The sequence below is a fragment of the Rufibacter sp. DG15C genome (genome assembly GCF_001577755.1).
In the GTDB taxonomy this organism is placed as follows: domain Bacteria; phylum Bacteroidota; class Bacteroidia; order Cytophagales; family Hymenobacteraceae; genus Nibribacter.
This window is the reverse complement of sequence record NZ_CP010776.1, coordinates 2014357-2072027: the sequence shown is the minus strand read 5'-3', so window position 1 is coordinate 2072027 and position 57671 is coordinate 2014357. Positions and strand designations below refer to the sequence as shown.

Here is a 57671-nt window from a genome sequence, read left to right as displayed (position 1 = left end):
TGCCCGCGTACAGATCAGCAGAGGCCGCAGCAACGTTGCTTCCTAAATGCAAGGGGTTGCCGGCTTGGCCTTCGCGCGCCAACAAGTTCTCCTCCACTGGAAATGTGCCCTCTAAATACGATTGAAAAGACGGGTACAATCTAACCAACCCACTGTCATCTGTTGTCAACAAATCTGGCTGCCGGTCATGGTTTAAATCTGCCACCAGTACTTGCAAGCGTTTGCGTTCTACGTTGGCTCCAATTCCCCCCAGGCTTTCAGAAACCAGGCTCCAAACCGGTATAGTATTAGTGCCAGTGTTTTTGTAATAATGCAGGGCTCCAGAAGCGCGACCGACAAGCAAATCAAACACCTCGTCCTGGTTAATGTCTGCGTAATAAGGGGCATCTCCTTTAAAGAACAAGACGCCCGTCACGGGTACGGCTGTGCTTACATCAAACTGGGCGTCTTGCTCATAAGGAGCTTCGTTCAAGACGTATTTGAACTCCACCACAGACTTCTCAGGATGGAAGGCGCTGTATACCAAGTCTAACTTGCCGTCTTGGTTGAGGCCTAGTAGTTGGGCTTTCAGGCTTTGTAGTCCTTGCAACGCCAACCCCAGGTAATCTTCTTCTTGCAGTTCAAAGATGGCTTCTGAGGTAGAGCCAGTGTTTCTGTAAAAGGTGAAAGACGCGGCGTATTTTCCATCTTTTAACAGAGCAGTGTTACCAATGAGCAGGTCGGCGTCTCCGTCTCCGTCCAAATCCCCTAACACCGGCGAGGCGCCTTCGCCTACGTCCAGCATCTGGTCTTGCAAAAAGGGCTGCTTAGCGCTCTGGAACCTTGGATGCTGGGCCGTGCCGGTGTTGGCGTACACCCACACAGAGTTTTTCAAGTCTACGTTTCGGTGCGAGTTGCTGGTCATGTTGGGCGCCACCACCAAGTCTGGCAGACCGTCAAAGGTGACATCCAGGTAATACGCCGCCGGAAAAACACTAAACTGGTTGCCGGTAATGTCTGGCGGAAGGTTGCGTTCTGCGCTGGTGATTTTAGGGTTTTGCACCGTCCCTGTGTTCATCAAGCTCACCAAGTCTGGGCAGTCGTCATGACCGGCCAACAAATCAGGAACATCATCTGCATTTAGGTCTAAGGCCAGCACACTGGAGCCACCCACGTGGTGAATAGAAGGACACGTCTCAGCGTTGAATCTATAATTGTTGCAGGCACCGCCCACGCAGCGCGTTACCCGTCCCCAGTGCGAGTCGGCTTTCGTGAATTTCAATTGCGCGCATGGCAAACTTTGCTCTACCTGCATGTTCTTAAAATACTCTAGTTTGGTGCCGCCAGACCATTCCCACATCAAAATATCCAGGTCGCCGTCATCGTCCATGTCCTGGATGGCCGGCAGATCTTCTGAGTCCACGGTCAGGTTCACGGTGCCGTCATAGGTCAGCAAGGGATGGGTGAGGTTGAAGCTGGGTGCGCTGGCCGAAGGTGCCGTTGTATTGGTATATACTTTTATGCCTTGGTTAGAAGCCGTGAACAAATCTGGGGCTCCGTCACAATTGAAATCTTTGAGCAAGGCAAAGAACTTCAAATCACTGGGAAACGCTGAGTGGTACTGGGGCGCGAACTGGAATTGCCACTGACCATTGGCCTGCACCGCCAGAAACGTGGAGACTTTCTGAGAGCTTCGGTCATAGACAAACAAATCCTGCTGTCCGTCCTGGTTTAGGTCAATGCTGGAGAACTGTGGGCTGTTGAATCCTCCGGCCCAGGCCAGACGAAGCGTTTGACTATTTGCGGTTACCGCTGGGCCAGCCGTTTCTTGAAAGCGCGCGCTGGTTTGCGCCCGACTGCTTTGCGTGGCCAGAGACAAACAAATTACCAAAAAGCCTAGTACCTTTAACCCTAGATTCATTGTGATTCACCCTGATTTGAATAAAGCTACAGAAAATATGGCGGAGCTAGTAGAAACCCTTTACCAAAAATACCTGGAGTGCCGGAAAGTAAGCACAGATTCGCGCGCCGAGCAAGACAACACGCTCTTCTTTGCTCTGGACGGACCCAACTTTAAAGGCAGCGTCTTCGCCGAGCCCGCCTTGGCCAAAGGCGCCCGCTACGCCGTGGTACAAGACCCAACTGTGACCGGTCCCAACATCATCCAAGTCCCCGACACCTTGAAGGCATTGCAGGCCTTGGCTTTGCACCATAGACAGCAGCTCTCCATTCCATTCATAGGTATTACGGGTTCTAACGGAAAAACCACCACCAAGGAGCTCATCAATGCGGTGCTCAGCCAGAAATACAACGTACTCTGCACCAAGGGAAACCTCAACAACCACATAGGCGTGCCCTTGACCGTATTGAGCATACAGCCCGAGCATGAGTTGGCCATCATAGAGATGGGCGCCAACCACCCTGGTGACATCGCCGAACTCTGCTCCTACGCCCTGCCCACGCACGGCATCATCACCAACATTGGCAAGGCGCATTTAGAGGGTTTTGGCAGTCTGGAGGGCGTGGCCCGTACCAAGAGCGAACTGTACCTGCATCTGGCCAACGTGGACGGCACCGTGTTTGTGAACACCGCCAATGAGCACCTGATGCGCATGAGCCGCCGCATAGAAAAGAAAGTAACCTATTACGGCCCGCAGGATGACTATTCTGCGGAATTACTGCAAGCCGCCCCACAAGTAATTTACCGCGCCGCCAACGGAGAGTCGGTCCATACACACTTGATGGGATCGTATAACTTTGAAAACATGGCCGCCGCCGCCTGCATTGGCCAATACTTTGGCGTGCCCCATGAGCAAATCAATGCCGCCATTGCGGGCTATGTGCCTACTAACAACCGCTCGCAGATTGTGCGCAAAGACACCAACACTATTCTATTGGACGCCTACAACGCCAACCCCAGTTCCATGGCCTTGTCGGTCTCCAACTTCGCGCAGATGGAAGGCGACCAGAAAGTAGTCATCCTAGGGGACATGCGCGAACTGGGTCAGGAAAGTGAAGCCGAGCATAGATTACTAGGCGAGCAACTAGCTCAACAAAACTTCAGCCAAGTTTTCCTTTGCGGGCATGAGATGCGCTACGCCGCCGAGGTGAACCCAGACTTTAGGTACTTCGCTGAGAAAAGCGCGCTGGAGATATGGCTCAAAGACCATCCCATCCGCAACAGCCACGTCTTGGTGAAAGGCTCCCGCGGCATTGGGCTAGAGACGGTGGTTGATTTGCTATAGAATCGTTTTAGGGCTGTTTTGCAAGAATTAGGCTAAAAACGGTTTAAAAAGAGAGAGGCCTTTGCTACGGTAGCAAAGGCCTCTCTCTTTTTTGTTGCGTGTATTCTTAGAATGGAGATTCTATCTGGGCTAATGTTGGCAGGATTTCGTCCTTCTCAGACACTAACGGGTTCTCAATGTCCCACTCTATGCCTAGAGCAGGATCATTCCAAAGCAGTCCGCCTTCTGATTCTTTGTTGTAGTAATTGCTACACTTGTATTGGAAAACCGTTCCTTCCTCCAACGCTACAAAGCCGTGTGCAAACCCTTCTGGTATATATAGAATATTATGTTTTTCAGAAGTAAGCTCACATGTAAGATGTTGGCCATATGTGGGAGAGTCTTGCCGAATGTCTACAATAACATCTAACACCCTTCCATAGAAGACACTTACCAGCTTTGCTTGTGCATAAGGAGGCTTTTGAAAATGAAGTCCCCGCAAGACTCCTATCTTAGAAATAGACTGGTTATCCTGTACAAAATTGTCAGTGATTCCTACTTCATTAAACATGCGAGCAGTATATGTCTCTAAGAAAACACCACGGCTATCTTCAAAAACTTTGGGAAAAATTTCTACAACTCCTTCTAATTGGTGCCTCTTAAATTCCATTTCTAAATAGTAACTATCAATTTATTCTGCTCGTAGCGGCTTTTATAGCTGCAAAATAACGATCAATTACGTATTTCTCATCAAATTTCTCCAGAGCCAATTGACGGCTGTTCTGGCCCATGGTCTGTAGGGCAGTATCGGGGAGCGAAAATATTTGTTGCATTTTCTCCGCTAGGTCTGCCCCGTTGCGCACTTCACAGAGATAGCCGTTGTAGCCGTCTACCACCGTTTCCTTACAGCCGGGCACGTTGGTGGTGACAATGGGTTTGCCTAGGGCAGCCGCTTCCAAAAGGGTGCGAGGCGTGCCTTCACGGTATGACGGAAGCACTACGCAATCGGCGTTGCGCATGACCCCGGCTACGTCATCTGAGGTACCCAGATACTCCAGCCACCCTTCTTTTGCCCACTGCTCTACCAAGGTGCGCTTAATGCCAATGTTGCCTTCTTCGTCAATGCCACCCAGGAGTTGGATGCGCACATTAGGGAATTTGACTTTCAGAAGTTTGCTAGCTTCTACATATTCTACCAGACCTTTCTCATACAGCGCACGCGACACCATCAGGAAGGTGAACGGCTCCTGGCGCTGAAACGGGACCGGTTGGAAACGCTGGGTGTCAATGCCAGAACCGGGCAGGACTTCGGTGATGGATTCCCGCACCAGATTGCGTTCCAGAAAAAGAGCCTTGTCGTCATTGTTCTGAAAAAACACCTTCGCCGGGAACTGAAACGAGAACTTGTACAGCGCCATGGCTACTTTGGACACCAGGTTCTGCACAATAAACACCGTCCCTAAGCCCGACACATTGTTGATGGTGGGAATACCGGCCAGTTTGGCGGCGATGCTTCCGTAGATGTTGGGCTTGATGGTGTACTGCAGAATCACATCAGGCTTTACCTGTTTGTAGGCCTTCAGGAAGTTTTGAATGAGGAGCAGGTCTTTGAGCGGGTTGGTGCCTTTGCTTTCCATGGGTAGGTGCACAAATTCACATCCCTCGGCTACCAGTTTGGCTGAATATGCATCCTCAGGGGCGATGGCAATGACCTCATGGCCGGCGGCCAGCAAAGCCTTGACCAGGCTCAGCCTAAAGTTGTAGATGTTCCAGGATTTATTGATGACGATGGCAATGCGCATAGGCTAGAATAAAGGGCAAAGATACAAGGGTTTTGAGAGAACCTGTCCCTATACGTAATTCTGCGGCTGGGTATGGGTAGTTCACCGCTATTGTGTTTACTTTGTGCCCATCCTTTGCCTTCACGCCCAATTCTCACCCTATGCCCATCACCGCTGTCTTACACACGCACGTTTTAGTAGTCATCCTTTTTCTATTGTTGTTCCTGTCCAAAGTCGTCCTTTTGTTCTTAAACAAGCATGACACGCTCAACAAAGCAAGGTCCTCTACCAAAGTGTTAGACATGATCTTCGGGACCTTGGTTCTGGTAACGGGCGCTTACCTGACTTTTCACTTCAATGGTCCACTGCCCAGATGGCTACTAGTAAAAATTGTGCTGGTCTTAGTGGCCATTCCTATCTCCATTGTAGGTATTAAGCGGCATAACAAAGTACTGACGGCCGTGGGTGTTCTCATCTTCTTATATGTCTATGGCGTAGCCGAAACCAAGAGTATGAAGATGTCTCCAGAACAGACTGTGAAGGCAACCGTTCCAAATCAAGAACAAGAAGCGCAGCCCCAAAAACCTCAAACAGCCGCCAACCCCATCCTCTCGCAACTAGAGGGCACCCATTTGCAGAACACCAAGGCCATCTACACCCAACTGTGCGCCACGTGCCACGGCGAGGACGGACAGAAAGGCATGAGCGGGGCATCTAATTTACAGCAAAGTACGTTGAGCGTAGAAGACCGAAAGGCAGTCATTGCCAACGGCAGAGGCCTGATGCCCGGGTTCGGGTCGCAGTTGAGCGAACAGGAACAAGAGGCGCTGGCCCAATACACCACCATGCTGAAGAATGAATAATGACCAATGATTAATGAATAGTGACCAATGAATAATATGGAAGGCGTTTTTGGTCTGTTTTCTGGAAAATAGGCCAAAAACGAAGCGATGGCTCTCAGTAATGACAAGCAATCCTTTTACATTTTATCATTCATTTATCCCTATTCATTAATCATTATTCACTGGTCATTATTCACTGGTCATTATTCACTAATCATTGGTCATTACTACTATATGAAGAATACGAAACTCCACGTCACTGCCAAAGAACAAGAAACGGCAGTGTTGGTATCGGTGCCGGAATGGCGCCAGACAGATGAAAAAACGAAGGAGTACCTGGACGAGCTGGCCTTCTTGACGGAGACCGTGGGCGCTAAAACCCTCAAACGCTTCATCCAGAAACTAGACAAGCCCGATATGCGCACCTATGTGGGCAAAGGAAAGCTGGAAGAAATTGTGGCCTTTGTGAAAGAGCATAAAGTGGACATGGTCATCTTTGACGATGAGCTTTCCCCCTCTCAGGTGCGCAACCTGGAGCGTGAGCTGGAGGTGAAAATCATTGATAGAAGCCTACTCATTCTGGACATCTTTGCCTTGCGGGCCCAGACCGCCACGGCGCGCGCGCAGGTAGAACTGGCCCAGTACCGCTACATGCTCCCAAGACTGACCAACATGTGGACCCACTTAAGCCGTCAGAAAGGCGGGGGCGTGGCCATGCGCGGACCAGGTGAAACGGAGATTGAAACGGATAGACGAATTGTGCGCGAGAAGATAGCCTTGCTCAAAGAGAAGCTGGAGAAGTTTGACAAGCAGAACTATGAGCAGCGCAAGTCCCGCACGGGTGTGGTGCGCGTGTCTTTGGTAGGCTATACCAACGTGGGCAAGTCTACTATCATGAACCTGCTCTCCAAGTCAGATGTCTTTGCCGAGAACAAACTGTTTGCCACGGTAGATGCCACCGTGCGCAAGGTGGTGATAGACAACATTCCGTTTCTGCTCTCAGATACGGTGGGATTCATCCGGAAACTGCCTACCAAGCTCATTGAGAGTTTCAAGTCTACTTTGGACGAGATCAGGGAGGCAGATTTACTTTTGCACGTGGTAGACGTGTCTCACCCTTCGTTTGAAGAGCATATCAATGTGGTCAATGAGACACTCAAAGACATACAGTCTGCTGACAAATCGGTGATTCTGGTCTTCAACAAGACAGACTTGTACCTAGAGAAGCGTGAGCAGGAACTCAAAGAAGACAACCCAGAGGCTCTACCAGAAATCGCTGATCTTAAGTCTACTTATATGGCCAAGGAGCACGCACCGGCCATCTTCATCTCGGCTACCAACCGTTCCAACATTGATGAGCTGCGCGAGGTCTTGACCAGAGAAGTAGCCAAGCTCCATTTTGAGCGCTACCCCAACGCCGGTAAGCAGGCAGAGGAGTATTAATCCGTTTTAGGGCTATTTTCTGGAAAACAGGCCAAAAACGGTGAGCACCTCACCAACTATTACCATTCATTGCAGCGGGTTCTCTTAAAAAGGGAGCCCGCTGTTGATTTAAGGCGGTTCCTTAAAAGCTTGTACACAGAGGGGTAGAGACAACTATTTAGGGGCGCAATCAGTAAAGAGAGAAGCCACAGAGGCTCCGCCAGGTGGGTGGTACTTCTTGTGGCTTTTCTTTTAGTGAAACCCGCATGAAAACTCTATACCTCTTACGCCACGCCAAGTCCAGCTGGAAGTTTGAAGACCTCAGCGACCATGACCGGCCGTTGGCCAAACGCGGCCGTACAGATGCCCCCCTTATTGGACAAGAACTCTGTGAGCGCAAAGTAAAACTGGACTTGATGATCTCCAGTTCTGCGGTGCGCGCGCTTTCTACGGCTACCTTGGTGGCCAAAGAACTGGAATATGACCCAGAGAAGATTGGGGTGCAAGAAGAGTTATACCGCATAGACGCCAGTTCTCTGCTGCACTTCGCGCAGGCGTTCCCAGATGAATATGACCAAGTGATGCTGGTGGGGCATAACCCCACGCTCACAGAGCTGGCCAATATGCTGGTCCCAGAGAAAAGCATTGCCAACATACCTACCGCCGGGGTGGTGGGCATCAGTTTTGACTGTAGTTACTGGGGGCAGATCTCCTCAGAAAACGCCAAGCTGCTGTTCTTTGACTTCCCCAAAAACTATCGTTAATGCGGGCCAGCGGTGCCACGCGCAATTAAAACATGAATGGTTTCTAAGAAAAATACTGAATCACCTGTTCCCACCCCAGAAACTAGCCCAGAAGTACCCATGCTTAGCCGCGAGCTAAGCTGGCTGGCCTTTAACTACCGCGTATTGCAAGAAGCCAAAGACCCACGGGTGCCCGTTCTGGAGCGCCTCAAGTTTCTGGCCATCTTCTCCTCCAACCTGGATGAATATTTTAAGGTACGCGTGGCCACCATGCGCCGTCTGGTCAAACTCAAAAAGAAAACCCGCGAAAAACTGCAACAGGACCCCGCCGAGGAACTAGACCAGATCCTAGCCGAAGTCTCCAGACAGCAGAAGGAATTTGGCCTGGTGTACCGCAATGAGTTGCTGCCCGAGCTTAAGAACGAACACATCTGCCTCATCACGGAGCAGGAGGTCAATGAACAGCAGCGCGAGATTGCCCTGGATTACTTTAAAAAGAAGGTAAAGCCCTTGCTGGTACCCATCATCTTCAGTAGCAATCCCAGCCCACTGTTCTTGAAAGACCAGACCGTGTATTTGATGATCCGGTTGGTGCCCAAAGTAATAAATGAGGCGCACCCAGAGCAGTACGCGCTCATGGAGCTGCCCACGCACAAGCACGGCAGCCGCTTTGTAGAACTGCCTGATGAGAATGGCGATCATTATGTCATCATGCTAGATGACATCATCAGGATTGGTTTGGCGTCCATGTTCCCAGAGTTTGAGACCGTAGAAGCCTTCGCCTTAAAATTATCCAGAGACGCCGAGTTGGACCTAGAGGAAGAAATCTCAGGAAACCTGATGGCCAAGATCAAGAAAAGCCTGAAGAAGCGCGAGAAGGGCCACCCCAGCCGTCTGCTCTATGATCCCAAGACGCCAGAGCACATGCTGAGCGTGCTCTTAGAACATATTGGCCTGTCTACCGAGGAGCTGGTGGTGGGAAGCCGTTACCACAACTTCAGGGACTTCTTCGGGTTCCCTATGCTGGGACCGGCCCATCTGCAATATGAAGAACAGACACCCCTGCCCCATCCAGAACTGGAGAAGGCAGAGAGCATGCTGGAGGCCATCAAGCAAAAGGATTACCTGGTGCATTACCCGTACCAGAAGTTTGACTACGCCCTTCGGTTCTTTGAGGAAGCCGCTGTAGACCCCGCTGTCACTAGCATGGGCGCCACCATGTACCGCGTAGCCGACAAGTCCAAAGTAGCCAAGGCGCTTATCCTGGCTGCCGAGAACGGTAAGCTGGTGACGGTGGTGGTAGAATTAAAAGCCCGCTTTGACGAGGAGTCAAACATTTACTGGGCCCAAAAACTGGAGAAGGCCGGCGCCAACGTTATCTATGGCGTCCCAGACCTGAAAGTACACAGCAAGATTGGCTTGGTCACCCGTCAGGAAGAAGGCAGGGCCGTGCATTACGCGTATCTGAGCACCGGTAACTACAATGAGAAAACGGCCAAGTCTTATACAGACCACGCGCTGTTTACGGCAGATGAACGCCTTACGCTAGATTTGACCAAGGTCTTCAATTTCTTCGTGGACCGCCAGCCAGATAAGCAGTTTGACAACCTGCTGGTAGCGCCGTTTAACATGCGGGACAAATTCTATGAATTGATCCAGAACGAAATGCGTCTGGCCCAGGAAGGGAAAGATGCCTACATGATTGTCAAAATCAACGCCCTGCAGGACGAGGATATGATCAGGCAGCTGTATGAGGCCAGCCAGGCAGGCGTCAAGATTGAGCTGTTGATTCGTGGTATCTGCTGCTTGATTCCGGGCGTGCCTAACCTGAGCGAGAACATACAAGTGCGCAGCATTGTGGACCGCTACCTGGAACATGGCCGCATCTACGTGTTTGGCAACGGCGGCGAAGAAAAGATTTTCATTGCCTCTGCTGACTGGATGAACCGTAATCTAAGCCGCCGGATTGAGGTTGGGTTCCCAATTTACGCAGAAGAGCACCGCAAAGAACTTCGCCATATTCTGGAAATCTTAAGACAAGACAACCAGAAGGCCCGCACGTTCCAGAATGAGTACTACATCTCAGACACGCCCACTACCACCGTGCGCGCGCAGTATGCCATCTATGACTTCTTAAAGCAAAAAGCCCTGGCCGCAGGCTTTAAAGTCTAAGCATTCAGCCAATAGAGTTATCTAAAACAGGAATCGGCCCCTCTGCTTTTGCAAAGGGGCCGATTCCTGTTTTACGTGTAGTGTAAGTAGACTTTCGTTTTTGCCCTGTTTTCTGGAAACCAGGCCAAAAACGAAAGCCTTTATTGCTTCAAGAACCTTTTAGGAGGCACCAGGAACAAGTCAAACTGCAAGAAGGCCGCGTCTTTGATGTGGCTTTTAATCAAGGGGTCAGAGTTTACGTCTTCGCCGTCATACACGTCAAAGCGGTGGTTGTAGCGGTAGCCGCCTTCCATGCCAAACCAGATGAAGTCGTAGATTTCCCGTTCCCATCTCAGCCTGGCTCTAATCTCAGATTTACGTAGTTCCACGGTTTCATTGAGCATGAACGGCGGGCTCACGGTGATGTTATAGCTGGCCCCCTCCACTTTGTAGCCGGCAAATAGCAAGGACTTCTCTGATAGGTTGCGGCGCACCGTTAGGTTAGCCGGAAAGATGGACTCTATGCCCCAGCGATCATTGAAGGTGCGGTTATACAGGATGGCGGGGTAAATGGACTGTCGGCCGAAGGTATAGCCTAGTTGCACCCCAAATCCATACGCAAAGAAAGGACTTTTCTTCCAGCCGTAGATGGCTTCTACGCTGGTCTTTAAATACTTATCAAAAGAGAGGTTGCTGTACTTGCCGTAGTCCCCGTTCAGTTCACCTTTTAACCGCACCAACAAGAAGTTCTTTTCATTGAACGGCTTGAGTGTGATGAGCTGGGCATCCAGTGACCGTAAATCCTTGTCTTGCAGCTGCTTGTACAACGGATACTCCAGGCCTTCTGGCTGTTTAAAATTGAACTCCTCCAGAAAATACCCCACCCCAAACACCATCTTTAAATGCGGTCTGTTGATGATCGGGGCATAGGCCTTTATTTCAAACTTGTTGTTGCGGCGCACGTCTGCCTCGGCGTTACCAATGTCTGACCGTTTGCCCTCTGAGCGCAGCCCAAAGCGGGGCAGCATCTCATAACGCACAACCACGCCTTTGCTTCGGCCCATCCCTACTACCGACGGGTTGGCCAGTTCCTTTGGGTCTGTTTGCGCTCTTACCGCTTGTGCAGAGTCTGTGAGTACCTCTTGCGCTGCTGCCTGTTCACTAAAGCCCAAAAGGGCCATACTCACCACCAAGGAATAAATGTTTTTCATAGTTAGAAACGGGTACCACAAAAAGAGCTTTCACCCTTTTTGTGAGGGGATTGGTTTTGCAATGGATGACTACTACATACAGACTTTCTCAAACGTGCAGTACCGTCAGAAAGATGCCGCGGCTAGTAGTACATTCATAAAATTCATCTTTGCAGGGTAGCATATGATTCAACTTAGGTTTTAAAACAGGAACCCGAAGTTGAGGTTGAAGAGCTTGTCCTCCTCACCCACTGAGTACGTAGCGTTGACCACCGCCTGCTTCAAGACGTCAATCCAGACACCGCCGCCAAAGCCCCGGTGTATCTTGTTAGAGTCTTCATTGTCTACCCACACGCGGCCATGGTCTACCAAGCCCATCAAGCCAAACTTACCCGGGAACAAATACACGTTGAACTTGAAGAGCTCTACCCGCAACTCAGTGTTTTGGTACAGGCTGCTTCTGCCGGCAAAGCGCGTTCTTCTGTAGCCTCGTAAATTGGAAAGACCGCCCAAGGTATTGGCTTGGTAGAAAGGGAAATCCCCGAAGTTATGGGCCCCGCCCAGCCTGGCCGCCAAGGTCAATTGGAATGGTAACCTTGGTCCAATGTAGAAGATGAACTCAGAGCTGTAGCGTCCAAAATTCACTTTCTCCTCATCTAGCTGGTGATTGTACGTGAACTCATGCAACCACTTAATGCCAATGCGCGGGTTATTGGGCGTACTAACGGCCTGCACATTCAAGAAGCCCCTCACGCCCGTGTACCGGTCCTTGTTAAAGACGTCTTCCCCGTATTCTTCATCTATAAACCGGCCCGGCGTAGACTGTACTTGGTACTGGTCATACATGGGCCCTATGCCCATATGGATGAAATGGAACAAGGAAGTGTTGATGGTAGGCGAGATCAGTAACCTGGACAGGCGTACGCGGTGGTACTCTACATCTCCCTGCTCTTGTGTCTCATTGCCCAGGCCATAGAAGTTGAACTGGTACTGCGGCCCGTACAAGGCAGCGGTGATGCCAAGGTCTAGGCCGTCATTTAACACTTGCTTGAACTCCCCATTGTAGCGCACATTGTAGGCACCGGTGGCAAAGGCATAGTTGGCGCGCAGGTAATGCTCAGAGGCATAGGGTTTCTTCCTGAACTTGTGGTTGCGGTACAGGAAGCCGCCACCCAGGAACAGACCGTCATCTACGTTGTATTCTATGGCCAGCCTAGGCCCGAAGTAGGCAATCTTGTAATTATCTCTATCATAGAGATTGACGTCTTCAAACTCTTCGGTTTTATCCTCGGTCTCTGAGCTGTAGTTGATGACGTTCTTTTCTTGGGTGTTGTCATAGACTTTGGTTTTGCGCACCATGCCTTTGACTGTGGACTTGTCAGTGATAGAGTCATTTCCTTCTCCTGCCAAGACCCGCACCATGATGCCCCGCTTGGTAGCACCGGTCAGTTCAAAGATATCATCACCGCCTAAGCCGTACAGGCGTACCTCTTCAGTTTCGCCGTGCAGGAAGGTGCGTTGGTACAGCACTTTGGCCACCTGCCCTTCTTTGTTGATTTTGCGCATGGTCACGCGCGTCTCATTTTCATTGAGGCGCTCTACCAAGAACATCTCGCGCTTGTCACTGCCAGAAATGTCTACTACCTCAGAGAGGTGTTTGTAGTATTTGGCGGCCACATCTGGCAGGAGGTCTCTTCTTGATTTTAACTTGGCAATGATCTCGGGTCCAGAAATAGGATAGACTTCTTTGGGCAATTGACGCACCGCCTCTTCAATGGCGGCGTCTGTCATGTCTGCCTTCATCTTGTTGGCCAGTTCCAGCCATTGCTCTTTGGTAACACTGGACAAGAAGGTACGATCACTGGTAAGGGCCGTCAAGTTGAGTCCTTTGTAATCACCATAGTCATATCCAAAATGCTGGAAATTCCGCACGCCCCAGCGGCGGCTTACTAACCACGGAATAAACCCATCTGCTTTAAAGAAAGCCACGTCCCGGTCTTCAGGCACAGGTCTAAAGAGACGGTTGTCTCCCTTCTCGGTTTCGGCCCAGCGCCATTGGCCTTCATGGCGGTCCCAGTCGCCAATGAGCATGTCCAGCAGGCGGGCTTTGGCAAACTCTACCTCGTCCACGCGGTTGTCATGGTCATTCTTCTTGCGCTCCAGCACTTTTTCTGTGCCTACCAAGTTGGTGGCATTGCCCAGGCTGGCTACGTCTGAGTGGTCTTCATCTGCATCTTCTTCTAAGAACGCAATGGTATTGCTGAACTCATCTAAATATTGACGCAAGCGGGGATCCTTGGGCACAAACACCAGTTTGGGATTAGTGTGGTACACGCCGGCCGCATCTGCTAGTTTAGGAGCAATCAAAGCGCCGTACGGGTGCTGCGCTGATATCTGATCCTGCAACAAGTCTCTGGCAAAGGTTTCCTGCAAGTCTACCGGCAATACGGCCGTAGGGTCCTTGTTCACAGAACGCAAGGTGTACTCACGGCCTTCCTCATTTCTTAACTTAAGCGAAGAGGTCTGCTTGCCGCCGCCTTTCTGGTAAGGTACCAAGCCGCCTTTCTCTGACTTTAAGTCCAGCAAAGGAATGGTAACCGGAGTCTGCCAGTCTGTGCGGTAGTGCTTGCCTAAAAACGTTTGCTTGAAATCACCAGCCTTATAAGCAGGGTTGGCGGGTAGCGTGATGGTGCTGTCTGAATAATCTTCTGTGGACAGGCTAATGCGTTCTTCTTCCTTAGAGGTTTTAGAATACATAGGCGACCTGAACGTCATCACCCCTGGGTCTCCTGCTTTCGTGCCCGGCGTCCAGAACTCTACCCATGCCTCGCCGTTTTTGTAATAGTTTATTTTGGCGAAGCCTTTCTCTTTGTGGGCGTAGTTAGCTGCCCCGCCGTCGCTCACGTGCTGGGTTTTACAGCCAGAACCACTAATGATGTGCGGCAGCTTGCCCAGTTTACCATACTGCAGGTTGTGCTCATGGCCGGCAGCGTACACTATGTTAGGGTACTTGTCAAAAATGGCGGTCAACCCTTTTATATAAGCTTGGTATGTTGGGTGCGGAATATCCTGGCTAATGCCACCATATTTACGCGCCAACGGATAGATTGAACCTATGATAGGAATAGGCAGTACCGCCCACTTGTAGACAATGGTTAGAGGAAACAAATGGTCTGTCAGGGTGAAGAAGCCCCCGTGAATACCATTGCTCATGAGAGGATGGTGCCCCACCACTAGAATGTCTTTGCCGTTGTGCTTGTTGATGATATCCTCTAGCTGCACCAGAAAGTCTACCTCATTTACCACGCCGCAGACGTTGTCATTGCCGTACGGGCGTTCATACGGGTGCAGCCACCACTGGGAGTTGATGGCAATCAGGACAATTTCATCCTGCACCAATACCTCAAACGGGCCGGGACAGCCTTCACCCGGCACAAAGAAGTCTGTGCCCACCACAATGTTGGTAGTAGTGTCTGTCAGGTATTCCTCTACAAAGCGCTCTTCCCTGATTACCGCCTCCAGGCCATCTGGAGAGCCGCTGCCGCCGCCCCAGTCATGGTTGCCGGGAATCATGTACTTTTCGCCTTTGTAGCCTTTCAAGATTTCCAGCTGGGCCTTCATGCGGGCCTCTGCGGTCTTACGGTCATAGGCCCCAGGCTCTGGCAGACCATTCTGGTAGATGTTGTCCCCCAGGTACACCACGGCACTGTTCTCATTGGCCACGTCTAACTGAGATTTGAGCAACACCAAGTTGGGGTCTGGCTCATCTGTAAGCGGAGCGCCGGCATCGCCAATAAGAAAGACGCTGTAGATGATCTCAGAAGAGTCTTTAGGGGTTCTGTCCTTCCAGTTGATGAGGTCTTTGGAATAGAATGCTTTATAAGTGGATTTACAGCCCCCCAACAGGCAGAGGGCCAGCAGAGGCAGAAGGTAGAGTACGTACTTGTTTTTCATGAATCAATTATTTCAAAAGCCACCCATACCCCGCCTCCGCTTTTACTATTGCCTTTGCAGTATAGAAAAAAGGCAAAGCGGTCTTTATTTTGAGATAGGCCGCTAGGCTGGGGCACAGAAATTCCCAGGGCAAGGTTGCTTCTCTTTTGCCTAAAGACGTAAGGACCGTGAGAAGGTTTACTTATAAAAAGGGTTCTGGCAAAAGAATAGAGAGTTAGGCGCCCTTAGCCCTCTCAATACAATTGTTTTTGGCCTGATTTTCAGAAAGTAAGCCAAAAACAGCGGATAGTTCCTTAACCTTACCTGGGTTTATCGCGTTTTACACTTTGGATTAAACTCAACGCTGGAGCCGTGCCCTCAGATGTGGCTCCCGTAGGCGACCTTACTGCCCCGCCACTCCAATTTATTTATGGAAAAAGAAGACCTCATCCGGAAAGCGAGCAATTTTGTTGCCGCCCTTTTTAAGGAGAAACTGTCAAAGAAACTGGTGTACCACAACTACAAACACACGTTTGAAGTGGTGAGAGAAGCCCGTCTGCTGGCAGAGGAACATAATTTACCGGAAGAAGAAAAAGAAATACTCTTATTGGCCGCCTGGTTTCATGACACTGGTTATACCACCACCTACAAGAACCATGAGGACGAGAGCGTGGAGTTTGCCACGGCCTTTCTCCGCGAGAACCAATACCCAGAGGAAAAGATAATAGAGGTGGCCCGCTGCATCATGGCCACCAAACACGGCCAACTCACCCACCAACTGCTAGAAGACATTCTGGTAGACGCAGATATTTCCAATATTGGCAAGCCTACCTTGTTTGCCCAGGCAGAATTGTTGCGCGTGGAGTGGGAAATCTACCTCAATGAGTCTTACACAGATTTGGAGTGGGCACAGTACCAGTTAGACTTTCTGCTGTCTGTCACGTTTAGGACGCAGGCGGCGCAGGCCCGTTTCTCTAAGCAACTCAACAAGAACATACAAGAACAGCGCGCCCGCCTGAAAGAGCTCACCAAAAAGACCAAGAAGAAGGAGAAGGAAGGCCGTGAGACCCTGGCGCAGCCCAAGCGCGGGATTGAGACCATGTTCAAAAGCACCTATGACAACCACATCAGTCTAAGTGCCATTGCAGACAACAAGGCCAACATGATGATCAGCTTGAATGCCATTATCATGTCCATCATCATTACCTACCTGGGTACAAAAAGCTCCATTATTGGCTCGCAGTTTACGCGTAACCCGGTATTGATGATTCCGGTGGGTATTTTGCTGGCCACGTCATTGGCCTCTGTGATCTCGGCCATTATTTCGGCGCAGCCAGAGGTAACCAGCTTTCGGTTAAAAGCCAACAAGTTGAAAAGCCGAAGAATCAACCTGTTGTTCTTTGGGAACTTCACCAAGATCCCCTTGGATGACTTCCAGAGCGGCATGCATGAGATCATGCGGGACAAGAACGCGCTCTACAACAACATGATTACAGATATTTACTACCTAGGCGATGTGCTGAGCAAGAAGTACCGCTTACTGCGGATCTCTTACACCATCTTCATGATTGGCATTATCTTGACGGTGCTTTCCTTTGTGATTGCCATCTCCAGGTAAACTCCTCTCATTATTATAAAACCAAAGCGGCGGTAAGAATTCTTACCGCCGCTTTGGTTTTTGGGCTATTTTCCAGGAATTAGGCCAAAAACGGCCTATTTTGTTTTCATGTTACTTCGCACCTGCTCACAGAGTTCTTTCAAGCGCTTTAAGGATTTACCCATCAAGTCCCGCATCTTCTTCCGACCAAAGGAGTCATAGAAATAATCCCCCACAGACACGCGGCTGTAATGAAACTCCAGGGTAAGCAACGTGGCATGCGGGCCGGCGGCTTGCGCGTTGAGGAACAGGAGCGCATTGGGGAACATCTTGAAGTTGGTGATTTTCTCAATGTACTCCACCTTGTCCGCAAAGGCCTTGAACTGTAAGGTCTGGATCTCAATGCAGCCGCCCTTCTCCATCTCGCATTTACAGTAGGTACCAGAACGGTCACTTTTAGAGATGTCATACTGGGCCGTCTTCATGCCCTGCATCCAGGCGGGTTTCAATCTGTAGTTTCTGATAATGCGGGCCACCAGGTCCAACGGGGCCTGCACTTTCACCTCTAAGGAAAAGGTGTTGGGGTAGTGGTTTCTGTTATGCTCCACCTCTGGGTCTGTGACCAAAAGCCGAAGCGGCGTTAAGAAGGCATACTTGTAGCGTACCCGGCCCATGTGCTCATATTCTGTAGAGCCTTCGCGCAACTGGGTCCATTCAAAGCATTTCTCTACGGCCTCAGGTTTTTGGGTTTTCAGGTAGCCCTCAGACAGCAAGACATACTCAGAGCCTTCAATGTTGTTTTTTAAGAGCCGGTGTGCCAAGATCACGTCCATGCCCATGAGCTTGGTATAGCTTCTAATCTGGGTCACACTAATGCGCCCGTAATGGGCCACAATCTTAAGGGTGAGTTTGTTCTCTGACAGGTGTGTGCCCAGCAGGGAACCGTCCCGCTCCATGATCTTGAGGTAGTTCTGAAAGTCAAGGAAAATCTGCTTGCATTGGTTGACCATCTCCTCAATGGTGGGTGGTGGTCCCATCTTGTAAAACAGGATGGCGTCCCCCTGAATCTCACAGACCTCCAGGTTGATGATGTTAGCCTCAATGATGGTTTCTAACAGATCTGCGATGAGGTTGCGGCTGTATTTGATTTTGTTCTCATGCATGAACCGCGTAAAGCCACTTATGTCTGGAATAAACAGCAAGGCAGGCTGCGTATCATCAGCCTCATCCGGTAAAAAAGTACTGTCCAGTTCAGAAAATTCCATCTAAGGGTCCTTGTCCTATTCTCAATTGAGCCTCTTAGCCATGCGCAATGGCAAATGGGCTAGGTAGCTTTGCGCTTATACGAAGATACTGCCCTTTCCTTTGCCTACTGGGGCGTCTGTTTTAAAGTTTTTTCAGGAATTGTGGGTTAATTTTTGCCGAGGTCTACCCTAGCCTCTTAGGCAGAGCAAGTTGGCTTAAAAAGTAATAGCATAAAAAAAGCCAAGACTTATCTTCTAGACAAATCCTGGCTTTCTTATGTAAAGAGAGAACTGCTTACGCGTTGTTTTCAGCGTTCTTTGGCTTACGACCTCTCTTAGCTCCTTTTGGCTTGTTCATAGTGTCAGGAATCTGATTCAAAGCCTCATTCATTTGGCTGAAAATACCTAACATTAATTGCACGTCTTCCACGTTCTGGCAATCGCGGATTACTTCCATCTGCATTTTGTCAAGCTTGCTTTTAAGTTGCTCTCTCATAGTGATGCTGTTTTTTTTTCTTGGGTAGAAATTAATAGGTGAGACAAATTTAGAAATTACTCTCATTAATCAAATAATTATCTATCAATAAATTAAAATTACCCGGCTAATTAAACGTAATTAATCTAAAATACACCTGCAATTACGCCATGCAAATAGCCAGTGTCTATACACACCAACTAGTAAGCAATTACAAATTGCTCTCCAATTCCTTAAACATTCTACTCAAAATAGAGGGTATTTGCATTTAGTAAGCGTGTTTAAATTCTTTTCTTCCTTAGAATGGGCCTTGTATGAGCGCAAGGTATTTTATAGTACATTTGTTTTGCGCTGAAGTCGCGCGGCTATGTAGTTCAACGGATAGAATAGACGTTTCCTAAACGTTTGATCTGGGTTCGATTCCCGGCGTGGCCACTACTTTACACTTATCTCTCCCGCATTCATACAGCTAGAACCATTCTATCTGGCAAGTGCGTCCCCAATTCTGTTAATTACTTGCTGCAGTACCGCTCTTGCCAGCTAAAGCCAAAACCCAATTTCCTTTCCTATCAAAAAAACAGCTCTTCTATTCATTACTCTGCATTCCCTTCAACCCTCATTTTATATGCATCACCAAACAAAAGCAAATCCTTACTGCGCTCTAATTCTGCTATTTACACAAGTATCTTTTTAATTTGATGCGCAAAGTAGACAAAGGTAAATAGGTATAAAAAAAGGCAAAGCTTGAAAAAGCTTTGCCTTTCACTAAGTGATTGCGTAGAATTATCTTAAAATAACCTTTCGCACCTCACTGTATTCTTCTGCGTCAAGTTTTACGTAATACAAGCCTTTGGCCAGCTTATTTAAATCAACTGATTTCACAAAATGATTGGAGGGATCATATACTACCTCGCGGTAAACTATATTGCCAATCACGTTCATGATGCGTAAGTCTGTTTTCTTACCTTCAAAACCTTCTAGTGAAATATTAATTACACCATTGGTGGGATTGGGGAATACAGAGACGGTCAGGGGCTCAGCCTCTGTTTTTGCGTCAGCTTTGAGATCAGTGGGGAGCGGGGCAGTTTTCCTGACTTGCGCTGGTAACTGGTAAAAGGAGAGGCAAACTACTACTAGAAGTATAAAGTGTTTCATGCGAAATATTTTGCGTTGAGGGTCCAAAAATAGTCGACCTATTTTACCTAGTTTTAACGGCAAAGCGCTAAAATTAGTTTTGGATTTTATATAATTTTCAGGCGGTGATAGCCTGTATACTGTATTTTTCATTGCATTTAATCAATACTTAGCGCCCATAGACATGCAAAACCCAGATGCGGTGATTATTGGAGGTGGTCTAGCCGGTCTCATTACGGCTTTGCAACTATCAGGCCAAGGTAAAAAAGTGCTATTGCTAGAGAAAAAACAGTTTCCGTTCCATAAGGTTTGCGGCGAGTATGTGTCTAATGAAGTACTGCCTTTCCTGCATCAATTGGGAATCTATCCTGGGCAGTTAGGCGCGGCCACCATCTCCCAATTTGTGCTCACCTCGCCTAAAGGCAACCGTTTAAGAACGCCTTTGGACTTAGGGGGCTTTGGTATTAGCCGTTACACACTGGATCACCATCTTTATCAGTTAGCCTTACAGCAAGGCGTGACAGTGGTTCAAACCACAGTGACAGATGTGCAGTTTATTGAAGACCAGTTTCTGGTGAGCATGACAGATGGGCTACAAGTACAGAGCCCTATAGTGGTGGGCGCCTATGGCAAACGCAGCACCTTGGACCGGCGGCTGGAAAGAAGCTTTTTCACGGAGCGGTCCCCGTATTTGGCCGTCAAATACCATGTGCGCACCCAACTGCCCAAGAATGAGATTACGCTGAACAACTTCAAGGATGGATATGCAGGCATTTCGGCGATTGAAGAGGATAAATTCTGCTTTTGCTACCTCACCACCCGCCAGAATTTAAAAGACCACGGCACCATTCCAGAAATGGAAAAACATGTGTTGCAACAGAATCCATTCCTAAAGGATATTTTTCAAAACAGTGAGTTCTTATATCCGCAGCCCGAGGTCATCAATGAAATTTCTTTTGCGGCTAAAAATTGTGTGGAGAATCATATCTTGATGGCCGGTGACACGGCAGGATTGATTACTCCACTGTGTGGCAACGGCATGGCCATGGCTATTCATTCGGCTAAGCTGGCCTCCGCGCAGGTGCTACGTTATTTAGATGGGCAGCAGACCAGGCAGCAGATGGAAGAAGCCTATGCGCAGCAATGGCAACAGCAGTTTGGCGCCAGGCTAAGAACCGGCCGATGGGTGCAGCGTTTGTTTGGGCAACCGGTCTTGTCTGAACTAGCCGTTGGCAGCTTAAAAGCCCTACCTGCCGCCGTGCAATTGATCATGCGCAAAACCCACGGGCAACCCTTTTAAAAAGGCAACCACGCCTGTGCCTTTGCAGTATGCCAAGCATAGGCATCTTTCTCTCCCTGCACAAAACAAATGCCCCTAATATTGCTTATACTTAAATTATGAAGAGCTACCTCTGCGCCATCGGCACAGCCAATCCGCCGCATGCCTTGCCTCAGCAAAAAATTGCTGACTTCATGGCCGATGCTCTTCAACTGGACGCGCAGGAAACCCGCAAGCTCAAAGCTCTTTACCGCTTGTCTGGCATCAACACCCGTCACACGGTCTTAGAGGATTACGGCCAGCAAAACGGAGACTTCAAATTTTACCCCAACAGCATAGGCTTGGAGCCCTTCCCTACGGTGGGGCAGCGCATGGGCCAGTTTCAGGAACATGCCGTTCCGCTTTCGGTGCAGGCCGCTCAGGATTGCTTAGACCAAATACCAAACTTTACGGCAGACCAAATCACGCACCTCATCACGGTAAGCTGCACGGGCATGTACGCGCCGGGGCTGGACATTGAGTTAGTGGAAGCGCTGGGCTTACCCCAAACCGTGCAGCGCACCTGCATCTACTTTATGGGCTGCTACGCGGCCTTCAACGCCATAAAAGCAGCCGATGCCTTTTGCAAGGCAGACCCCTCTGCCCGAGTATTAATTGTCTGCACTGAGCTGTGCACTCTGCATTTCCAGAAACACACCGAGACGGACCATCTGGTATCTAATGCCATCTTTGCAGATGGATCTGCGGCGGTGCTGGTCTCTGCCGAGCCCTTGACCAAAACCGCGTTAAAACTGGAGGCTTTCCATTGCGACTTGGCTCCCTCTGGGCAGAAAGAAATGGCGTGGCACATCCATGACTTCGGGTTTGAGATGACGCTTTCTTCTTATGTACCGGCTCTCATTAAAGAAGGCATTGGCCAATTGACACAATCCCTATTGCAGAAGCTCAACTTAAAACTGCAGGAGATCAAATTGTTTGCAGTACACCCGGGGGGGCGTAAAATTCTGGAGGTGATTGAACAAGCTTTGGGCCTCACGCAGGAAGACAACCGCTACGCCTACCAAGTGCTGCGCAACTACGGTAACATGTCCTCAGTGACGGTGCTGTTTGTATTGCAGACGCTTTTAAAAGACGTGCAACCCCACCAGCACCAGGAACCGGTGCTCAGCTTCGCATTTGGGCCGGGCCTTACCTTAGAATCCATGCTCCTGTCTGTGCACCATGTGGCGTGAGCGCAGCACCCAGCCAGAGCTGATGGATGACCTCACCCTGGCCACCGACGCGCTTCGGCAAAACCTCAAGGAACTGGAGATCATCAACCACTACCTGGGCGGGCATGACGTGGTTAGAAACGGACTGGATAGAATCCTGGCGCATCCGTTTTTGGCCTCTTTTCCCGGAAAGACCTTAAAAATAGCGGATCTGGGGAGCGGTGGCGGCGACACCCTGCGCATGGTAGCCCAGTGGGCCCGAAAGCGAAATCAGTCCGTAGAGTTGGTAGGCCTGGACGCTAACGCGTTCATGGTGGACTACGGCACCCGGCATAGCCAACATTACCCCGAAATCAGGTTTGAACAGGTAGACGTTTTCTCTGAGGACTTCGCGCAGCAGCAGTTTGACATTGTGATCTGCAGTTTGTTCCTGCACCATTTCCCAGACAAAGCTTTGGTTCGGCTTTTTTCTGGATTACAAAAGCAAGTTCATGTGGCAGTCCTGATCAATGATTTGCATAGGCACCCGCTGGCTTTTTACTCCATCAAGGCCCTCACCCAGGCGTTCTCCCAGTCACATTTAGTAAAGCATGACGCACCATTATCTGTGGAGCGTGCGTTTATAAAGGAAGATTGGCAAAGACTCTTGTCCCAGGCCGGGGTCCCGAAGTATGAGCTGCGGTGGCGCTGGGCCTTTAGGTGGCAAGTCGTTTTTGGCCCGTTTTTAGGAAAACAGCCTAAAAATGAATAACTTAGTTTATCACCAACCTTCTAACCCCATGGGCCGAAGTTCTTCGAGTAAATCATCTCTTCAATTCTGGCTTCTGATCATTGCGTCTGTTCTGTTGTCTGCCTTGGTCATTAGTCTCTTCCTGAAAGTTGTCAAAGTGATGTTGTATCTGCTGTTTGTGCTGCTGCTGGTGCCGTTTATCTACCTGCTGCTCAAACGTACCTTGGCGCAGGGCTTCGCCAAAGACCGCTTCACCAAACTCAAAACTAGAGATTAGACAAAAGACGCTAGATGTTAGACACTAGACGATTCAAAAAGTCTAGTATCTAACATCTAGCGTCTTAACATCTTAAAAGAAGATCTGCTGGGCTAGGCGGTAGGTATTGGCGTGGGCTTCTACTATGTCTGCAATGCGGGTAGAGTAGCCGCCGCCCATGCTGGCCACTACCGGTATACTGTTTTGATGGCACAGTTCCAGCACAATCCTGTCGCGCTCTTTGCAGCCGGCGGTAGTGAGCGCCAGCTTGCCTAGCTTGTCAGTGGCCAGCACGTCTACCCCGCTCAGGAAAAACACGAAGTCGGGTTCCACATGGTCCAGGAGCTGTGGCAGGTGTTGATTCAACAAGGCCAAATACGCTGCGTCCTCAATGCCGTCGGATAGCTCCACGTCCAGGTCAGATTTCTCTTTGTGGAACGGGTAGTTCTTACCCCCGTGCATGCTAAACGTGAACACCCGTGGCTCCTCTTTAAAGATCTGGGCGGTGCCGTTGCCTTGGTGCACGTCCAAATCCACCACCAACACCTTCTGCGCTTTCTGCTCGTCTAACAAATACTGGGCACCCAGGGCAATGTCGTTCAAGAGGCAGAATCCTTCTCCGCGGTCTGTGAAGGCGTGGTGCGTGCCGCCGGCAATGTTCATGGCCACGCCATACTCTAGGGCAAACTCAGAGGCTTCTACGGTCCCGCCCATGATGTGCACTTCGCGGTCTACCAGTTCCTGTGACAGCGGGAAGCCGGTCTTTCTTATCTCTGAGGGCGTGAGTTGCAGGTGCTTCAGCTTTTGCCAATACGCTTGGTCGTGCACGCGCAGGATTCGGTCTTCAGATAATGGGGTAGGCTGAAAGAAATTGGCGTCTGTCACAGTGCCTTCATACAGTAGTTGTTCTGGCAGAAGTTCATATTTGAGCATTGGGAACCGGTGGCCTTCTGGCAGGTGGTGGGCGTACTCTTTGGACCAGGCAATTTTAAGCATATACTCTAGTTGTTACGGTGGGTAAAGGTACAATCCTGTAGGCTAAACCGCTATGCGCCAGCAAAGCTTGCAACATTCTTAGGGCTTGGTAGTATACTCTACCGGATTGTGCCAATAGCCTTACAACAGCTAAACCGGCAAATCCTCTAAACCTAACCCACTATGAAAAAGACAATTCTACTTCTGATAGCTTCCTTGACGTTTGGCGTGGCCCAGGCGCAGGAACGCGTACTCAACCGAGGCATCATCAACCACCGCGACGGTGACGGCGAAACCGCCCCTACCTATGACAACTCTGGCTTCGGGGTGAAAGGCGGCCTGATGTACAACACCCTTAGAGGCGACGGAACGGACGGCATCCAAGGCCTGAAATCTGCGGCCAACTGGCATGCGGGTTTTTATTCTCAGTTTAGCTTGGGTAGAATCTTCTCTGTGCAGCCTGAGATCTTGTACTCGCGCAAAGAAAGCAAGATGGACAACGGCTCCATGCGCTTTGACTACATTGAAATACCCGTGATGGGCGTGTTCAATTTCACAGACAACGTGAGTTTACACGCGGGTCCGCAGGCCGGGGTGTTGATGGCGGTAGAAGAGAACGGCAAAGAGATTGACAAGTCCCAGTTCAACAGCTTTGACTTTGGTGGAGCCGCTGGTCTTGAGGCGCGCTTGAGCATTTTTAGACTGGGCGCGCGCTATTACCTAAGCCTTGCCAACCTAGCCGAAACTGAGGACGCCGCAGATGCCACCTATCGTGCGTTTGATAACATTAAAGCCGGTAATTTCCAGGTATATGTAGGCGTAGGCTTCTAGTCCACTGGTAACCTAAAATCAAAAGGGCATTTCTTCCAAGGGGTGCCCTTTTTCATTGGCCAAACTTTTAAGGCCCAAGTCGTTTTAGCCCTGATTCCTGGAAAACAGGCTAAAAACGAAAAGCCGAGGCAGTTTCTGCTGCCTCGGCTTTTACTATTGGTTTTATGGATTAGCGGTTGTGAATACCTTCGGCGAATTCTTCAATCATCTTTTTGTTGAAGGCGGGAATGTCCTCTGGCTTGCGGCTGGTCACTAGGCCTTTGTCGGTGACTACTTCCTCGTTCACCCAATTGGCTCCCGCGTTGGTAAGGTCTGTGCGCAGAGAGGGCCAGCTGGTCACTTGACGGCCTTTCACGGCCTGGGCTTCAATGAGCGTCCAGGGGCCGTGGCAGATGGCGGCAATGGGTTTGCCAGATTCATTGAAGGCCCGCACAAAGGCCACGGCCTGCTCATTGGCGCGCAGGTAATCTGGGTTCATGACGTCGCCGGGCAGTAACAGTGCATCATAGTCAGCGGCTACCACGTCCTCTAGTTTTTTATCAACGTCAAACTCCTTGCCCCAGTCCGTCATGTCCCAAGCCTTCACTTTTCCAGACTTGGGGGAGATGATGTGGGTTTCGGCGCCGGCTTCTTCTAATGCGGCTTTTGGTTTCTCCAGTTCTACTTGTTCAAATCCTTTCTCTACCAAAATGGCGATCTTCTTTCCGGTTAGTTTCCCTGACATAGTTTTATTGAGTTAAGTCTTTGTTAAAAATTGTATTTTATGTACTTTCATAACAAGGCAATCGTTACATGGTTATAAAAACTTATTGAAAAAGAAGGATGCGTAAAGGTCTGCTGCTTTGCTTGTTTCTGGTCATCGGGGTGACCGGCGGCACCACCGCGTTCGGGCAGAGCCCAAAAGTGCCGGTTATAAAATTGGCGCAGTTGCAGAAGTACCTGCAGTCCCCGGCAGACACTACCTACATCATCAACTTGTGGGCTACGTGGTGCAAGCCCTGCGTAGAGGAGATTCCGCATTTTGAGGCGCTGCAAAAGCAATACGCCGGCAAGCCTGTCAAGGTGTTGTTGGTGAGCCTAGACTTCGCCAAAGACCTGGATAAGAAAGTGATTCCATTTGTGCAGAAGCGACAGCTCCAGAGTACCGTGTTGCTGCTGGATGAGCCTGATTATAACTCCTGGATTGATGCCTTTGACCCCGCCTGGAGCGGCGCGCTGCCGGCCACGCTGTTTTTGAACAACGCCAAAAAGCAACGCTTCTTTGTAGAAAAGCCGCTCACGCCCGCCCTGCTGCAAGAATACCTGTCTACCAAATTCTCACTTACCCCATAATACTATGCGAAAATCACTTCCCCTCCTGTGCCTGCTAGGCTTATTCGCGCTGCTTACCTCTGCCATCATGGTGAGCAATGGTTACCAGATTGGCGACATTGCCGCTGACTTTAAACTGAAGAACGTGAACGGCCAGCTGATGAGCCTTAAAGACCAGAAGAACGCCAAAGGCTACGTGGTCACGTTCACCTGCAACACCTGCCCGTTTGCCAAACTGTATGAAGACCGCCTCATCCAGCTTCACCAGAAATATGCGCCGCTGGGCTACCCCGTGGTGGCCATTAACCCAAACGACGTGAAGGCCTCGCCGGGAGACTCTTTTGTGAAGATGCAGGAACGCGCCAAAGACAAGAAATTCCCGTTCGTGTACCTTTATGATGAGACCCAGGAAGTGGCCAAGCGTTTCGGGGCCACCAGAACGCCGCACCTGTACATCTTGCAGAAAACGGACCAAGGCCAGTTGAAGGTAGCCTACATTGGCGCCCTGGACAACAACTCCGGAGACCCTGGCAAAGTAACAGAACGCTACGCCGAGGCCGCGCTCAACAACTTGCTGGCCAACCAAGCCGTCGCGCAGACCTTTACCAAAGCCATTGGCTGCACCATTAAATGGCGCGCCGACGCTCAGTAAGGGAGGAATAAAGTAGCTAAAAGTTAAGAGGCCGTTTTTGGGCTGTTTTCTAGAAAACAGCCCAAAAACGGCCTCTTGGTTTATGCAAGTTGAATGGTGTAAGGTTATGCTAGCTTTGGTTCCTCATCGGCAGAATACCACTGCTTCTCCCCGGCCAATCTGGCCTCTGCTTCAAACCGATTGTTATAGTAGCCCACCTTCAGAGACTCTAAAAAATACAGCCACAGAAACCGGTAATAACCGTGCTCCTGAAACTGCTTGACGTGACACAGCTCATGCGCCACCCAGTGTTTGTTCTTCAGGAAGTTCTCTCTGGTCACCCCGCTTAAATGGATGGAATTTCCTAAGACCATGGCCACGTTGGGGCTCTTTAGTTTCCAGCGGGCAATGCGGGCAAACAGGGAGTTCTCAATTATTTTTATGTTTTTTAAGGCTGTTTCCATAGCTTTGTTTTGCCGTCTTTATACGGCTCTCCCGCCTTTTATGCTACTTTTTAGCACCTTTCCAGTCCTTTCTCCTTCTTTTATACAATAAAAGAATCCTTAAACGTACTTGTTTTTAAAAAGTTACAGGACTAACTTTGTTTTAGTAGGATATCTCATAAAAAAGATAAAACCACTGTAAAAGGCTTCTTCCTGTTTCGCATTTGCCGGAAGGCAATAAAGTTGGAAGAGCCGCAATTAGCCCATAGCAGAAGGCGCTAATTGATGTTTCACCATTAAAACAGATGATGAAAAATTACATCATTTCTGCCCTAGCAGTAACAGCATCTTTCTTATCATTCTTTTACGAGGCCCAGTCCTCAACTGCTAATACCTACAACCAGGCATCTGTCACTACCCAAGAGGAGATGATGACAGAATGGGTTCTAGAGAACAACAATCTAGCTTCTGAAGCTACTGTTGCAGCCGTTGGCACAGAAGTGAAGACCGGCAAAGTCCTTACTCTAAAAGACTCTCTTTTCTACAGCTACTACTCCCAGACCCTGGGCCTTAAACTGGATTACCAAGAAGACCAAGCGCTTCTGAAAACCGTCACCGACTGGATAGGCACCCCATACCGTTCAGGCGGAAGCACCAAAAAAGGCACTGACTGCTCTGGCTTTGTCTCTAACGTATTCAAGCAAGTGTACGGCATCACCCTCACCCACAGCTCGCGGTCTATGTTCACCCAGGTAAAGCGCGTGGCCAAGGCCACCATGAATACCGGTGACCTAGTATTCTTCCGCCGCGGACCGGGCCAACCCATCTACCACGTAGGCATTTACCTGAAAGACGGTAAGTTCATCCATTCTGCCTCGCGCGGCGGCGTGATGATCAACTCGTTGAACTCAGCCTATTACAAGAAATACTTTTACGCAGCCGGCAGAGCCATCTAAGCCAGCAGTCTAGCACATAACAGAAAGGCCAGCCTCTACAGGGTTGGCCTTTCTGTTTGGCAGCAAATCCGTTTTTGGCCCGTTTTCCAGAAATCAGGCCAAAAACCGAATAACTGTATATCTGGGCTTAACTATTTATGGGCAAAGCAGTATAGCCAAGTATTGCCGCGCCTCGGGCGTTTCACCAACTCTTTGTCATGCATTCCTGCACAGAGAAGCTGCCTGAATTTTCGTTATTTCGCGGCGGCAAGCCACAGCGGTTTTACCAGTACTAAAGAATAGATACCATCTAGCACTATGAATAACCAGAACCAAGACCACAAGAACGTTTCAGAGTCTCCCCTGTTCAAGCGCATTCTCACCAAAGCCGAAGAGTACCTCAAGCAGCCGTCCCGAGTGAAGGACCTATTGAACGATGCCTACCAGAAGGCCACAGAGAAAAAAGACGTAGGCACCATTGCCGGCGAAGCGTTTGAAAGCCTCATGACCCTAGGCCGCTTGATAAAAGCCGCCGTGGGCGGTGAATACCACGGCCTGCCCACCCGCACCATTGTAGGCGGCGTAGCGGTGATCATTTACTTCTTGATGCCCATTGACATTATTCCAGACTGGCTGCCGGTGGTGGGCTTCTTAGATGACATTAGCCTATTGGCCTGGTTCATGACCAGCATCAAAGGAGAGCTAGACAAGTTCCAAGCCTGGGAAGGCAGCAACCAATACAGAAACACAGACACGCACGGCAGCACAGCCCAGCATGAATTGACGGTAGACACATCGGCGCACACGGCTAAATACGAAGACGAGCCAGCCGGCCAGTACAGCGGAAGCCGTGAGACAAAACCCTCTAGCAGCGGATTGGGATCTTCGGGTCCGGGCAACAGCCCCTCACAAGGAGGCCATGGCCTTTCTACCGGCGGAGCCATCCCTCCGCAAAACGCTACGCCGGTAACAGAGCTACACGGCGTAGAAGGAACGCCTATTTCAGAGATTGACCCTACGGCCACGCATGACGCAGAGCCCACAGACCATGGCGTGCCTTCTGGCTACGGCGAAACCAACGTACGCGCCTCTACCACAGACAGCACCCGCGTCCCCAGCAGCAACCGTGATGACATGGACCACGGCGGTAACGTACGCTAAGAGCTAAATACTTTATCAGAAAAAGCGCCTCCCACCAGAGGCGCTTTTTTTATGGCTGTAAAGCAGTACCTCCTTTTGCTTTATCAAAGGAATTACCCCGCTAAGCGGTATCTTTGCAGACAAGATTTGTGTATGGAAAGGAAGAAGCGCCCCACTGCCGCCGCAGCAGAGATTCTGGAGAAAGAGATAGCCCCCATTGGCAAGGTGACCTTTGTGTCCAGCGCCACTGCTAGGTTTGTGCGCATTAGCATCAGGCCGGGACAGGGTGTGAAAGTGACCATGCCCAAGCGCGCCACCCTGGCGCAGGCAGAAGCTTTTGTACAAGAGAAAACCGCCTGGATTCAAAAGCATTTGACCAACCTGGAGAAGCACCAGCCCAAGCCCTTTCTGTTCACTCCCGAAGAGCCTTTCAAGACCCGTTACCACCAGTTGCACCTGCAACCGCACACCTTGTCGCAACTTAAAAGCAAACTGAAAGACGGTCAACTACAGGTACAGTACCCAGAGCATCTTTCTTGGGACCATCCAGAGGTGCAATCGTATATTAAGTCCGCCGTGGAGCAGACGCTCAGGCTGGAGGCCAAGCGCTACCTACCCGAGCGCGTGGCTTTCTGGGCCAGTCAGTTTAATTTCTCTTACCAAAAGGTGGTGATTAAAAGCGCCAAGACCCGCTGGGGAAGCTGCTCGTCTACTAATAACATTAATCTGAACCTGCACCTCATGCGCCTGCCGCAGCACCTCTGTGACTATGTAATCTTGCATGAGCTGGCGCACACCATTGAGAAAAACCACGGTCCGCGCTTCTGGGCTTTGCTGGACAAGATCAGCGGAGACGCTAAAGGCTTGGACAAGGAGTTGAAGAATTATAGGCTTCAGCAGTTTTAGGAATTCGTTTTTGGCTTGTTTTCAGGAAATGAGGCGAAAAACAGAGAATTAGTGAAAGGCCTGATTCTGTCTAGATAACTTCGCACAGTTGTCGGTGTTACCTTCAACAACTCTGTAGGCAGCCTGCCCATTCCCAGTCATCCTGAGCACCGCCTAATGATCTAACGAAGACTCTTTCAACTATCCTCTTTGTGCATTCCCGTTGGCTATTCCTAGAGAAGGCTCTTCCCTCCAGTGCCTTTATGCCGCCTCGTTTCATCTTGTCCGCCAAGCGCTCGCGGCCGCGGGGCCCCGTCTTCCCGCCTCGCGCTGTACCAGTTTGCCTCCTTTGCATAGGGGCCGCCGTTACCAGTTCAACTTCTCTTGCTGTGGCATGAACGCAGTCCTGCCAGAGGCGGCAACCTGCTTAGGCGACTCGTCGGAAAGACTGGATCAGGTGCCAGTAGCAGAGGCCTTTGCTATTTGGATTCCCCCATTGAGGGGGGCGAAGGGGGGTGTTTACACCAGCAGGTAAAACAATCAACAACCGGCAATTAACAATTATGTCGTTTTTGGCCTCGTTTCTAGAAAACGACCCAAGAACGAAAAAGAAAGGCCAGGGGAAAATCCCCTGGCCTTTCTGCGTTTTAAATGAGCAATTAAAATGTAAAATCTAGCTTGCCTGCCGGATGGTGTGCGTAGAGACAAATTCTACAAAATCACCTACCGTGTTCAAAGGCACCTCATCTGGAATCACAATCTTGAAGCTCTTCTCCAGCTGAATAATTATATCTACCACGTCTACGGTGTCAAACCCAAACTCCTTGCTCAGGTTGGACGTCTCCCGTAAACGCGACGGTTGAATCTCTTTGGTCTTGCTGATGATTTTAACTACCTCTTTGGCAATAGAAGGTGATGTAGCAGTTATCATAGGGGTAAAAACTTAAAATACTAATGAGTCACAACAGGTACGGCGGCATGTTTCTGCTGCTTGCGCTTAGGGAGCACCCGGTCTTTGATTCTCTCATTGATCAGGTACATCATAGGCACTACCAGCAAGGTCAGGAACGTAGAGAAGCTCAACCCGAAAATGATGGTCCAGGCCAGCGGGCCCCAGAACGTCACGTTTTCACCACCCAAGAAGAAGTGCGGATCCAACTCAGAGAAGAGCGTGAAGAAGTTAATGTTCAAGCCAATGGCCAACGGAATCAAACCTAAGATGGCGGCAGTAGCGGTCAGGATTACCGGGTTCAGTCGGGTTTTGCCCGCCATCACAATGGCTTCCTTCAATTCCATGCCCTGGTCACGTAGCACATCGGTGAATTCAACCAGCAAAATGCCGTTCTTCACCACAATCCCTGCCAGCGCAATGATACCAATACCGGTCATCACCACTGACATGTCCATATTAAAGACAGAGAAGCCCAGCAATACCCCTATGACAGAGAAAATAATTTCTGACAAAATAATGAGGGGCTTAGACACCGAGTTAAACTGCGTCACCAGAATCAAGAAAATAAGCCCCAGGGCGGCCATTCCGGCCAATCCCAAGAAGTCCATGGTCTCTTGTTGGTCCTCTTGCTCCCCGCCCATTCTAATCTCATAGCCCTCTGGCGCATTGAAACGGGTCAACGCAGACTGGATATTGGCCACCACTTCATTGTTGTTGTAACCGCCCAGCACGTTAGAGGAAAGCGTGATCACGCGCTTCAGGTTCTTGCGCTTGATACCGCCGTAGGTGGTAGAGTATTTCACGTTGGCTACCGCCGAAACCGGCACCTGGCGCACTGCTCCAGACGCATCCCTAAACGTAAGCACCATGTTCTGCAACTGGTCAATGTTCTTGCGGTACAGTTCAGAGTAGCGCACTTGGATTGGGTACTCGTCCTCGTCTTTCTTAAACTTAGAAGCTTCCTTCCCGAAGATGGCTGTTCTGATCTCAGAACCAATCTGAGCCGTGCTCAGTCCTTCGCGGTTGGCGCGTACGCGGTCAATCTCAATGGTAATCTCAGGATTTTGGTCCTGCAAGTCGGTGCGCAGGTCTTCAATACCGGCAATCTGGGCAGAATCTAAATAGTTTTCTACTTGCTTAGAGAGGGCAATCAAGCCTTGGAAGTCTTCGCCGGCTACTTCTACCACAATCGCTTTACCTACCGGCGGGCCGTTCTGCTCTTTCTCTACCGTGATTTCAGCACCTGGAATGCCTTTGACGGCTTCACGCACTTTGTCTAGGTACATGTTGGTGCTAATGCCGGGCTCGCGGTATTGGTAGTCCACAAATGCTACGGTTACCTTGCCTTTGTTAGATTCGGCCTGGATGCTTGGACTGTTAGGGTCACCAGCGCCAATGGCTACGTTAGAGATGATGGACTCTACGTTCGGGTTGTTCTTGCCTACCACTTTATGCACGCGCTGCTCCACAATCTTAGTCACAGAGTCCGTTACCGACTGGTCCGTCCCAATAGGCATGTTGATGTAGGTGTACACAAAGTTAGGGTCGCCGTCTGGGAAGAACACCACTTTGGGAGATCGGATGGCCGTCACCACAAATGATAAGAACAACAAGCCCACCACAAAGGCGACCACGCCGTACGGGCGCTTGCCAACCAGCATCCAGCGCAGTGAATTCTCATAGCGCGTCATAAAGGCCGGCAGCACAGTTGACTGGAATTTGTTGATCCAGCCGGTGAACACAAACTTGTTCAGGGCCACAAAGATCATGATGACTACTACCAGGTTCCCGATGCCCATAGACCCGAGAGCGTACGCCGCCAGAGCAACAGTACCCATGATGATCATGGAAAGCATAAATGTTCTTCTCTCCTTAGCGGGGTCTTTCACATCGCCGCGGTCCATGAAGGAAACCGCAAACACCGGGTTAATGATGAAGGCCACAATCAAGGACGCCATCAAAGTCAAGATCAAGGTGATGGGCAGGTAGAACATGAACTTACCAATGATGCCCGGCCAGAATGCCAGCGGCAAGAAAGGCGCTACCGTCGTCAAAGTACCTGCCAGTACAGGAATAAATACCTCCCCTGCTGCTGCTTTAGCTGATTTAAAGATGTTCCAATGCGTCTGGTGCAGAATGCGATGCGTGTTCTCAATCACCACAATGGCATCATCTACCACAATCCCCAGGGCCAGTAAGAAGGAAAACAATACAATCATGTTCAGGGAGAAGCCCAACATAGGCATCACTAAGAAGGCCAGGAACATGGAGATAGGCACCGACAAGCCCACGAATAAAGCGTTGGTGGTTCCCATGAAGAACATCAAGATCAAAGTCACCAAAATAAACCCGATGATGATGGTGTTGATCAAGTCATTCAAGGAGTGACGGGTGCTGGTAGACTGGTCACCGGTGACCGTAATCTTCAGATCTTTGGGTAGTTGGTTACCGTGCGTCTGCTTGATGATCTCATTGATCTTGTCTGAGGCTTCAATCAAGTTCTCACCGCTGCGTTTTACCACGTTCAAGGTGATAACCGGCTCATTGTCCAGGCGGGCAAAGCTTTCGCGTTCCTCAAAGGTGTCTACTACTTGGGCAATGTCTCTTAAATAGATGTTAGCACCAGTCAGTGATTTTACTACAATGTCGCCAATGGCGGTAGGGTCAGTGTATTGGCCTACCACGCGCACGGCACGCTTCATTTCGCCTACACGCACAGTACCGCCAGAAATGGTCATGTTTTCTAAGGCAATGGCGCGCTCAATATCCCCGAAGGTGACTTTGGCGGCCTGCATTTTATACATGTCCACGTTGATTTGCACTTCCTGCTCCAGCGCCCCTACAATGTCTACGCGGGTAATCTCTGGCAGGGCCTCAATGCGGTCCTGCAGATCCTCAGCGAAGGTCTTTAAGCGCTCTGCACTGAAATTTCCCGATAGGTTGACGTACATGATGGGCATTTCTGAGAAGCTGATCTCCTGCACATTGGGTGCCTGCGGCAAGTCGGTCGGCAAGTCGGTTTTGGCTTTGTCTACCGCGTCTTTCACGCGCTGCTTGCCCACTTCCACGTCCACGTCTGTGTTGAATTCCACGTTGATCATGGCAAAGTCCTGCATAGAGGTAGAGGTCACTTTCTTCACTCCAGACAGCGACTTGATCTGCTTTTCAATGGGGCGCGTTACTAGGTTCTCCATGTCAGACGGCGAGGTACCGGGGTACACAGTGGTCACGATCATGGTAGGGATCACAATGTCTGGGAAGTTCTCTTTCTGCAAGCGGTTGTAGGCCAAGATACCCGCCAGCGAAATAATCAAGGTGATGATGTAAATGCTGGTTCGGTTATCAATAGACCAACTGGTGGGCTTGAATTCCTTAATTCTATTTGATTGTTCCATTCTGTTGGAATTTTAAAGTCTGCCTTTGGCGTGCGCCAATTGCTTTATCTTCTTTCTGCTTAGAAACTTACTGCTTGCCCTGGGTTCAGATTCTGCGCACCAGCACTAATCACCTGGTCATTGGCAGTAAGACCGGTCAACACTTCAATCTTGCCAGCATAAGTGGTACCCACCGTAATGTTGCGTTTAGTGGCCACGCGTTGGTTGCCCTTTTGCTCTACCACGTACACAAAGCTGCCCTGCTCATCTTTTTGCACCAGGTTTACTGGCAGCACCAAGGCTCCTTCTTTCACATAGTCCTGGATGCGCACCACGGCCACCATGTTAGGGCTTAGCTTTACCTTGCCGCGGTCACTTTCCTTCACGCCCAACTCTACTGTAAAGGCGCGGGTGCTGGGGTTGATGTTTTTACCAACCACTCTCACGGTTGTGGCTACTTCTGTATTGATGTCTGGGAACAAGACCATGGCCTCATCTCCTTCTTTGATCTGGGACGCGTAGGCCTCAGACACGTCTGCCACAATTTTACCGCTATTAGCATTCACCACTCTAATGATGCCAATACCCGGTGACACTGCTTCACCTGCTTTAGGGATTACCTCATCCACCTCGCCAGAGATAGGCGATTTGATGGTGTACTGGGCTTTGGTTTCCTGCATGGCGGCAATCTGGCGCTCCAGGCTCTGCACATTGTTTTTGGCCGTCAGGTACTGGATCTCGGTGCCAATCTTCTGCTCCCAAAGGTTTTTCTGCTTCTGGAACACTGTGCGGGCCAAATCCAGGTTAGGCCGAAGGGCGGCAATCTGCTGGTCCAGGACGCTGGCGTCAATGGTGGCCAGGGTCTGGCCTTTGCCTACTTTGTCACCGCGCACCACGCGCACGCTGGTCAAGACGCCCGGCATCTTGGCACTCACCATCACGTTTTGGTCAAAGTCTACCTTGCCTTGCACCTCCAGGTAATGCCTAAAGGTCTCTGGCTGAACTTTCACCACAGATACCGGAACGGCCGCTGCTACAGGTGCCGTGCCTTTGCCTTCTTTCTGCAGCTCACCTTCTAGCGTGGCAATCTGGCTGGTGATGTCTGCTTGTTGTTTCTTAAGGTCTGCCAGTTGGGCAGTTTTATCTTTTTCTCCACCGCAAGCCGTTAGTAAAGTAGCTAGCGTAAGGACAGTGAGTAATTGCTTTTTCATATGCTTAGAATGCTCTGTCTTATTATGTTTTCTTAAAAGAGTCTATTTGAGAAGTAAGGCACCAGTGGCTCTGTCTGCGTCTACTTGGGCAATCAACGCGTCATACAAGGCGGTGTAATAATTGGTCTGGGCGGCGCGTAGATCAGTTTCGGCGGTGATTACTTCTAGGTTAGAGCCAACCCCCTCTTGGTACTTGATGCGGCTCACGCGGGCAATCTCTTCTGCCAGCTCCATGTTTTGGCGCTGTGCCCTCAGCACGCTCAAGGTATTGGTCACGGTCACATCTGACTGGCGTAACTGAAGGTCAATGGCTTGTTGCAATTGCTCAAAGCCTAGCTTCACATTCTCCAGTTGTAGCTTAGACTGCTGAATCTGGTAGCTCTTGCGCAAGCCGTCAAAAATGGGTACCTGCAACCCAAGTCCTACCACTCCATAGTCAAACCACGTTCTGTTAATGCCAGCACTTTTGGAGGCTCTTACCTTTGCTAGATTGGCAAAAGAAGATTCGTTGCTATTGTACCCATAGGCACCTGTTAATACAAGCCTTGGCAAGTAACCTGACTTAATATTGCGCTGACTTAAAAGCGCCAAATCCCGTTGGGTTTCTAAAATAGAATACTCAATTCGGCTGGCATAATTAAACCCGTTGGCATTGCTTTTAGGCGCTGCGGTAGCCAAGGTGCTTTCATTTAATTGATCTGCCAAGGTGATGGGTTGATCTTGAGGAAGGCCCATCTGAAACTTAAGCAATTGCTCCCCTAATTCATGCAGGCGTTGGGCTCGGTCACGGTCAATCTTAAGGTTATTCAAGCTCACGCGCAATCTATCCACGTCCAGCTTTTCCACGAACCCGTTTTTGTTCATGATCACTGTCTGGCGCAACAATGTGTCTAATCTGGATAGGTTTTGGTCTAGGAGCTTAATTTGCTCATTGGCCACCAACACACTGTAATAAGCCTTGCTCACTTGCTCAGCTACTTCTATCTCACCCTGCTGGGTGTTTTTTCTTGAAAGTTGGGTGTAGGTAGAAGCTGCTTTTAAGCCAATCAGGTAAGACCCATCAAACAAAAGCTGCGAGCCAGACAGAACAGCATTACCGCTCCATGGTTGCGTGAAAGAGAGGATTTGCGGACCAGACATACCTTCTGGAACCGTGTAGGTGGGCGTAAGAACAATGTCTTGGTTCCCTTCTATCTGTTCTCTGGTAATAGTGAAGTCATTTAACTGGCCTCCCCCGCCCAGATCCCCGAAATCGACTTTTGATTTTTGAGGGATGTAGTTATGACTTATATCCACGGCCGCATTCACCTGCGGAAGGCCAATCGCTCTTACCTCTCCAACCTTGGCTTTGTCTATCTTTTCTTGGTTGCGAAGCGTTTTCAAGCTGGCTCTGTTTTGCAGGGCGTAGTCAATGGCTTGCTTTAAGGTATATTCCTGTCCTTGGGCCCAACTGGCAGACGTAGACAGGAGCATTAAAAGAAGCCAGCAGAAAAGGAGTCTGCGGACTTTGGGTACGTTTTTCATAGTAATTATTCTTCTTCGGTGATCTGTTTGTATTGATTGACCAGCTTGTGGCCTTTTAAAGTGGCTAGTCCTAAGATAAAATGCTCTAACAGCGCAATCTGCACCTTCTGGAGGTCAAACTGGGTGGTGGGATATACTTCAGAGTTGAAACCCAGCTCCACCTCGGCTAGGCGCAGACGGGCTACAATCTCCACGTCAATGTCTTCCCTGAACAGCTTTTCTTTGATACCCTTTTGCAAGTGTTCTTTGGTCTGCTGCAGAAAGAAGCCATTCTTGTGCTCTTGCCACAGCGCCCACGCCTGCGGGTGGTATTTCTGGAGGTCAAAGAAGATGGAAGGATGCACCTGCTGCATCAAGCCCCGTACCATCTCTACCATTTGAAACATGGCTTCCATGGCATTGCTGGCGTCCCCTATAGCATGACAACAGGAATTCTCCATTCCTTTAATGTGCTGCTGCATGCTTTCATAAATCAACTCATCTTTGTTGGCAAACCACTTATATATGGTCTTTTTTGAAACCGACAGATGGGCCGCTACATCATCCATAGACACCGCTTTTATCCCCTTCCGGAAGAAAAGAAGCAAGGCCTCCTGCAATATTCTCTCTCTTATTTCCATGCTGATGGCTAATCTGGGACAAACCTAATGGAAACTATTTTTGTTTCCAAAGTTTCCATTGGGTATTTATTCTTCGTCCCGTATTTGCCGCAAAGATCAAATAAATAAGCTATGCCCCAGAAAGCTAAGGAAGCCAAGACAGCACAAAGTGGAGAATCTGACCAAGGACTGTATTTCCTTCCTGAACTGGTCAAAATGGTGGATGAACCGAAAAGCGTTTTTGACCTAATTCTGAGAAAACAGGCCAAAAACGGAAATCAAATACCCAAGACGCTTTTCAACCTGGTGTAGCCGCTTTTACTGAGCGGGACGCGGTTGCCTTTTTTTAGCAGGGCCACGTGGGTGTCTTTCTCTAGCGGCTCAATGCGGGTAAGCTGGGACAAGGCAATCATATAGGACCTATGCACGCGCACAAACTGGCTGGCGTCCAGGGTATTCTCATAATAGCCCATGGTCTTTTTCTTTAGAAAGCACCCGGCCCCGGTGTGGATCTTGACATAATCATCATAGGCCTCCAGGTACTCAATGTCTTGCACAGGAATGATCCTGATGTCACTGTTCACCTTCACTACAATGCGCAACTGTTCCTCAGGCTGTTTATGAGTAACTTCCTGCAGTTTAGCGGCGGCGGGTTCTGTTAGCGCTTGGCCTTGTTTCTGGCGCCATTTCTGGATGGCCGCGTCAAAGCGCTCCTGCGTGAAGGGTTTGAGCAGATAGTCTATGGCATTGGCCTCAAAAGCCTTGATGGCGTACTCGTCAAAGGCGGTGGTGAAGATGACGCCGGGCGTTTGTTCCACCAGTTCCAGCATCTCAAAGCCGTTGATTTTAGGCATCTGGATGTCCAGAAAAATCAAGTCGGGCGCGTGTTGCTGGATGGCCTTCACACCTTCAAAGCCGTTGTTGCATTCCTGCACTAGCGTAATGTCTGGATGGTTCAGCAAATACTCATAGACAATGGTGCGGGCCAGAGGCTCATCATCAATAACCAGGCATGTAATCATAGCGCTTGCGGAATTTTAACGGTGGTGATAAATCTGCCTTCCAGTTGCTGGGTACTCACTAAATCCTGACGGCCGAAGAGCAGGTACAGCCGGCGGCGCACCGAGTCCAACCCGAAGCCCGTGCCTTGTTTAGGAGACAGAAGGCTGGCCTCAAACGGGTTCTCTGTAGAGACCACCAAAAGGCCGTCCTCACAATGCGCCGTGATTGTAATGAGCGTATCGCCTAGCGTGTCATACAGGCCAAACTTGATGGCATTCTCCACTATGGGCTGTAGCATCAAGTACGGCAATTGAAGGTCTTTACATTCCTCTGGGCAGTTTACCTGCGTCTGCAGCCTATGCCCGAACCTTACTTTCTCAATCTCCAGGTAAATTTGCAAGTGGTGCAGTTCATCTGCCAGGGGAATCAACATCTGGCCGTCTTTGCGCAAGGTACCCCGCAGGAAATCTGACAACTGCTGTACCATCTGCTTGGCCAAATCTGGCTTGGTTCTCACCAGCGCACTGATGGAGTTCAAGCTGTTGAATAGAAAATGCGGTTGCAATTGTTGGCGCAGGGTAAACAGTTCGGCTTCGCGGGCCATCTTTTCAGTGGCGGTTTTGCGCTCTTCGGCTTGGCGCTTTTCTTTGGTATAGTACCAGAGCCAGTTCTGCAAGACAATGAACAGAATCATGAGCCAGGCAAACGCCACCCGCACCGGGTAGGACTGGTGCACAAAGGCCAAGTACTCTGTGTGCTGCTCTAATAGCCAGTCAACGCCCAGTTGGTAAAGCCACATCATGCAAATGGCCAAGGCGGCGCTCCAGGTGAGTAGATTGAAAATCTGCTTCGGCTCTGGCTGGTAATACCTAAGCGTAGTGGCCATCACAAATCCACTGCCCAGCCAGAGCGCATTGGTCAAGAGTGCATCCACCACCACCGGCCACCCGCTCAACCCAAACTGAAACAGTACTAAGGTTTGCACCACCGCCCACAAAAGGCCCCAACCCAGGTACAACAGTATGATTTTAAACGAGGGCATGGTGTCAGGTTTGTGGGCAGTAGAGAGCGGCAAGGCAGTGGACAGTTCCATAGATCCTAACCGAGCTGCAATTAATAACTTTTGATGTCAATTCCACCAAAGATGACGGTGCCTTTCAAAATCAAGACCTTCTCTCCTTGCATGGTTGGCTGAATCATGGAGCGTTTCTCGTCAATGCCGCCAAAGATGCAGACTACTTCTGAGCGCACTTTCCAATCGGCGGGGATGACCAGGCTGGTGCCGCCAAACATGATGTTCACGTCAATCACGGTTTCATTTTGCAGGTCGGCGTTGGTTAGGTTGTACTCGGCGCCGCCGCAGAAGGTGGTAATCTGACCGCCTTTAAAGCTTTTGGTGATGATGCTCTTCTTGATGCCGCCAAACACGGCCGTGCCATTGATAAAATCGTCCTTAGAAACGGTGGAAGGGTCTAATGGCTCTGCTGACGCGGTGGCTGCATACGAAGAAGCGTACGCACTTCCTGCTCCTGCACCCGGCAAGGGCTGCGTAGGGCTTTTCCATCCTTTACCAGGTGAATGCGAATGGTGTCTTGGGCGCAGCATCATGTACAAGCCAAACCCAATCAGCAGCACCGGCCAGAAATACGGTCTAATATTGAGCGTCGGGTAAATGTCTTCCATGAGAAACAGCGCCCCAATCCCGAAGGGGAAGATCCAACCAATGTTTCTAAAGTTGTGCTTAAAGCCGGTGTACAAGCCAATCACAATCAAGAGCATCTTCCAGGAAAAGACCCAATGCGGCAGGTAGAAGAAGTGCATTTGCTTGGCCAACAGCGCCAGTCCTACAATAATGACAATTAAACCGGCCATGATGCGGCCCGTGTTGTTTCTAGTGGGCTCATAGCCACTGTAGTTTTTTGAGGAGTTGTTATTGTTCGTTTCCATAGCGTTAGTTTTTAATGATAGACCAAATGTATAGCGTTGGTGCAGCCACCACAACGGCTAATAGGCTAGCCCCGGCAGAAAGTAGGTGAATGGCGGTTTTTGGTAGGTGAATGGCGGGAGGTTTTTTCACCGAAGGAGGTGAATGAAAGGTGAATGTCGTTTTTGGCTTGTTTTCTGGGAATCGGGCGAAAAACGATTCTAGCTAAGGAGCTTCTTCGTCCCCCTTTGAAGGGGGTAGGGGGATGACTTTTGAGTCCTGAGTCTTGAGTCAATTACCTTGGCCAAACGCAGATTCTCCCCTTGAGGGGAGCGTAGAGGGGTGTTTACATCAGCTGGTCATACCGCCCGCCGTTGTTGGTGTTCTCACCAACGACCTTAATTTCCGTTCAAGCCTCTACCTTCCAACACCGTCCTCCCCAATCCTCCTTCCTTGCTTTCTATTAGCGTTTGTCACTTTTCTCCTTGATGAGAAAAGTAACCAAAAGAATCAAGAAGAAAAGAAACTCGCTGCCGCTCAGACAGCTTTTCTTCATTCTTTGCACCTGGCGAGCGCTATTCATCCATAGCCCGCTTACGCCTCAGCCACTTGACCGGCAATTACTCGGTCCCTACCCATGCTCCGGGCGCACAGCCAGGGCTGCCCTGCGCAAGGTCGGTCGGCTGGGGTTGTTGGTGGGTGAGATGCTGCAATGCCGGTATGCGCTGGCGCGGTTTGTAGAGACTAGGCACCGCCTTGTCTCCTGCGCATTGCGGATAAAAAGGATATGCCGAGGATCGTTTTTCGCCTCATTTCTGGGAAACAGCCTAAAAATGGCTTTATCCAGAACACCAGACTCGGGACTCGTGACTCTAGACTCGCGACTATGCTAGCATTCCCGGTTAATCTTTATCTTTGTGCTATGCTATTCGAGAACATCAAGAGACTGACGCAAGAGGTAGAAGCCTTTGAGATAGAGAACAAGGAGCAACTGGAGGCTTTCAAGAACACCTTCGTGAGCCGGAAAGGGAGCATTGCCGCTTTGTTTGACGAGATAAAAACCGTGGCCCCGGAACTACGCAAGCAGGTGGGCCAAGAGTTGAACCAGCTCAAGCAGTTGGCCCAAGAGAAGTATGACGCCCGCCAGCAGGAGCTGGAGCAAAGCAGTACGCCAGATGTGTTGGCGGGCCTGGACTTTACCTTGCCGCCGGTGCCAAATGCCTTGGGTGCCCGTCACCCCTTGGCGCGCACGCGGGAGCAGATTATCCGGATCTTTGAGCGCATCGGTTTTAATGTGTCTGAAGGACCTGAGATGGAGGACGACTGGCACAACTTCTCGGCGCTCAATTTCCCGGACAACCACCCTGCCCGCGACATGCAGGACACGTTCTTCTTGAGCAAGAACCCAGACATGCTGTTGCGCACGCACACTTCTACCGTGCAGGTACGCGTAATGGAGCATCAGAAGCCGCCTATCAGGACTTTGTCGCCGGGACGTGTTTTCCGGAACGAGGCCATCTCAGCAAGGGCGCATTGCATGTTCCATCAGTTTGAGGGCTTGTACATTGACCGCAACGTGAGCTTCAAGGACCTGAAGGACACCTTATATTATTTCGTGCAGGAGTTGTTTGGGCAGGATACCAAGATTAGGTTCCGGCCGTCGTTCTTCCCGTTCACTGAGCCCAGCGCTGAGATTGACATCACCTGCCACATCTGCAAAGGCAAGGGTTGTAACATCTGCAAAGGCTCTGGCTGGGTGGAGATTGGCGGCGCCGGCATGGTTGACCCCAACGTACTGGAGAACTGCGGCATTGACTCACAAGAATTCTCGGGCTTCGCGTTTGGGATGGGCATTGAGCGCATCACCATGCTCAAGTACCAAATCAAGGACCTTCGCCTGTTCACTGAGAACGATGTGCGCTTCCTGCGCCAGTTTACCGGAATGTAATTCTAGATTTGAAAATTTGGAGATGAGGAGATTTGAAAATGGTTAACCAAGATTTAAACTTCTTCGCTTCTTAAAATAGAATCCGTTTTTGGCTTGATTTCTAGAAAACAGGCTAAAAACGGATTTTCTGCTTTACAGGCTTTCTTCCGTTTTCAAATTTTCACAACTTCAAATCTCCAAATTTGACTTTATGACCTTAGAAGATATTAAAACCATAGCCGTGATTGGCGCCGGCACCATGGGCCAGGGCATTGCACAGCTGTGCGCCCAGAGCGGCTTCCAGACGGTGCTGTATGACATCAATGGCACGGTGCTGGAGAAAGCCAAGGCCACCACGGAGAAGTCATTAGCCACCCTGGTAGAGAAGGGAAAACTGAACCAAGAGCAGCAAAGCCAGATTTGGGAGCGCCTCACCTTTACCACAGACGTGCTGCAGGTCATTGCCGAGGTGGTGATTGAGGCCGTCATTGAACGCCTAGACGTAAAACACAGCATCTTAAACGAGATAGCCGACCAGAACCCGGCCACTACCATTCTGGCCTCTAATACGTCATCGCTGCCCATTACCCGCATTGCCGCCAAGGTAGAAAAGCCTGAGCGCGTGGTGGGTCTGCACTTCTTCAACCCGGCCACCATCATGAAACTGGTGGAGGTAATCTCGGGTGCGGCCACAGCACTGGAGGTTACTAGTCTTATGAAGGAGCTGGCTATTAAATTAGGCAAGACCCCGGTGCTGGCCCAAGATGCGCCGGGCTTCATTGTGAACCGCGTGGCCCGCCACTTCTATGTGGAGAGTCTGAAGCTGCTGGAAGAAGGCGTGGCCAGTCATGAAAGCATTGATAGGTTGATGCAAGCCTCTGGTTTTAAGATGGGACCGTTCCAGCTCATGGACCTGATTGGCGTGGACACTAACTTCTCGGTGACCAGTGCCATGTTTGAAGCCTTCCATTATGACCCCAAGTTCAGGCCCAGCCGTTGGCAGCAGCAGAAAGTGGACGCCGGGCACCACGGCCGCAAGACCGGTAAAGGCTTCTACGACTATCCTGCTAACAAATAAGCAGAGCCGTTTTTGGCCTGATTTCTGGAAAACAGCCCGAAAACGATAAATTTTCCCTTTTCATTTTCAGGCAGTTACCAATTAAGAGAAAATTTTATTGGGCAATGCTTGCGTAATCACGCGTCACCCATTACTTTTGCATCACTATTCAACACCACGGTCACGAATAGTAAACTCCTCCTTAGCTCAGTCGGTTAGAGCACATGACTGTTAATCATGGGGTCCTTGGTTCGAGCCCAAGAGGGGGAGCTTCAAAATGAGGGACTTACGTTAATTCGTAAGTCCCTCTTCTTTTTGGTTTAAACATGGTTTAAACTATCAAACCATTATAGCTAATGCTACAGGTAATTCAGAACTAGCTAAAACATCCCAAAATCAAGTTAGGGATTGACATTGCTAATCTTTTGCTTCTGTTTGGTCTTGGCAACATATAATCATCGGGTTCAAACCTCTCATAAAAATCGGTTCTCCTAATCTAACGTTTACTTTAATGGTTACAGCGCAATTTGCCTTAGTCTCTAAGTACTAGACTACGATTCTCATCTGGGCCACAAACTAGCCATTCAATTCGTTTTGAGTAGGCTTTAATGACCTTGGGACACTTTTAGAACTTAGGACATGTAAATCATACTGAGCTTAACCTATGGCTTAAATTCATTAAATTCAGATAAGCATTTAAAGGCGCTCGTTTAGAATTCTCTCGACCTCCCACACTTAAGATCTTGTTCCCCTCCTCAGCATCCAAACAGACTTGCCTCAATTACTCTACCTTCAGTAAAGGAAAAGTTAGAAGAACTTAAAATCTTACTTAGTCTTAAAGTGAACTTATCCTGGGGACAAAACAAGACAGGACTTCAAATGCAGGCAATACTCGCTTCAAGGACTTTAACAGTCCAATAAGACCAAATTGGTAACTAATATTCAGGTCAACGTACATAGGTCAACACGTTGACCTATGTACGTTGACCTGAATATGTCTGCCTTTACGTTTTTGTTATCCTTATACAGGTTATAAACGGCCCATATAGCAATTTGAAAAGTGTATATCTCCATGCGGCTGGGAATCCAACACAAACCATGACAAGGCCTAAGGTTAGTCAACATAAATGCCAAAGATGGGTCAACGAAATAACTACTTTAGTCAACTGTTAGGTATAATGTGTAAGAGGCTTTCTGCCAAGGCTGGATGTTTGCTGTTGTAAGTTGTCTCTATTTTTTAATGGTAGTGATATACCAAATTACACTAATTTGATTTTGTTTTAGTGTAAATTTCTTCTACATTAGCGTCGTAATACAAGCACTATGGTAGCAGATTTTAAGAGTATACTAGACCTTATGAATGCTTTTCCAACGGAGGCCGACTGCATCGCACATTTAGAGAAACTAAGATGGAACGGTATTGTCGAGTCCCCGTTTGACGCTTCCAGCAAAGTGTACAAGTGTGCCGGCAACCGCTACAAGTGCAAAAACACAGGCAAGTACTTCAACGTGAAGGTCGGAACCATCTTTGAAGATACGAAGATACCGCTTATCAAGTGGTTTATGGCCCTCTATATCTTCTCCTCCCATAAGAAGGGCATCTCTTCCCACCAATTGGCCAAAGACATTGACGTAACGCAGAAAACCGCCTGGTTTATACTGCACCGCCTACGCTATGCCTTTGAGCATCCAGCTTTTCAGGAGGCTATAGGTGAAACTGTTGAGGTAGACGAAACTTACATGGGCGGAGAAGAGGAGAACAAGCACGAGAGCAAAAGAAACAAGAACGCTAGAGGAAGGGGCCTGGGGGCTAAGAAGCCAGTCGTAGGCATGCTACAGCGTGACGGCAGTGTTATAGCCAAAGTGACAGATGATACTAAACTCTCCTCTGTTCAGCCCATTATTGACAGGTTCGTTAAGAAAGGTTCTGTCGTGGTCACCGATGAATGGGTTGCCTACAATCAGGTAAACAGAAACTTTGACCATTTAAAGGTTGCCCATAGTGCGAAGGAGTTCGTGAATGGGATGGCGCGCACCAACGGCATTGAGAACTTCTGGAGCCACCTAAAGAGAGGCATTGATGGTATCTACCATTGGTGTTCCGTGAAGCACCTACAGGCTTACCTAGATGAGTTCGCTTTAAGGTTCAACACCCGCAAGATGGGTACTGCTCAACGCTTTAATTTTGTTTTGGAGAATGTATCTGGTAGATTGAGTTATAAAGTATTAATCAATGGCTAAGAAAATAACACACGAAGGTGGGCTTGATTTAAACGGGTTCGTCATTCCTTGCTTTGTCTTGGAGGATGGCACAAGAGTACTTTCTGGAAGAGGGCTACAAGAGGCGCTAAAAGTGAGAGATAAGCCCGAAGAAGGCGAAAAAAGAGGTGGCTATATTTTGCCTACTTTTTTAGCCTCGAAAGGACTTAAGCCTTTCATAGACAATAAGTTAGAGGTGGCCAAACTTGAGCCGATAATTTGCACAAGGGGAAGCCAAAAGGTGCATGGTTACGAGGCAACGGTACTTGCAGATATTTGCGACGCTATTCTTGAAGCAAGGAAGCAAGGGGTAAAATTGACCGAAAGACAACAAGTAGTGGCCGACCAGTGCGAGATACTTGTTCGGGCATTGGCCAAGGTAGGGATTATCGCCTTGGTCGATGAGGCAACTGGCTATCAGCACGAGAGAGAAAAAGATGCGCTCCAAAAGATTCTTAAAGCCTATATATCCGAGGAACTTCTAAAGTGGCAAAAGACATTTCCTGACAAATACTATACGGAAATTTACAGGCTTAACGGCTGGGAGTTTACCCTAAAGAGTATAAAGCAAAGGCCCGGCGTCGTGGGGAGATGGACGAACAAGATTATTTATGACCAATTACCTGAAGGGGTATTAAAAGAGCTTAAAGAAAAAACCCCTAGGAGCGCAGCGGGGAATTACACTGCTAAGTTTTTCCAAAGCCTGACCCCTGATTATGGGAGCCCTCATCTGCAAAATCAGATAAACTCCATTGTTACCCTGATGCAAATATCCGATGACTGGAAAGACTTTCTATCCAAGTTCAACAAGTTGGTGGATAGACAGAAGGGCCAGTTAGAATTGAAGTTCGAGGACTTGGAATACAAACCCGAGAAAGACCCTTTAATGTTGAAAAAGCCCATAGGCCAGACCAGCCTATTTGATAGTCATCTCAAAGGGCTTTTGGCAGTTCCTCCGCCCCGAAAAGAAGAAGAGGCATAATAGAAAAAGGAGAGCGTTACTGCTCTCCTTTTTCTATTATGGTATCTTATTAAATTTAGTTTGGAAATCCTTGCATTCAGGCGGAACTTCAATCCCTAAAGCATTGCAGGCATATTAGATTGCTACATCATCAATAGGGTCTTCGTTTGGAATGTTGGTTATACCGCCAGTGGAAGGGTTTTTATAAAGGTAATATAAGCGACTAAAGCCAGTTTCCTCGCAATCTAACATTTTCAAGTACCCTAAAAAGCGACTAAGCTTCATGAACTTCTTTTATCAATTGCACATGAAGCTCGGATGTCTCTGGATTTAGGGCTTCCTGCACTGGGCTATATTGTTGATGAAAGAGTTTTCTAGCCTCTTCTTTTTTTTCTTCAAGCATTATTGGAACAATACTAAACAGTTTATCAAAGGCCTCCTGCTCAGTTGATCCTTGGGAAATAATGCCACTTATTTCCTTGATATGCCCAACATAAACCCCTTTAGTAAGGCCTGGCTGGATAACGCCTGTTAATCTTAATATATTACCTTGCATAGGTTCTAGCTCTTGTCAAGTAGGTAGTTTAGAATAGCTTATTATGCCTTATAGCGACAATATAGCAATTTTGTTTTAATTCAGAATATGAACGCTGGTGAAAGAGTAAAGGTGCATTTGCCTTTTTGGTGTACACACGTATATCATTTCCAAAGGAATAACGGTCTTTCTTGCCAATTAGAGCGGAATACATCTGCCGTGGTTTAATTAGCGTAAAGCTTCAGCCTTAGGCCTAAAACCCTTCTAAGCGTGAAAGTCAACAGGGATGTCAACGCATAAGTCAGCATAGGTCAACGGCAGGAAAGAAGCCTTCCCACTCTTGGGAAATACATAAAGTCCTATTTTTAATTTAGAAATGTTGACTTCTGAATAAGCTGAGGTAAAATTACACTTGCAATGTAATTGGGTTAGGAAAAATTATTCCTGCCTGCAATAAACCACTTGGATTTTCAATTATTTCGATTCTTGCATTATTACCCGCATTATAAACTCGGTAAATGGCATAACTCTCTCCCTTATTGAACATAAAAGTCCATTCATTTGGAGATAAATAAATAATATCTTTATTATCAGAAGGTGTTCCTTTTACATCAATAAATTTTTCTATACCATTATCCTTTATTATGAAGTCATAAGGTTTTCCACTTTCACCTTCTTTGTTTAACCAAAAAATTTCTGTGCCGATATTTTTATTGCTTTTTAGATACTCAAATACAAATTCCTCACACCAACGGCCGACATCTTCACGAACTTCCTGACTTTGAATTTCTTGGTAATTATTCTCTGCTTTAACTATTGCATTAGTAAATACTTTTGTTTTTACAGATATGTGTGTTGCGTCAAAATTTTCGAAGAATACTGATGGCTTAAAACTCTCAAAATCTTCACTATCATCCTCTGAGTCATACTCTTCATTTGATTCATTACAAACCTCTTCATCAGTAGCATCTACTAAATCATGATCGTGAACAGTCAAACCTACAATATCATGTTTTGGCAAAACGATCCTTCTCTTTGCAAATTCTCGAATAGGCTTAATGTTTGGCAATGTTATTCCTTGTTCAAGCAACCATTCATGTATTTCATTTTTGTCTGACTCCAATAAAAGGAATCGAAGCTCTTCATTAAGTCCTACTATTCTTAATAAGCTAGAAAGCTCCTTAATTAAGCTCAACAATGTCCTTTCACTCCTCCACTTTCCTTTAAAGTAAAATTTGTTTTCCTCCTTATAAACTGTCAATGCAGGTCCATCAAAGGTTTCTGATTGAAATTGAAATGAAAGATTTATTTCAGATGCTGAATAAAAATCTGTTTCATTAAGCACTTGATAGACCCTATCGAATTCACTATTACTATCTTCGTACTTCTTTTTCTCTATCAAAGCAACATAAAAGGGCAATATATCTCCAAGTTTATTTTTTAAAGAAGAGTCAAAAAATGGATTGTCAAACCGCGGAATAAATTCATCAATTGTTTGAGTTTTAAAAAGAGTCATCAGCTCTATAAACGAATTTGACTTCTTATCACAATTATCAGGAAGATGTATTACTTTTAATCTGTCAGACTCTGTTGAAAACCCTTCAATAGTGATCCACTTTAGTTGATTAGCGGGTTCAAAAGTTCCACCTATAGAAAGCAATTTGTTTTCTACTGCCCAATTAGAAATAATTTGTTTAGCTTCTGATGTAATATCTGGAATAAGCGCAGCAAGCTTATTGTAAATCAAACCAATCCTTCTTAAAGGAGGCTTAAACTTAGAATCTTTTTCTTCTATCTCTTCAGAATGTTTTGCAATTTTGGAAAGAATAGATAAATAATCATCTAATTCTAATTTGTTTTTTAATTGAAGGAAGTCTTTCCACTCGTTTGGCAGCGGTTCATCTAATTCAAATACTGGCAAATAATTGCCTGCAATATCTTTTATTTCTTTAGAGTTAATAAATACATCTCCAGTAACAAGAATTTCCTTAGTTGACGCAGGAATGCTCTTTCTATTCTTAATAAACCATGGGAAGTAATTTTGAACTGGAGCGGTATAGCTATTATGTCCATTACCTACTCCATACTTGTAACGGGCATTCTCTATTAAGTCAGCTAAGTTTTTAGGATTAGAAATAATGCTCTTCCAAAACAACTTAGAATATTCAAAGTTGCTCGAAACTAAATTAAGGAAGGATGGAAGCTTCAACGAACTTATTACATTATGATCTCCAAACCCAAAACCATTCGACTTCTTAGCATTTAATTGACATTCATCAACCCAAACCACATCAGTAATTTGCTTAAGTGTATCTAGGGAATTGTTTTGGTTTATAGTTTCAACCTCAACTCTATCCTTTACCTTTATTGCTTTAAAAAACAGATTCCATTCTAATTCACTACTACCTAAAGAAAGATATTCTTCAGACACTAAAGCAACATCTTTAATTACACCCTCTATTTTAAGTTGTGGCTGATACTTATTAGAGAGGTAACAAAATTGCGCCTCCTCAAAACCAAGATCAAAATCTTTAGTCTTTATTTTAAGCTCTCTAAGACATTCTAACATCTCCTCGTCAAGTAAATTCTCCTTGAATAAGCGAAACAGATAGTGAGTTACTTTAAGAAAGTTTGTAGTATTTATAAAATCATCTTTCCCAATATTTGGTATTATAACATTAGTTACATATGCAACTTGCGAAGGTTCTTTTACCCCAATATTTTTTAGCCAGTCAAAAACAGGTTTTTCGATTTGAATTTTTTCAAAAACATCTGGATGAATTACCGGGATTTCACCTAGTTCTGTTGAATTTAAGCCTACAGGAAAGCAAATTCCATTTGAAGGATTATAGAGCAGTCCTTCTTCATCATAAATAAACGGGAGTGTTTTCAATGTTTGAAACCAAATCCCCTGCTTATCACTCTCAGATTTTTCTTTGAAATATTTAATTAGGCTAAAATTTTCTGAAACTTTATGTTTGCTAGTAAAAGATTTTGAAATAAAGAATGTTTCAAAATTGTCAAGTTCAAATGATTCAACTCCTACAGCCTTTAACTTATTAGGCTCTTCTACTTGTGAGTTTACAAAACAATCATCCGAAAAAGTTAGTTTTTTTTCTGTTTTAAGGAATTCAATGATAGATTTTGGGTCAATGAATTTTTGAATAGATAACCCCGTTTTGTCTAAGACAACTTCCGAGGGATTCCTAATATTTTCCTTACCAGTAATAATAAATTTCTTTGAATGGCACTTTTCAGCGAAACTAATGTCAAAGGATTTTTTTAATTCATTTTGTTGATTGTTAAATTTATAAGGTAGCAAATGAAGAATCTGAAACTTGTATTTGCTTGTAGCAAGCAATTCTAACCAATCAAGTATCTTTTCTGCTATAAGTTCAAAAAGCCATTGATTCCATATTTTATCTTCGTGAATCCCTTCCCTTGCCGCATTAGTAAGAAAGCTACCATTAACTAAAAAAGGAAATTTAAAGTCGTCCACCTTCGTAGGAAGGTAAGTAAAGATTAAACTTTCCCCTTCTTTTAATGCTTTAATTTTATTCTCATCAACTTTCGCAGCAAATGATATTTCAGTAAACTCTGCATCTTTTAATTTTTTTGGAGTTTTTTCATCTTGCTTCAGTTCTTTCTTAGTTTTCTCAGGAACTGGAATATCCCCAAAAGTTTTTGTAATCCAAGAGCTAATCAATTTACCATCTCTTGTCAGTGTTACTTCTTTATAATTATCTATTTCATGAATTATTTTTTTTTCTATTGTATAAATAGGCTTTTCATTTTTTGAAACGGATATTTTTGCAACTCTTCTTAAGAATAAAAGTATTTGCCCACTACTTAGTAATTCATTTAGATCTTTTTGCAGTAGCTCCGCATTTTTAATTTCAATAATTGTAGAAACTGAATATTTATTTCGAGCTATACTTTCCTGAATAGTGGGAGGCAACTCAGTCACCTCTGTCCAGATTGGAATTATCTGCCATGGTAGAATTGCAGTAAATTTTTCCTTATCAAATCGAAATTGGAATCCATCTGAAAATATCGATACTCTTCCTGATTTTCCAAACACAGATTTAAAGCCTATTCCTTTATATCCAGTCTTAGAATTGTCAGCTTTCTTTGTACTTGAACCTGCACTGGTGAGAGCTTTTATATCATCTTGTGTAAATGAATGCCCATTATGAGAAACAATTAAACAATCATTGTAAAACTCAAAGTGGACCTCATTATTTGTGTCTTTAGCTGCATCATCAGCATTTTGGATCAATTCAAAAACAAATCGTTGGCTTTCAGAATATATATCGCTAGATACTGTGTCGAGTAAATTTGACATAGTTTCAGCTTGGTCTGGGTCTTTGAAGTCAGAGCGCTTTTGAAACAACTCCTCTATTATATTTTTTTTAGTAATCAATTTTCAGCCTATTAATGGTTATAATGTTGTCAATTTAATTATGTTCTAATATTCAGTATTAGTACACTGACGCAATAATATTTTACGAGTCATTAGACGCAGTTATTCTTAATTCTATCTAAAGCTTCCTTCAAATATCAATAAACTTGCTCCGTTATGGCCTTTCTAACAACCCCCATACAACAGGTATACCTAATCCTTTTTTGTGTAAAAGTGGCATTAGATTGGGTTTGGCATGGAGTGTATAGCTTGTGTAGACATTTGAGAGGCAACATGTAAAAGTGGTTTCTTTAATGCCTTTTCCAGTCGCACCATAGAATCAACTAAAAAAGATATTATATCAGGCCACTGGCTCTTTTCAAAATAATTAAGGCCTTCTTTTTTGAATTCAATCCTGCTGGACTTTCTGCCGTCTAGTGTATCCCATATAAGGACTTCTCCAAAGGCTTTCTCAATCTCTTCCCTGCGCGTTAACATCATTAGGAAAAGCGCATCATTCTCTGCCTTGCTCTCCTTCGTGAAGTTCAGCATAACAGAAGCAGATTGCCAGGTAATATTAAATGAATATGGGCAGCTTCGCATACCCGATCCAGCAGAGAGCCAATGGTCCTTGGTTGCGTTGATATTCTGGAAAAGGGAGGTTCTTTTATTGATTTCAGGTAAGAGTTGCAACCAGAACTCCTTCCTCAAATCATGCCGGTGACTACTGGTTTGGCGGACTTGTGCCAAGTCCTGCGCCTTCTTGGCCAACCGGATGGTGTAGTCCTCTGCATCGCGCAAGGGTATTATCTGCTCCACATTCAATAGAGCTTTATCCCCCATTTTGTAGGGTGTCACCCGATGACACTGTAGTTTTATTCCATAATTCAAAAGCCACAAAACAGTAGACGTCACCTCTTTCCTAAACCTGGCAGCGACTAAGACTATCCTCAAGCTATTCTCCTGGTTTAGCTTTTGCTCGTAGTCGTCATCGTTTTCAAAAAAGGTATGAAGCTTTTCATTTGCTTGCTCTCCAGGAAAGTACTTTTCTAAATATCCTTGATAGATTTGGATGATGTCAGTCCCACTCAAGGTAGAGCAATAAGAGGCATATTTCAATGCCTGCCACACCACGTCTCTTCCTGAGTCATCCAGTTTATTCTCAATCACTACGAGGTTATACTGCTTATCCAAGGCCAAAAGATCCAAGCGCTCTGACGTGTCATCGAAACCACTGAACTCCTTTTGAATGATGAGAAAGTCCTCACCTAGAGTTTCCGGGTTTTTAGCCAGCCATTCCTGCAAATGATATCTCTCGGAATATTGTAGGTCTGTGAAGGTAACTTGGTCTACTTTGGATAGGCTATTGGTATCTGGATTTATTAAGTACATGTCTTTTATAAATGCTTAAGAAATATAATGGCTTTCACTTACAATAATTGATTACACCCTTGCACCCATTCCATTGATAAAAGTGTCCACAAAACCTACCACTTTATCTACCACTCGCTCATAAACTGCCTTCCTTTGCATTAAAGTAGGCTTTACCTCAACCATCTCAATCACCTCATCCCGCAACGGTTTACGCTCAGTGAACAGGTAATTACCCAGCAGGGCCTGTAGCTTCATAGGGTCAAGTTTTTCTTCCTGACTGATGGCGGTTAATGCTTTTTGCTGTTCCTGGGCCCAGAAGGTTTCAAAGGCTTCGGGTACGTCGTCGGTGTCTTCTATGTGGGGCAGGTTCTCTTCTATGAACTTTTCAATGAGCTCGCGTTTGCTACGGAGAGTAGCTTCGCCGGTGAGCATATCCAAGATGGCTTTCTTTTGCTTCTGCTGGTCTTCTGGGGTGGCGCCGTTCAGTTTGGCTAGTAGCTTTAGGATATAGGCAACATTGATTTCGTCACGATGGATGAGCTCCAGCTCAAAATCCACGTCATTCAGGATAGATTCCTTCTCTTTGGCAGTACCGGTCTTTACTTTGTCATAGAGGTCCAGGTACTTGCTTTTGTAGTCTTCGAAGCGCTGTTCGGCCATGGACAGGTCCTCGAAGCTGAAGTCTGCGAAGGTGGTGAGCACGTTCTTGAGGCGCATGAGCTCCCGGAAGGCTTTCACAAATTCCAGTTCCTCTTCCTCGCTGGGCAGGGAGTCTACGCTTTTCACGGTGGGTGCAATCTTCAGCAACTCCAGGCAAGCCTCGTTGAACTTGGCCACGTAGTCTTCATAAGGCTCAACAAAAATCTTTACACCATCAGAATCTTTGTTGGAGAAAAGCGCAATGGCGTCATCGGTGGCTTGCTTGAGGTTCCGGAACACGATGATGTTGCCATGCGACTTCTGCTCAGTGTACAGGCGGTTGGTGCGGCTGTAGGCCTGGATGAGGCCGTGGTATTTTAAGTTCTTGTCTACGTAGAGCGTGTTGAGCGGCGGACTGTCAAAGCCGGTCAGGTACATGTTCACCACCAGCAATATGTCAATCTCTTTCTTCTTTACCCGCTTAGAGATGTCATTGTAGTAGTTGTAGAAACTCTGGCTGTCTTTGGTCGAGAACTTGGTGTTGAACAGCACATTGTAGTCTGCTATGAACGCATCCAGCTTCTCGCGGGTATGGGAGTGGGCGGTGTAGGCGACTACTGGCTCTGCGGCCATAGATAGACCTTCATCATCATAATCTGGCAAGATGCCATTGGCGCCTTTGTCTTCCTCGTTGTCTGTGAAGCTGAAGATGGTGGCTATCTTGAGGTTGTGCTTGCCTTCGTCTTTGCGCTTTTTAAAGAGTTCATAGTACCTGATGAGTACGTCTACGCTGCTCACGCAGAACATACCGGTCAGACTGCGGCTGTGGGTCTTGCGGGCGTGGTTCTCCAGAATATAATCCGCTATTTTCTCCAGGCGCTGCGGTGATTCCAGCAGTTCTTTGGTGTCTATGTCCTCTACCTCAATGTCAATGTTGGTAGTACTGCCTTCCTTTTCTTTGTAGCGGCCAATGTATTCCACGCTGAACTTGAGCACGTTCTCGTCTTTGATGGCATCGGTGATGAGGTACTTGTGCAGGCATTCGTCAAAGAGTTCTTTGGTGGTGCGCTTGCCCAGTTCGTTTTTGACGGCGTTTTCGGCGAAGATGGGCGTGCCGGTGAACCCGAACATTTGCGCCTTGGGGAAGAACTTCTTGATGCGATTGTGGGTCTCCCCGAACTGGCTGCGGTGGCACTCGTCAAAGATGAAGACAATGCTTTCTTGCTGTAGTTTTTCCATTTTAGGCAAAAACCGCAGTTTACTAATGGCCGTGTTGAGCTTTTGGATGGTGGTGACAATAAGCTTGGTGTTGCCCGAAAGCTGGTTCACCAGCGCCTTAGTGTCATCGGTGCCGTCTACGCTGCCCGCCGAAAAGCTGTTGAACTCCTTGCTGGTCTGGAAATCAAGGTCTTTGCGGTCTACCACAAACACCACCTTGTGCACCTTGGGCAACTGCATGAGAATCTGGCTGGCCTTGAACGAGGTAAGCGTTTTGCCCGAGCCGGTGGTATGCCAGATGTAGCCGTTCTTGTCTGAGTTCTTCACGCGGTCAATGATGGCCTCAGTAGCGTAGTACTGGTACGGCCTGAGCACCATTAGCACCTTGTGCGTTTCATTCAGCACTATGTACTTGGTCACCATTTTTGACAGGTGGCAAGGCTCCAGGAAGGCTTTGGTGAAAGCCTCCAGTTGGGTGATGAGCTTGTTTTCTTTGTCTGCCCAGTAAAAGGTCTGCTTAAAGGTCTGGTGCTTGTTGTTGGCGTAGTACTTGGTATTGACTCCGTTGCTGATGACAAACAGCTGCACGTACTGGAACAGGGCATGGCTAGACCCGAAAGAGTGCCGCTGGTAGCGGTTTATCTGGTTGAACGCCTCCTTCAATTCCAGGCCCCGGCGCTTGAGCTCAATCTGCACCAAAGGCAGGCCGTTCACCAGTAGGGTAACGTCATAGCGGTTTTTGTACGCGCCCTCCATGCTTACCTGCTGCGTTACCTGAAACTGGTTCTGGCACCAGTGCTCCTGCTGGATAAATTCCAGGTAAATGCTCTCGCCGTTGTCTTTGGTGAGCTGCATCTTGTCGCGCAGGATTTTGGCCCGGTCATACACAACGCCCTTGTTCAGGTGGTTGAGCACGCGCCCGAACTCTTTCTCAGTGAGGGTGATTTGATTGTGCTTCTCCAACTGGCTCTTCAGGTTCTTCAGTAAAGCGGCTTCGTCTTTGATAGCAACAAAAGCATAGCCCAGTTCCTGCAACTGCTTTACTAAATTATCTTCTAATACCTGCTCCGGTTGTGTTCCCATGATTTCGAGGTGGCGTATTAAACAAACATCTGCTGAAGCAAGCCTTTCTTGAACTGCTTAGCTTGTTCCAGCTGTTTATTTACAAGGTTAATTTTGCTGTCTAAAGAAGATAGGATTCCTCCTATTTTCTCTTGTTCAGGTAGTGAAGGGTAATCTATTTCAATTGCAGATAAGTCGCTAGAATTTATAGCAGGATAACTAGTACCTGTACATCTATCTAACACCTTATTTACAAATAAATCAGTATGAATAAATTGATAAAGGTAATTGGCATCACCTTTACTTCTGATTTGAGCATAACCTGTTGAAGCTACATAATCACCTTCTTTTTGGAAAAAGAGATTATTTTTTTGATAGGGCCGAACCATTTGAAAGAGAATATCCCCAAAAGCTAGCACTCGCTGGGCTCTGCTTGGTGCACCTTCAGCTAAAATAGAAGATTCCTTAATTAGAATTCCCTTAACAACACTTTCCAAATCTATATAAACAAAGGAAATAGGAAGAGTTTTACTTTTTGGATTAATATTAGATACTTCACCTAACTTTTTAGTTTGCCACTCTGGAAAATCCTGCCCATCTTCATCCTTGAATCGAATTTGCTGGGAGAAGATTTGCTGCATTACCCCTTCTTTATACTTCTCTAACAGGTCTTTTTTCTTAGTAAGCTGCTGAATTTTATCATCAACTGCAGTAAGGAAAGAGGCTATTTTTTGCTGTTCAGATAGTGTTGGAAGTGATAACTTTAAATTCTTTACATCATCTTTATATAATGCTCCTATTGTTGATGATGCATTTATAGACTTCAATTGGTTGTTACCTTTTTTGCCAATAAAGTAATAATATAAAAATTTTGGTGAAGTGTTTTCTTTAAGTTTTAATAAATACATATTAGGAGCAACAGTAGCTTTTACATTGTATTTATCATCATAAAAATAGACTTTACCAATTTCTCCTCTTTTAGTTATTAGTAGTTCTCCCCCAAACAAAGATGTCTTCTTAAGAAATTTATATCCGTGTTCATCTACATATTTTACTGATTCTAAGCTACTGCCATTTTCTAAATCTGTAGCCCTTACATACCAAGCATACTCTTGTTTGTCATAAATCTTTACGTTTTCTTTTACACTTGCAAAACTCCCATTAGCTTCAAAATCTGTTAAAAGAGATAAACAAGAATTAAGTTTAACAATATTCCAGTCATTTTTGAATCCTGTAAAACGCAATGCAGGCACGTTAATCATATCTGCTTTAATTTCTGCAACCGCTGCTTCCATAATTTAAAAAGGTT

General features: G+C 47.6%; 45 protein-coding genes and 2 tRNA genes (2 of these 47 only partly in view). 22 read left to right on the top strand and 25 right to left on the bottom strand.

Going from position 1 to position 57671, the window contains the following annotated elements:
- Nucleotides 1-1900, bottom strand: the 5' portion of a protein-coding gene (locus TH61_RS08765; protein ID WP_082780343.1) for a T9SS type A sorting domain-containing protein. Its footprint begins 341 nt before the window's first position; the window shows 1900 of its 2241 coding nt (coding positions 1-1900); the start codon lies at nucleotides 1898-1900; the stop codon falls past the left edge of the window.
- A gap of 37 nt (nucleotides 1901-1937) precedes the next feature.
- On the opposite strand from TH61_RS08765, the gene murF reads away from it, so the two are divergent.
- Nucleotides 1938-3224, top strand: a complete 1287-nt coding sequence (gene murF / locus TH61_RS08760) for a UDP-N-acetylmuramoyl-tripeptide--D-alanyl-D-alanine ligase (protein ID WP_066512710.1) — start codon at nucleotides 1938-1940, stop codon at nucleotides 3222-3224.
- A 106-nt stretch (nucleotides 3225-3330) separates the two neighbouring features.
- On the opposite strand, the gene rfbC is transcribed toward murF, so the two are convergent.
- Both rfbC and TH61_RS08750 read right to left on the bottom strand, forming a co-directional pair.
- A complete protein-coding gene (gene rfbC / locus TH61_RS08755) occupies nucleotides 3331-3873 on the bottom strand; it encodes a dTDP-4-dehydrorhamnose 3,5-epimerase (protein ID WP_066508350.1) in 543 nt (180 codons plus the stop codon).
- Nucleotides 3874-3889: 16 nt separating this feature from the next.
- Nucleotides 3890-5005 carry a glycosyltransferase family 4 protein gene (locus TH61_RS08750; protein ID WP_066508349.1) on the bottom strand — a complete coding sequence of 372 codons (1116 nt, stop codon included), beginning with the start codon at nucleotides 5003-5005 and terminating at the stop codon, nucleotides 3890-3892.
- A gap of 140 nt (nucleotides 5006-5145) precedes the next feature.
- Here TH61_RS08750 and TH61_RS08745 point away from each other — a divergent pair, with 140 nt between their 5' ends.
- The 4 genes from TH61_RS08745 to ppk1 all read left to right on the top strand — a co-directional run bounded on the left by TH61_RS08745 (nucleotide 5146) and on the right by ppk1 (nucleotide 10163).
- Complete coding sequence (locus TH61_RS08745) at nucleotides 5146-5847, top strand: cytochrome c (protein WP_066508346.1); 702 nt, start codon at nucleotides 5146-5148, stop codon at nucleotides 5845-5847.
- 213 nt (nucleotides 5848-6060) lie between these two features.
- On the top strand, nucleotides 6061-7269 hold the full coding sequence (hflX, locus tag TH61_RS08740; protein ID WP_066508344.1) for a GTPase HflX: 1209 nt from the start codon (nucleotides 6061-6063) through the stop codon (nucleotides 7267-7269).
- 245 nt (nucleotides 7270-7514) lie between these two features.
- Nucleotides 7515-8012: a histidine phosphatase family protein gene (locus TH61_RS08735; protein ID WP_066508343.1), complete on the top strand. Its 498-nt coding sequence runs from the start codon at nucleotides 7515-7517 to the stop codon at nucleotides 8010-8012.
- 36 nt (nucleotides 8013-8048) lie between these two features.
- On the top strand, nucleotides 8049-10163 hold the full coding sequence (ppk1, locus tag TH61_RS08730; protein ID WP_066508342.1) for a polyphosphate kinase 1: 2115 nt from the start codon (nucleotides 8049-8051) through the stop codon (nucleotides 10161-10163).
- Nucleotides 10164-10303: 140 nt separating this feature from the next.
- On the opposite strand, the gene TH61_RS08725 is transcribed toward ppk1, so the two are convergent.
- Nucleotides 10304-11353 carry a DUF6268 family outer membrane beta-barrel protein gene (locus TH61_RS08725; RefSeq protein WP_157600665.1) on the bottom strand — a complete coding sequence of 350 codons (1050 nt, stop codon included), beginning with the start codon at nucleotides 11351-11353 and terminating at the stop codon, nucleotides 10304-10306.
- Nucleotides 11354-11533: 180 nt separating this feature from the next.
- Nucleotides 11534-15286, bottom strand: coding sequence for a metallophosphoesterase (locus tag TH61_RS08720; RefSeq protein WP_066508339.1), 3753 nt, complete (start codon nucleotides 15284-15286; stop codon nucleotides 11534-11536).
- Between the two features lie 409 nt (nucleotides 15287-15695).
- Between TH61_RS08720 and TH61_RS08715 the strand changes: the two genes are divergently transcribed.
- The gene (locus TH61_RS08715) at nucleotides 15696-16883 is read left to right on the top strand and encodes a Pycsar system effector family protein (protein WP_066508337.1); all 1188 of its coding nucleotides are present in this window, start codon (nucleotides 15696-15698) and stop codon (nucleotides 16881-16883) included.
- Between the two features lie 95 nt (nucleotides 16884-16978).
- Here the strand turns inward: TH61_RS08715 and TH61_RS08710 are convergent, their stop codons facing one another.
- Entirely contained in the window at nucleotides 16979-18127 is a 1149-nt protein-coding gene (locus TH61_RS08710; protein ID WP_066508335.1) for a DUF2652 domain-containing protein, read from the bottom strand.
- A gap of 274 nt (nucleotides 18128-18401) precedes the next feature.
- Nucleotides 18402-18602, bottom strand: a complete 201-nt coding sequence (locus TH61_RS08705) for a hypothetical protein (RefSeq protein WP_066508332.1) — start codon at nucleotides 18600-18602, stop codon at nucleotides 18402-18404.
- A 342-nt stretch (nucleotides 18603-18944) separates the two neighbouring features.
- Between TH61_RS08705 and TH61_RS08700 the strand changes: the two genes are divergently transcribed.
- A tRNA-Arg gene (locus TH61_RS08700) sits at nucleotides 18945-19016 on the top strand.
- Between the two features lie 348 nt (nucleotides 19017-19364).
- Here the strand turns inward: TH61_RS08700 and TH61_RS08695 are convergent.
- On the bottom strand, nucleotides 19365-19868 hold the full coding sequence (locus tag TH61_RS08695; protein ID WP_082780342.1) for a T9SS type A sorting domain-containing protein: 504 nt from the start codon (nucleotides 19866-19868) through the stop codon (nucleotides 19365-19367).
- Nucleotides 19869-19899: 31 nt separating this feature from the next.
- Between TH61_RS08695 and TH61_RS08690 the strand changes: the two genes are divergently transcribed.
- The 4 genes from TH61_RS08690 to TH61_RS08675 all read left to right on the top strand — a co-directional run bounded on the left by TH61_RS08690 (nucleotide 19900) and on the right by TH61_RS08675 (nucleotide 23212).
- The gene (locus TH61_RS08690) at nucleotides 19900-21015 is read left to right on the top strand and encodes an NAD(P)/FAD-dependent oxidoreductase (protein WP_066508329.1); all 1116 of its coding nucleotides are present in this window, start codon (nucleotides 19900-19902) and stop codon (nucleotides 21013-21015) included.
- A gap of 98 nt (nucleotides 21016-21113) precedes the next feature.
- Nucleotides 21114-22226, top strand: coding sequence for a type III polyketide synthase (locus TH61_RS08685; RefSeq protein WP_066508326.1), 1113 nt, complete (start codon nucleotides 21114-21116; stop codon nucleotides 22224-22226).
- Nucleotides 22216-22956, top strand: a complete 741-nt coding sequence (locus tag TH61_RS08680; protein ID WP_066508325.1) for a methyltransferase domain-containing protein — start codon at nucleotides 22216-22218, stop codon at nucleotides 22954-22956. The genes TH61_RS08685 and TH61_RS08680 overlap by 11 nt, the downstream gene beginning before the upstream one ends.
- Nucleotides 22949-23212: a hypothetical protein gene (locus TH61_RS08675; protein WP_066508324.1), complete on the top strand. Its 264-nt coding sequence runs from the start codon at nucleotides 22949-22951 to the stop codon at nucleotides 23210-23212. The genes TH61_RS08680 and TH61_RS08675 overlap by 8 nt, the downstream gene beginning before the upstream one ends.
- Nucleotides 23213-23284: 72 nt before the next feature.
- Here TH61_RS08675 and TH61_RS08670 read toward each other — a convergent pair whose 3' ends face one another.
- Nucleotides 23285-24187, bottom strand: coding sequence for a histone deacetylase (locus TH61_RS08670; protein ID WP_066508323.1), 903 nt, complete (start codon nucleotides 24185-24187; stop codon nucleotides 23285-23287).
- Between the two features lie 162 nt (nucleotides 24188-24349).
- On the opposite strand from TH61_RS08670, the gene TH61_RS08665 reads away from it, so the two are divergent.
- The gene (locus TH61_RS08665; protein WP_066508321.1) at nucleotides 24350-24997 is read left to right on the top strand and encodes a porin family protein; all 648 of its coding nucleotides are present in this window, start codon (nucleotides 24350-24352) and stop codon (nucleotides 24995-24997) included.
- 169 nt (nucleotides 24998-25166) lie between these two features.
- On the opposite strand, the gene TH61_RS08660 is transcribed toward TH61_RS08665, so the two are convergent.
- Nucleotides 25167-25721 carry a type 1 glutamine amidotransferase domain-containing protein gene (locus TH61_RS08660; protein ID WP_066508319.1) on the bottom strand — a complete coding sequence of 185 codons (555 nt, stop codon included), beginning with the start codon at nucleotides 25719-25721 and terminating at the stop codon, nucleotides 25167-25169.
- Nucleotides 25722-25819: 98 nt separating this feature from the next.
- Between TH61_RS08660 and TH61_RS08655 the strand changes: the two genes are divergently transcribed.
- On the top strand, nucleotides 25820-26329 hold the full coding sequence (locus TH61_RS08655) for a TlpA disulfide reductase family protein (protein ID WP_071887819.1): 510 nt from the start codon (nucleotides 25820-25822) through the stop codon (nucleotides 26327-26329).
- Nucleotides 26330-26333: 4 nt separating this feature from the next.
- A complete protein-coding gene (locus TH61_RS08650) occupies nucleotides 26334-26960 on the top strand; it encodes a thioredoxin family protein (protein WP_066508318.1) in 627 nt (208 codons plus the stop codon).
- 104 nt (nucleotides 26961-27064) lie between these two features.
- Here the strand turns inward: TH61_RS08650 and TH61_RS08645 are convergent, their stop codons facing one another.
- Nucleotides 27065-27403 (bottom strand): DUF4157 domain-containing protein, encoded by a 339-nt coding sequence (locus TH61_RS08645; protein ID WP_066508317.1) that lies wholly within the window; start codon nucleotides 27401-27403, stop codon nucleotides 27065-27067.
- Nucleotides 27404-27687: 284 nt separating this feature from the next.
- Here TH61_RS08645 and TH61_RS08640 point away from each other — a divergent pair, with 284 nt between their 5' ends.
- The 3 genes from TH61_RS08640 (at nucleotide 27688) to TH61_RS08630 (ending at nucleotide 30363) form a co-directional block, all read left to right on the top strand.
- Nucleotides 27688-28338, top strand: a complete 651-nt coding sequence (locus tag TH61_RS08640) for a C40 family peptidase (RefSeq protein ID WP_066508316.1) — start codon at nucleotides 27688-27690, stop codon at nucleotides 28336-28338.
- A 297-nt stretch (nucleotides 28339-28635) separates the two neighbouring features.
- A complete protein-coding gene (locus tag TH61_RS17820; RefSeq protein WP_071887818.1) occupies nucleotides 28636-29478 on the top strand; it encodes a YkvA family protein in 843 nt (280 codons plus the stop codon).
- A gap of 132 nt (nucleotides 29479-29610) precedes the next feature.
- Nucleotides 29611-30363, top strand: a complete 753-nt coding sequence (locus tag TH61_RS08630; RefSeq protein ID WP_082780341.1) for a M48 family metallopeptidase — start codon at nucleotides 29611-29613, stop codon at nucleotides 30361-30363.
- A gap of 652 nt (nucleotides 30364-31015) precedes the next feature.
- Here the strand turns inward: TH61_RS08630 and TH61_RS08620 are convergent.
- From TH61_RS08620 to TH61_RS08585, 8 genes are all read right to left on the bottom strand, one after another.
- The gene (locus TH61_RS08620; protein WP_066508312.1) at nucleotides 31016-31273 is read right to left on the bottom strand and encodes an acyl carrier protein; all 258 of its coding nucleotides are present in this window, start codon (nucleotides 31271-31273) and stop codon (nucleotides 31016-31018) included.
- Nucleotides 31274-31293: 20 nt separating this feature from the next.
- Nucleotides 31294-34689 (bottom strand): efflux RND transporter permease subunit, encoded by a 3396-nt coding sequence (locus tag TH61_RS08615; RefSeq protein WP_066508311.1) that lies wholly within the window; start codon nucleotides 34687-34689, stop codon nucleotides 31294-31296.
- Nucleotides 34690-34748: 59 nt separating this feature from the next.
- Nucleotides 34749-35879: an efflux RND transporter periplasmic adaptor subunit gene (locus tag TH61_RS08610; protein WP_066508308.1), complete on the bottom strand. Its 1131-nt coding sequence runs from the start codon at nucleotides 35877-35879 to the stop codon at nucleotides 34749-34751.
- Between the two features lie 42 nt (nucleotides 35880-35921).
- Complete coding sequence (locus TH61_RS08605) at nucleotides 35922-37403, bottom strand: TolC family protein (protein WP_066508307.1); 1482 nt, start codon at nucleotides 37401-37403, stop codon at nucleotides 35922-35924.
- Between the two features lie 5 nt (nucleotides 37404-37408).
- Entirely contained in the window at nucleotides 37409-38023 is a 615-nt protein-coding gene (locus tag TH61_RS08600) for a TetR/AcrR family transcriptional regulator (RefSeq protein ID WP_066508305.1), read from the bottom strand.
- A gap of 257 nt (nucleotides 38024-38280) precedes the next feature.
- Entirely contained in the window at nucleotides 38281-39024 is a 744-nt protein-coding gene (locus TH61_RS08595; protein ID WP_066508304.1) for a LytTR family DNA-binding domain-containing protein, read from the bottom strand.
- Nucleotides 39021-40097 (bottom strand): sensor histidine kinase, encoded by a 1077-nt coding sequence (locus TH61_RS08590; RefSeq protein ID WP_231862330.1) that lies wholly within the window; start codon nucleotides 40095-40097, stop codon nucleotides 39021-39023. The genes TH61_RS08595 and TH61_RS08590 overlap by 4 nt, the downstream gene beginning before the upstream one ends.
- A gap of 20 nt (nucleotides 40098-40117) precedes the next feature.
- Complete coding sequence (locus tag TH61_RS08585) at nucleotides 40118-40951, bottom strand: LiaI-LiaF-like domain-containing protein (RefSeq protein WP_066508303.1); 834 nt, start codon at nucleotides 40949-40951, stop codon at nucleotides 40118-40120.
- 899 nt (nucleotides 40952-41850) lie between these two features.
- Between TH61_RS08585 and pheS the strand changes: the two genes are divergently transcribed.
- The 5 genes from pheS to TH61_RS08560 all read left to right on the top strand — a co-directional run bounded on the left by pheS (nucleotide 41851) and on the right by TH61_RS08560 (nucleotide 47153).
- Entirely contained in the window at nucleotides 41851-42876 is a 1026-nt protein-coding gene (pheS, locus tag TH61_RS08580) for a phenylalanine--tRNA ligase subunit alpha (protein WP_066508302.1), read from the top strand.
- Between the two features lie 190 nt (nucleotides 42877-43066).
- Entirely contained in the window at nucleotides 43067-43933 is an 867-nt protein-coding gene (locus tag TH61_RS08575) for a 3-hydroxyacyl-CoA dehydrogenase family protein (protein WP_066508296.1), read from the top strand.
- A gap of 175 nt (nucleotides 43934-44108) precedes the next feature.
- A tRNA-Asn gene (locus TH61_RS08570) sits at nucleotides 44109-44182 on the top strand.
- 1086 nt (nucleotides 44183-45268) lie between these two features.
- Nucleotides 45269-46153, top strand: coding sequence for an IS1595 family transposase (locus tag TH61_RS08565; protein ID WP_231862329.1), 885 nt, complete (start codon nucleotides 45269-45271; stop codon nucleotides 46151-46153).
- Entirely contained in the window at nucleotides 46146-47153 is a 1008-nt protein-coding gene (locus tag TH61_RS08560) for a P63C domain-containing protein (RefSeq protein ID WP_071887817.1), read from the top strand. The genes TH61_RS08565 and TH61_RS08560 overlap by 8 nt, the downstream gene beginning before the upstream one ends.
- A gap of 253 nt (nucleotides 47154-47406) precedes the next feature.
- Here the strand turns inward: TH61_RS08560 and TH61_RS08555 are convergent, their stop codons facing one another.
- The 6 genes from TH61_RS08555 to TH61_RS08530 all read right to left on the bottom strand — a co-directional run.
- The gene (locus TH61_RS08555; protein ID WP_066508294.1) at nucleotides 47407-47688 is read right to left on the bottom strand and encodes a hypothetical protein; all 282 of its coding nucleotides are present in this window, start codon (nucleotides 47686-47688) and stop codon (nucleotides 47407-47409) included.
- 385 nt (nucleotides 47689-48073) lie between these two features.
- Nucleotides 48074-52090, bottom strand: a complete 4017-nt coding sequence (locus TH61_RS08550; RefSeq protein WP_066508293.1) for a DUF3883 domain-containing protein — start codon at nucleotides 52088-52090, stop codon at nucleotides 48074-48076.
- A gap of 219 nt (nucleotides 52091-52309) precedes the next feature.
- Nucleotides 52310-53461: a DUF4268 domain-containing protein gene (locus tag TH61_RS08545; protein ID WP_066508287.1), complete on the bottom strand. Its 1152-nt coding sequence runs from the start codon at nucleotides 53459-53461 to the stop codon at nucleotides 52310-52312.
- Between the two features lie 51 nt (nucleotides 53462-53512).
- A complete protein-coding gene (locus tag TH61_RS08540; protein ID WP_066508286.1) occupies nucleotides 53513-56383 on the bottom strand; it encodes a type I restriction endonuclease subunit R in 2871 nt (956 codons plus the stop codon).
- A 17-nt stretch (nucleotides 56384-56400) separates the two neighbouring features.
- Nucleotides 56401-57657 carry a restriction endonuclease subunit S gene (locus TH61_RS08535; protein WP_066508285.1) on the bottom strand — a complete coding sequence of 419 codons (1257 nt, stop codon included), beginning with the start codon at nucleotides 57655-57657 and terminating at the stop codon, nucleotides 56401-56403.
- Nucleotides 57658-57660: 3 nt separating this feature from the next.
- Nucleotides 57661-57671: the 3' end of a type I restriction-modification system subunit M gene (locus tag TH61_RS08530; protein ID WP_066508284.1), read on the bottom strand. 1567 nt of this gene lie beyond the right edge of the window; 11 of the gene's 1578 nt are visible here — the last part of the coding sequence; the start codon falls outside the window, past its right edge; it ends in the stop codon at nucleotides 57661-57663.

Coding starts and splice junctions, on each gene's coding strand:
- murF (WP_066512710.1), top strand. CDS start 1,938: ATGGCGGAGCTAGTAGAAACCCTTTACCAAAAATACCTGGAGTGCCGG.
- rfbC (WP_066508350.1), bottom strand. CDS start 3,873: ATGGAATTTAAGAGGCACCAATTAGAAGGAGTTGTAGAAATTTTTCCC.
- TH61_RS08750 (WP_066508349.1), bottom strand. CDS start 5,005: ATGCGCATTGCCATCGTCATCAATAAATCCTGGAACATCTACAACTTT.
- TH61_RS08745 (WP_066508346.1), top strand. CDS start 5,146: ATGCCCATCACCGCTGTCTTACACACGCACGTTTTAGTAGTCATCCTT.
- hflX (WP_066508344.1), top strand. CDS start 6,061: ATGAAGAATACGAAACTCCACGTCACTGCCAAAGAACAAGAAACGGCA.
- TH61_RS08735 (WP_066508343.1), top strand. CDS start 7,515: ATGAAAACTCTATACCTCTTACGCCACGCCAAGTCCAGCTGGAAGTTT.
- ppk1 (WP_066508342.1), top strand. CDS start 8,049: ATGGTTTCTAAGAAAAATACTGAATCACCTGTTCCCACCCCAGAAACT.
- TH61_RS08725 (WP_157600665.1), bottom strand. CDS start 11,353: ATGAAAAACATTTATTCCTTGGTGGTGAGTATGGCCCTTTTGGGCTTT.
- TH61_RS08720 (WP_066508339.1), bottom strand. CDS start 15,286: ATGAAAAACAAGTACGTACTCTACCTTCTGCCTCTGCTGGCCCTCTGC.
- TH61_RS08715 (WP_066508337.1), top strand. CDS start 15,696: ATGGAAAAAGAAGACCTCATCCGGAAAGCGAGCAATTTTGTTGCCGCC.
- TH61_RS08710 (WP_066508335.1), bottom strand. CDS start 18,127: ATGGAATTTTCTGAACTGGACAGTACTTTTTTACCGGATGAGGCTGAT.
- TH61_RS08705 (WP_066508332.1), bottom strand. CDS start 18,602: ATGAGAGAGCAACTTAAAAGCAAGCTTGACAAAATGCAGATGGAAGTA.
- TH61_RS08695 (WP_082780342.1), bottom strand. CDS start 19,868: ATGAAAAATACAGTATACAGGCTATCACCGCCTGAAAATTATATAAAA.
- TH61_RS08690 (WP_066508329.1), top strand. CDS start 19,900: ATGCAAAACCCAGATGCGGTGATTATTGGAGGTGGTCTAGCCGGTCTC.
- TH61_RS08685 (WP_066508326.1), top strand. CDS start 21,114: ATGAAGAGCTACCTCTGCGCCATCGGCACAGCCAATCCGCCGCATGCC.
- TH61_RS08680 (WP_066508325.1), top strand. CDS start 22,216: ATGTGGCGTGAGCGCAGCACCCAGCCAGAGCTGATGGATGACCTCACC.
- TH61_RS08675 (WP_066508324.1), top strand. CDS start 22,949: ATGAATAACTTAGTTTATCACCAACCTTCTAACCCCATGGGCCGAAGT.
- TH61_RS08670 (WP_066508323.1), bottom strand. CDS start 24,187: ATGCTTAAAATTGCCTGGTCCAAAGAGTACGCCCACCACCTGCCAGAA.
- TH61_RS08665 (WP_066508321.1), top strand. CDS start 24,350: ATGAAAAAGACAATTCTACTTCTGATAGCTTCCTTGACGTTTGGCGTG.
- TH61_RS08660 (WP_066508319.1), bottom strand. CDS start 25,721: ATGTCAGGGAAACTAACCGGAAAGAAGATCGCCATTTTGGTAGAGAAA.
- TH61_RS08655 (WP_071887819.1), top strand. CDS start 25,820: ATGCGTAAAGGTCTGCTGCTTTGCTTGTTTCTGGTCATCGGGGTGACC.
- TH61_RS08650 (WP_066508318.1), top strand. CDS start 26,334: ATGCGAAAATCACTTCCCCTCCTGTGCCTGCTAGGCTTATTCGCGCTG.
- TH61_RS08645 (WP_066508317.1), bottom strand. CDS start 27,403: ATGGAAACAGCCTTAAAAAACATAAAAATAATTGAGAACTCCCTGTTT.
- TH61_RS08640 (WP_066508316.1), top strand. CDS start 27,688: ATGATGAAAAATTACATCATTTCTGCCCTAGCAGTAACAGCATCTTTC.
- TH61_RS17820 (WP_071887818.1), top strand. CDS start 28,636: ATGAATAACCAGAACCAAGACCACAAGAACGTTTCAGAGTCTCCCCTG.
- TH61_RS08630 (WP_082780341.1), top strand. CDS start 29,611: ATGGAAAGGAAGAAGCGCCCCACTGCCGCCGCAGCAGAGATTCTGGAG.
- TH61_RS08620 (WP_066508312.1), bottom strand. CDS start 31,273: ATGATAACTGCTACATCACCTTCTATTGCCAAAGAGGTAGTTAAAATC.
- TH61_RS08615 (WP_066508311.1), bottom strand. CDS start 34,689: ATGGAACAATCAAATAGAATTAAGGAATTCAAGCCCACCAGTTGGTCT.
- TH61_RS08610 (WP_066508308.1), bottom strand. CDS start 35,879: ATGAAAAAGCAATTACTCACTGTCCTTACGCTAGCTACTTTACTAACG.
- TH61_RS08605 (WP_066508307.1), bottom strand. CDS start 37,403: ATGAAAAACGTACCCAAAGTCCGCAGACTCCTTTTCTGCTGGCTTCTT.
- TH61_RS08600 (WP_066508305.1), bottom strand. CDS start 38,023: ATGGAAATAAGAGAGAGAATATTGCAGGAGGCCTTGCTTCTTTTCTTC.
- TH61_RS08595 (WP_066508304.1), bottom strand. CDS start 39,024: ATGATTACATGCCTGGTTATTGATGATGAGCCTCTGGCCCGCACCATT.
- TH61_RS08590 (WP_231862330.1), bottom strand. CDS start 40,097: ATGGAACTGTCCACTGCCTTGCCGCTCTCTACTGCCCACAAACCTGAC.
- TH61_RS08585 (WP_066508303.1), bottom strand. CDS start 40,951: ATGGAAACGAACAATAACAACTCCTCAAAAAACTACAGTGGCTATGAG.
- pheS (WP_066508302.1), top strand. CDS start 41,851: ATGCTATTCGAGAACATCAAGAGACTGACGCAAGAGGTAGAAGCCTTT.
- TH61_RS08575 (WP_066508296.1), top strand. CDS start 43,067: ATGACCTTAGAAGATATTAAAACCATAGCCGTGATTGGCGCCGGCACC.
- TH61_RS08565 (WP_231862329.1), top strand. CDS start 45,269: ATGAATGCTTTTCCAACGGAGGCCGACTGCATCGCACATTTAGAGAAA.
- TH61_RS08560 (WP_071887817.1), top strand. CDS start 46,146: ATGGCTAAGAAAATAACACACGAAGGTGGGCTTGATTTAAACGGGTTC.
- TH61_RS08555 (WP_066508294.1), bottom strand. CDS start 47,688: ATGCAAGGTAATATATTAAGATTAACAGGCGTTATCCAGCCAGGCCTT.
- TH61_RS08545 (WP_066508287.1), bottom strand. CDS start 53,461: ATGTACTTAATAAATCCAGATACCAATAGCCTATCCAAAGTAGACCAA.
- TH61_RS08540 (WP_066508286.1), bottom strand. CDS start 56,383: ATGGGAACACAACCGGAGCAGGTATTAGAAGATAATTTAGTAAAGCAG.
- TH61_RS08535 (WP_066508285.1), bottom strand. CDS start 57,657: ATGGAAGCAGCGGTTGCAGAAATTAAAGCAGATATGATTAACGTGCCT.